The organism is Pseudomonas sp. R5-89-07 (genome assembly GCF_003851685.1).
Classification (GTDB): domain Bacteria; phylum Pseudomonadota; class Gammaproteobacteria; order Pseudomonadales; family Pseudomonadaceae; genus Aquipseudomonas.
In genome coordinates this window covers 861,158-918,307 of the sequence record NZ_CP027727.1, presented here as the reverse complement: position 1 = coordinate 918,307, position 57,150 = coordinate 861,158, and the positions used below count along the sequence as shown (strand labels likewise).

The 57,150-nt window shown below is 57.6% G+C and carries 49 protein-coding genes, 4 tRNA genes and 3 pseudogenes (1 of these 56 running past the window's edge); 25 read left to right on the top strand and 31 right to left on the bottom strand.

Annotated features, from left to right (window positions below; all coding sequences use genetic code 11):
- Positions 1 to 712: 712 nt before the first annotated feature.
- Positions 713 to 1,618, bottom strand: a complete 906-nt coding sequence (locus C4J94_RS04045; RefSeq protein ID WP_124369555.1) for a cation diffusion facilitator family transporter — start codon at positions 1,616 to 1,618, stop codon at positions 713 to 715.
- A gap of 883 nt (positions 1,619 to 2,501) precedes the next feature.
- Here C4J94_RS04045 and C4J94_RS04040 point away from each other — a divergent pair.
- On the top strand, positions 2,502 to 3,209 hold the full coding sequence (locus C4J94_RS04040) for a peptidoglycan DD-metalloendopeptidase family protein (protein WP_164485551.1): 708 nt from the start codon (positions 2,502 to 2,504) through the stop codon (positions 3,207 to 3,209).
- A 312-nt stretch (positions 3,210 to 3,521) separates the two neighbouring features.
- On the opposite strand, the pseudogene C4J94_RS04035 reads toward C4J94_RS04040, so the two are convergent.
- The 4 genes and pseudogenes from C4J94_RS04035 to C4J94_RS04020 form a co-directional block, all read right to left on the bottom strand.
- Positions 3,522 to 4,368: pseudogene (locus tag C4J94_RS04035) on the bottom strand (IS5 family transposase); the annotation flags it as partial.
- A 137-nt stretch (positions 4,369 to 4,505) separates the two neighbouring features.
- Complete coding sequence (locus tag C4J94_RS04030; protein ID WP_124369554.1) at positions 4,506 to 6,344, bottom strand: Gldg family protein; 1,839 nt, start codon at positions 6,342 to 6,344, stop codon at positions 4,506 to 4,508.
- A 9-nt stretch (positions 6,345 to 6,353) separates the two neighbouring features.
- Positions 6,354 to 7,087: pseudogene (locus tag C4J94_RS04025) on the bottom strand (ABC transporter permease subunit).
- The gene (locus C4J94_RS04020; RefSeq protein ID WP_124369552.1) at positions 7,084 to 8,007 is read right to left on the bottom strand and encodes an ABC transporter ATP-binding protein; all 924 of its coding nucleotides are present in this window, start codon (positions 8,005 to 8,007) and stop codon (positions 7,084 to 7,086) included. The pseudogene C4J94_RS04025 and the gene C4J94_RS04020 overlap by 4 nt, the downstream one beginning before the upstream one ends.
- 284 nt (positions 8,008 to 8,291) lie before the next feature.
- Between C4J94_RS04020 and C4J94_RS04015 the strand changes: the two genes are divergently transcribed.
- From C4J94_RS04015 to C4J94_RS03990, 6 genes are all read left to right on the top strand, one after another.
- Positions 8,292 to 9,404 (top strand): hypothetical protein, encoded by a 1,113-nt coding sequence (locus C4J94_RS04015; protein WP_124369551.1) that lies wholly within the window; start codon positions 8,292 to 8,294, stop codon positions 9,402 to 9,404.
- A gap of 772 nt (positions 9,405 to 10,176) precedes the next feature.
- A complete protein-coding gene (locus tag C4J94_RS04010) occupies positions 10,177 to 10,605 on the top strand; it encodes a TIGR03757 family integrating conjugative element protein (protein ID WP_124369550.1) in 429 nt (142 codons plus the stop codon).
- Complete coding sequence (locus tag C4J94_RS04005; RefSeq protein ID WP_124369549.1) at positions 10,602 to 11,543, top strand: TIGR03756 family integrating conjugative element protein; 942 nt, start codon at positions 10,602 to 10,604, stop codon at positions 11,541 to 11,543. Before C4J94_RS04010 ends, C4J94_RS04005 begins: the two co-directional genes overlap by 4 nt.
- On the top strand, positions 11,540 to 12,925 hold the full coding sequence (locus tag C4J94_RS04000; protein ID WP_372239254.1) for an integrating conjugative element protein: 1,386 nt from the start codon (positions 11,540 to 11,542) through the stop codon (positions 12,923 to 12,925). The genes C4J94_RS04005 and C4J94_RS04000 overlap by 4 nt, the downstream gene beginning before the upstream one ends.
- Before the next feature lie 8 nt (positions 12,926 to 12,933).
- Positions 12,934 to 13,314 carry a hypothetical protein gene (locus tag C4J94_RS03995; protein WP_124369547.1) on the top strand — a complete coding sequence of 127 codons (381 nt, stop codon included), beginning with the start codon at positions 12,934 to 12,936 and terminating at the stop codon, positions 13,312 to 13,314.
- Positions 13,311 to 14,825, top strand: coding sequence for a conjugal transfer protein TraG N-terminal domain-containing protein (locus tag C4J94_RS03990; RefSeq protein ID WP_124385072.1), 1,515 nt, complete (start codon positions 13,311 to 13,313; stop codon positions 14,823 to 14,825). The genes C4J94_RS03995 and C4J94_RS03990 overlap by 4 nt, the downstream gene beginning before the upstream one ends.
- 31 nt (positions 14,826 to 14,856) lie before the next feature.
- On the opposite strand, the gene C4J94_RS03985 is transcribed toward C4J94_RS03990, so the two are convergent.
- Both C4J94_RS03985 and C4J94_RS03980 read right to left on the bottom strand, forming a co-directional pair.
- Entirely contained in the window at positions 14,857 to 15,180 is a 324-nt protein-coding gene (locus C4J94_RS03985) for a hypothetical protein (protein ID WP_124369545.1), read from the bottom strand.
- 235 nt (positions 15,181 to 15,415) lie between these two features.
- A complete protein-coding gene (locus C4J94_RS03980; RefSeq protein WP_177413440.1) occupies positions 15,416 to 15,970 on the bottom strand; it encodes a hypothetical protein in 555 nt (184 codons plus the stop codon).
- Positions 15,971 to 16,108: 138 nt separating this feature from the next.
- Between C4J94_RS03980 and mobH the strand changes: the two genes are divergently transcribed.
- The gene (gene mobH / locus C4J94_RS03975) at positions 16,109 to 17,995 is read left to right on the top strand and encodes a MobH family relaxase (RefSeq protein WP_124372387.1); all 1,887 of its coding nucleotides are present in this window, start codon (positions 16,109 to 16,111) and stop codon (positions 17,993 to 17,995) included.
- Positions 17,992 to 19,311 carry a tyrosine recombinase XerC gene (gene xerC / locus C4J94_RS03970; protein WP_124369544.1) on the top strand — a complete coding sequence of 440 codons (1,320 nt, stop codon included), beginning with the start codon at positions 17,992 to 17,994 and terminating at the stop codon, positions 19,309 to 19,311. The genes mobH and xerC overlap by 4 nt, the downstream gene beginning before the upstream one ends.
- A 170-nt stretch (positions 19,312 to 19,481) precedes the next feature.
- Here the strand turns inward: xerC and C4J94_RS03965 are convergent.
- The 7 genes from C4J94_RS03965 to rluD all read right to left on the bottom strand — a co-directional run bounded on the left by C4J94_RS03965 (position 19,482) and on the right by rluD (position 24,674).
- A tRNA-Pro gene (locus tag C4J94_RS03965) sits at positions 19,482 to 19,558 on the bottom strand.
- A gap of 188 nt (positions 19,559 to 19,746) precedes the next feature.
- Positions 19,747 to 19,822 (bottom strand) — tRNA-Lys (locus tag C4J94_RS03960).
- Between the two features lie 5 nt (positions 19,823 to 19,827).
- A tRNA-Pro gene (locus C4J94_RS03955) sits at positions 19,828 to 19,904 on the bottom strand.
- 9 nt (positions 19,905 to 19,913) lie between these two features.
- Positions 19,914 to 19,989 (bottom strand) — tRNA-Asn (locus tag C4J94_RS03950).
- 304 nt (positions 19,990 to 20,293) lie between these two features.
- Positions 20,294 to 22,858, bottom strand: a complete 2,565-nt coding sequence (gene clpB, locus C4J94_RS03945) for an ATP-dependent chaperone ClpB (protein WP_124385071.1) — start codon at positions 22,856 to 22,858, stop codon at positions 20,294 to 20,296.
- A gap of 131 nt (positions 22,859 to 22,989) precedes the next feature.
- On the bottom strand, positions 22,990 to 23,715 hold the full coding sequence (gene pgeF / locus C4J94_RS03940) for a peptidoglycan editing factor PgeF (protein ID WP_124385070.1): 726 nt from the start codon (positions 23,713 to 23,715) through the stop codon (positions 22,990 to 22,992).
- Entirely contained in the window at positions 23,712 to 24,674 is a 963-nt protein-coding gene (gene rluD, locus C4J94_RS03935) for a 23S rRNA pseudouridine(1911/1915/1917) synthase RluD (protein WP_005784662.1), read from the bottom strand. Before rluD ends, pgeF begins: the two co-directional genes overlap by 4 nt.
- Positions 24,675 to 24,823: 149 nt before the next feature.
- On the opposite strand from rluD, the gene C4J94_RS03930 reads away from it, so the two are divergent.
- On the top strand, positions 24,824 to 25,849 hold the full coding sequence (locus C4J94_RS03930) for an outer membrane protein assembly factor BamD (protein ID WP_124356980.1): 1,026 nt from the start codon (positions 24,824 to 24,826) through the stop codon (positions 25,847 to 25,849).
- Between the two features lie 127 nt (positions 25,850 to 25,976).
- On the top strand, positions 25,977 to 26,210 hold the full coding sequence (locus C4J94_RS03925; protein WP_124385069.1) for a PP0621 family protein: 234 nt from the start codon (positions 25,977 to 25,979) through the stop codon (positions 26,208 to 26,210).
- On the opposite strand, the gene thiO is transcribed toward C4J94_RS03925, so the two are convergent.
- The 5 genes from thiO to pilV form a co-directional block, all read right to left on the bottom strand.
- Complete coding sequence (gene thiO / locus C4J94_RS03920) at positions 26,197 to 27,306, bottom strand: glycine oxidase ThiO (RefSeq protein WP_124385068.1); 1,110 nt, start codon at positions 27,304 to 27,306, stop codon at positions 26,197 to 26,199. The genes C4J94_RS03925 and thiO overlap by 14 nt on opposite strands.
- 62 nt (positions 27,307 to 27,368) lie before the next feature.
- On the bottom strand, positions 27,369 to 27,770 hold the full coding sequence (locus tag C4J94_RS03915) for a type IV pilin protein (RefSeq protein WP_124385067.1): 402 nt from the start codon (positions 27,768 to 27,770) through the stop codon (positions 27,369 to 27,371).
- Positions 27,771 to 27,781: 11 nt separating this feature from the next.
- On the bottom strand, positions 27,782 to 28,312 hold the full coding sequence (locus C4J94_RS03910) for a PilX N-terminal domain-containing pilus assembly protein (RefSeq protein WP_256657640.1): 531 nt from the start codon (positions 28,310 to 28,312) through the stop codon (positions 27,782 to 27,784).
- Between the two features lie 4 nt (positions 28,313 to 28,316).
- Positions 28,317 to 29,024: a prepilin-type N-terminal cleavage/methylation domain-containing protein gene (locus tag C4J94_RS03905; RefSeq protein WP_124385066.1), complete on the bottom strand. Its 708-nt coding sequence runs from the start codon at positions 29,022 to 29,024 to the stop codon at positions 28,317 to 28,319.
- Positions 29,021 to 29,506, bottom strand: coding sequence for a type IV pilus modification protein PilV (gene pilV, locus C4J94_RS03900; protein WP_124385065.1), 486 nt, complete (start codon positions 29,504 to 29,506; stop codon positions 29,021 to 29,023). The genes C4J94_RS03905 and pilV overlap by 4 nt, the downstream gene beginning before the upstream one ends.
- 204 nt (positions 29,507 to 29,710) lie before the next feature.
- Here pilV and C4J94_RS03895 point away from each other — a divergent pair.
- Positions 29,711 to 30,238 (top strand): annotated as a pseudogene (locus tag C4J94_RS03895) (GspH/FimT family pseudopilin).
- Between the two features lie 7 nt (positions 30,239 to 30,245).
- On the opposite strand, the gene ispH reads toward C4J94_RS03895, so the two are convergent.
- The 6 genes from ispH to murJ form a co-directional block, all read right to left on the bottom strand.
- A complete protein-coding gene (gene ispH / locus C4J94_RS03890) occupies positions 30,246 to 31,193 on the bottom strand; it encodes a 4-hydroxy-3-methylbut-2-enyl diphosphate reductase (protein WP_122539901.1) in 948 nt (315 codons plus the stop codon).
- 99 nt (positions 31,194 to 31,292) lie between these two features.
- A complete protein-coding gene (locus tag C4J94_RS03885) occupies positions 31,293 to 31,733 on the bottom strand; it encodes a peptidylprolyl isomerase (RefSeq protein ID WP_177413472.1) in 441 nt (146 codons plus the stop codon).
- A 7-nt stretch (positions 31,734 to 31,740) separates the two neighbouring features.
- Positions 31,741 to 32,250, bottom strand: a complete 510-nt coding sequence (gene lspA / locus C4J94_RS03880) for a signal peptidase II (protein WP_124385062.1) — start codon at positions 32,248 to 32,250, stop codon at positions 31,741 to 31,743.
- On the bottom strand, positions 32,243 to 35,074 hold the full coding sequence (ileS, locus tag C4J94_RS03875; RefSeq protein WP_124385061.1) for an isoleucine--tRNA ligase: 2,832 nt from the start codon (positions 35,072 to 35,074) through the stop codon (positions 32,243 to 32,245). The genes lspA and ileS overlap by 8 nt, the downstream gene beginning before the upstream one ends.
- Before the next feature lie 14 nt (positions 35,075 to 35,088).
- Positions 35,089 to 36,027, bottom strand: a complete 939-nt coding sequence (gene ribF, locus C4J94_RS03870; protein ID WP_164485550.1) for a bifunctional riboflavin kinase/FAD synthetase — start codon at positions 36,025 to 36,027, stop codon at positions 35,089 to 35,091.
- Between the two features lie 119 nt (positions 36,028 to 36,146).
- The gene (gene murJ, locus C4J94_RS03865; protein WP_124385059.1) at positions 36,147 to 37,685 is read right to left on the bottom strand and encodes a murein biosynthesis integral membrane protein MurJ; all 1,539 of its coding nucleotides are present in this window, start codon (positions 37,683 to 37,685) and stop codon (positions 36,147 to 36,149) included.
- 253 nt (positions 37,686 to 37,938) lie between these two features.
- On the opposite strand from murJ, the gene rpsT reads away from it, so the two are divergent.
- A complete protein-coding gene (gene rpsT / locus C4J94_RS03860; protein WP_016976313.1) occupies positions 37,939 to 38,217 on the top strand; it encodes a 30S ribosomal protein S20 in 279 nt (92 codons plus the stop codon).
- Between the two features lie 277 nt (positions 38,218 to 38,494).
- On the opposite strand, the gene C4J94_RS03855 is transcribed toward rpsT, so the two are convergent.
- A complete protein-coding gene (locus tag C4J94_RS03855) occupies positions 38,495 to 38,980 on the bottom strand; it encodes a peptidylprolyl isomerase (protein WP_003171645.1) in 486 nt (161 codons plus the stop codon).
- On the opposite strand from C4J94_RS03855, the gene C4J94_RS03850 reads away from it, so the two are divergent.
- From C4J94_RS03850 to C4J94_RS03840, 3 genes are all read left to right on the top strand, one after another.
- Positions 38,979 to 39,269, top strand: a complete 291-nt coding sequence (locus C4J94_RS03850; RefSeq protein ID WP_124385058.1) for a DUF3565 domain-containing protein — start codon at positions 38,979 to 38,981, stop codon at positions 39,267 to 39,269. The genes C4J94_RS03855 and C4J94_RS03850 overlap by 2 nt on opposite strands.
- A 79-nt stretch (positions 39,270 to 39,348) precedes the next feature.
- A complete protein-coding gene (gene pta, locus C4J94_RS03845; protein WP_124361222.1) occupies positions 39,349 to 41,448 on the top strand; it encodes a phosphate acetyltransferase in 2,100 nt (699 codons plus the stop codon).
- Positions 41,449 to 42,345 (top strand): acyltransferase, encoded by an 897-nt coding sequence (locus tag C4J94_RS03840; protein WP_124385057.1) that lies wholly within the window; start codon positions 41,449 to 41,451, stop codon positions 42,343 to 42,345.
- A gap of 115 nt (positions 42,346 to 42,460) precedes the next feature.
- Here C4J94_RS03840 and cysN read toward each other — a convergent pair whose 3' ends face one another.
- The 3 genes from cysN to C4J94_RS03820 form a co-directional block, all read right to left on the bottom strand.
- Positions 42,461 to 44,359 (bottom strand): sulfate adenylyltransferase subunit CysN, encoded by a 1,899-nt coding sequence (cysN, locus tag C4J94_RS03835; protein WP_124385056.1) that lies wholly within the window; start codon positions 44,357 to 44,359, stop codon positions 42,461 to 42,463.
- A gap of 9 nt (positions 44,360 to 44,368) precedes the next feature.
- Positions 44,369 to 45,286, bottom strand: coding sequence for a sulfate adenylyltransferase subunit CysD (cysD, locus tag C4J94_RS03830; RefSeq protein ID WP_124385055.1), 918 nt, complete (start codon positions 45,284 to 45,286; stop codon positions 44,369 to 44,371).
- A 258-nt stretch (positions 45,287 to 45,544) separates the two neighbouring features.
- The gene (locus C4J94_RS03820; RefSeq protein WP_124385053.1) at positions 45,545 to 46,303 is read right to left on the bottom strand and encodes a Nif3-like dinuclear metal center hexameric protein; all 759 of its coding nucleotides are present in this window, start codon (positions 46,301 to 46,303) and stop codon (positions 45,545 to 45,547) included.
- Positions 46,304 to 46,404: 101 nt separating this feature from the next.
- Between C4J94_RS03820 and algW the strand changes: the two genes are divergently transcribed.
- A complete protein-coding gene (gene algW, locus C4J94_RS03815) occupies positions 46,405 to 47,565 on the top strand; it encodes a Do family serine endopeptidase AlgW (RefSeq protein ID WP_124385052.1) in 1,161 nt (386 codons plus the stop codon).
- Between the two features lie 111 nt (positions 47,566 to 47,676).
- A complete protein-coding gene (locus C4J94_RS03810) occupies positions 47,677 to 49,773 on the top strand; it encodes a TonB-dependent siderophore receptor (protein WP_124385051.1) in 2,097 nt (698 codons plus the stop codon).
- A gap of 66 nt (positions 49,774 to 49,839) precedes the next feature.
- On the opposite strand, the gene hemH is transcribed toward C4J94_RS03810, so the two are convergent.
- Entirely contained in the window at positions 49,840 to 50,865 is a 1,026-nt protein-coding gene (hemH, locus tag C4J94_RS03805; protein ID WP_124385050.1) for a ferrochelatase, read from the bottom strand.
- A 14-nt stretch (positions 50,866 to 50,879) separates the two neighbouring features.
- Positions 50,880 to 51,779, bottom strand: coding sequence for a TIGR01777 family oxidoreductase (locus C4J94_RS03800; protein WP_124385049.1), 900 nt, complete (start codon positions 51,777 to 51,779; stop codon positions 50,880 to 50,882).
- A gap of 212 nt (positions 51,780 to 51,991) precedes the next feature.
- Here C4J94_RS03800 and C4J94_RS03795 point away from each other — a divergent pair, with 212 nt between their 5' ends.
- The 7 genes from C4J94_RS03795 to C4J94_RS03765 all read left to right on the top strand — a co-directional run.
- Positions 51,992 to 52,978 (top strand): NAD(P)/FAD-dependent oxidoreductase, encoded by a 987-nt coding sequence (locus C4J94_RS03795; protein ID WP_124385048.1) that lies wholly within the window; start codon positions 51,992 to 51,994, stop codon positions 52,976 to 52,978.
- Positions 52,975 to 53,190, top strand: a complete 216-nt coding sequence (locus C4J94_RS03790) for a TIGR02450 family Trp-rich protein (RefSeq protein WP_124385047.1) — start codon at positions 52,975 to 52,977, stop codon at positions 53,188 to 53,190. The genes C4J94_RS03795 and C4J94_RS03790 overlap by 4 nt, the downstream gene beginning before the upstream one ends.
- A gap of 113 nt (positions 53,191 to 53,303) precedes the next feature.
- Positions 53,304 to 54,263, top strand: coding sequence for a DUF523 and DUF1722 domain-containing protein (locus tag C4J94_RS03785; RefSeq protein WP_124385046.1), 960 nt, complete (start codon positions 53,304 to 53,306; stop codon positions 54,261 to 54,263).
- A gap of 3 nt (positions 54,264 to 54,266) precedes the next feature.
- Entirely contained in the window at positions 54,267 to 55,196 is a 930-nt protein-coding gene (locus C4J94_RS03780; RefSeq protein ID WP_124385045.1) for a MerR family transcriptional regulator, read from the top strand.
- Positions 55,197 to 56,639 carry a deoxyribodipyrimidine photo-lyase gene (gene phrB / locus C4J94_RS03775; RefSeq protein ID WP_124385044.1) on the top strand — a complete coding sequence of 481 codons (1,443 nt, stop codon included), beginning with the start codon at positions 55,197 to 55,199 and terminating at the stop codon, positions 56,637 to 56,639.
- Positions 56,632 to 57,054, top strand: coding sequence for a nuclear transport factor 2 family protein (locus C4J94_RS03770; protein ID WP_124385043.1), 423 nt, complete (start codon positions 56,632 to 56,634; stop codon positions 57,052 to 57,054). The genes phrB and C4J94_RS03770 overlap by 8 nt, the downstream gene beginning before the upstream one ends.
- Positions 57,051 to 57,150: the start of an SDR family oxidoreductase gene (locus tag C4J94_RS03765; protein WP_124385042.1), read on the top strand. 683 nt of this gene lie beyond the right edge of the window; 100 of the gene's 783 nt are visible here — the first part of the coding sequence; its start codon is at positions 57,051 to 57,053; the stop codon falls past the right edge of the window. The genes C4J94_RS03770 and C4J94_RS03765 overlap by 4 nt, the downstream gene beginning before the upstream one ends.

Below are 57,150 nucleotides of genomic sequence, written 5' to 3'. Positions count from 1 at the left end.
AGCACGAAAATATTATCGCCCTTTAGCCTTGGAAAATAGTGCCAAGTTCTTACCCAGCCGCGGACAATTCGCCCCCCCCTATCAGATAAGTCCTACGCAGGCCGAGCTACTGCTGTTGTTTTTTAATTACAACTATTTAGCCCCCGCGAGAAGAAACTCCTTCTCCAAAGATTGACACCTCAATCGCAATCAATGCATTCGCTTATTTTTTATATTTTTTAGCTCATTACGTCATTAATCTTACAAACTGCCAGACATTTGACTTAATCAGACCAATCAGGATTCAGTACGAGACAATACGCCTTCACTAGCGCTATCAAGCGTCGGCGAATATCAATAGTGAATGTGCGATTTAGTTTTTTTGGGGGAAGTTTAACTGTACGGCTGTTCAGGTGATGCAAGCGCGTGCCTGGACTGCTTAACCAAAGACTTCGGGAACGTCGCCTAGTACTTACTAGGGTTCAAGCCCTCAATGACTGACTACCGTGGATTGATCCTTCGAGGCATCCGGGAAGCTGCATCTGACCATACCACCTCCTAACAGAGACTCGACTCGGTGCCCGCTTTCCAAGACCTGCAACGGCGCCGCGGTGAAATGTGACGTAATGGCAACGATGAGTAGCGCCGAAGATGATTCACTAATCTTTTTGCTGCAGGGGCTGGAGTCGGCGAAGCGTATAAATCCCACCCCTTTTGGTACAGGCCAGTCGCCTCAGGCAATCCACTTGCGATCGCCCGTAAAGCTGATCGTTAACCAGCGTGCCGGATCAACCTTACCGAGCTTCGCCGATATTTCTTCGCGGATGCGATCAAGCTGCCCTACACCGCGCAATTGATGCTCAGTCGGCAGCACAATATGGATTTCGATAAACCGCGCCCGACCATGCTTTTGTACATACGACACATATTCAATGAATCCATGCTCTATTTGAGTCTCATCCATCACCTTACGGACCTTTTCATCCAATTGATCGGGAGCAACCCCAAGCACGTCTCGCAATGCTGGCTTAAGTATTTTAAATGCAGGCATAAGCATGCACAGAGCCAACAGAATCAGAATCATTGGGTCGACATAGACCGCCCACTCGGCGTAACCCTGTTGCTTCAACAGCAATGCGGCGAGAAAACTCACCAGCAAACCCACTGAAAGCATCGCGTCCACCAACCAACTGACATTATCGAACTGGATAAGCGAGGACTTCAACGTACGATTGCGATGACGGATGTATAAGAAATAGCTGATACTAACTACGCTAAGCACCGCAGCAAAAGGAATTACCAGGTTCAGTTCGATTACGCGGCCACCATTGATGATGCCAAATATACCGCTGAGAAAAGCGTAAACTGAAATCAACAAAAGAAAGCTGCCTTCGATTAAGAGCACCATCGGCTCAAGGTGCCAGAAGCCAAACTGAAAGCGCAGATTGCTTCCCCTGGCGATCAGTTTTGCGGTGATCAGCATCAGCACCTTGATAAGGGTCGCGATCAGCGAGAAAAATCCATCGAACAGAATTGATTGAGAACCAGAAGCAACACCCGTGGCGACCGCAACGATCGCGACAACAAACATCAAAATGGTCGATTGTTTGAGCAGAACCTGCTCACCCCAATTACTCATAGTACCTCCTATTGAACCGTAAAGTAGTCGCCTCTGCGAGGTATTCCTAGTGCCTTTTGAAAGCAACGCCGTCTCGACTTTGTGTTCTTGACCGCCCTACGTTTACGGCAAAGTTTCGCTCACTTGAAATTGCGGAAAACCAGTAGAATCTAGGCTAGATAAAACTGGTTGAACAGCGCCGTACGTGGGTCATCCCCATAGCTCGAAACAGATGGTCAATAAACATCCGTGAATGCAAGTGAATTCTTTGGATTAAGAAATTGCGCTGTGGGGGCTTACAAGAAACACCCTTTTTATCACCTTGCCGGCCCGCCATCATATGGGACTTATCTAATATTCATCGCGATTATTCTGACCCATCCAACAGCGCGACTATTACGGGTGGTACGCTCACAACGCGCTGCGTGTCTGCAGTCCACGTCTATAGACACGCAGCGGCTGCCGCGGCCATTTTTAACTTGGTCAGCTCGCGGCCGAAACATGCTGTGACATCCCTAATTTGGCAGGAGTTTCGTTTGTAGGTTCAATGAGCTTTTTTACGGAGAGTTAATCATGCCTTTCGGATATCAGATATTCTTCATGATCATCTTTGCTGTCATCGTCCTCGCTGTCGGCGCTAGACTTGATATAAAGAACCACAAAGAAGAAACTGCGGCTAGACAGACGCAAAAAAAATCTAAACAATGATCCTACGGTTTCATTCCCAGATGCAGATTTCACTCGCAGAGCTCTATAAGGTTTTAAGACTGCTTAACCGACAATTATCCCAGCACGGATAGCGAAAACAGTGCATCCAACGCATGGGAAAGGTGGCGTATAAAAATGCTGCTAACATTGCTGGCGTACAGAATGTATATACATATCAAGACATAGAGGGTGCTGCTTGTTTTTAAGACTTATACTCTTCGCATTGCTGCTGACGCTTTCATCCTGCAGTTCTCCCTTCCCGGTCTTTCACAGCACCTCGACAAACAGGGATGCGCTCGGAGAATATAAGGTCAAACGAGGCGATACTTTATGGTCGATCGCTGCACATAACGGTCTGAAATGGAAGAACTTGGCTCGAAGCAACCGGCTTGCCTCTCCCTATACGCTAAAAGTCGATCAACTCCTACGACTTGAGGGAGCTCGGACACAGCCCAGAGGCGCCAGAAAAAGAAAAGTGGCTTCAATTAGCAAGTTTGGAACAGTGTCACTTCAGCCCCCCCCCACGAAAGAAACTCTGCAGGGTTGGAGTTGGCCAATCCATGGCGTATTGATCGGGCGCTTCTCCCCCGGCAGCAAACTAACCCAGGGAATCCGCATTGCTGCCGTCCAAGGGCAACCAATCTATGCCTCGCTGGGGGGCAAAGTGATGTTCGCCGGTTACATGCGTGGCTACGGTAACGTGCTAATCCTTCAGCACAGCCCTTCTTACACCAGTACCTATACCTACAATAGTCGATTGGTTGTCAAGGAGGACCAGATGGTGATCAAAGGACAGAAGATCGCCGAAGCCGGTGCGCAGGACACCAACCGTGCTCAGCTGTATTTCGAAATCCGTGTCAACGGCGTTCCGGTCGACCCGCAGCAGCTGCTACCGCCGGTTTGACCCACACCAAGGTGGCACTCAAGCAACTTTGACATTCGTTGTGTGACTTGAGCAATTGAGGGGCGAAGCCCAGTGGCGACTCCGCGCCGGGGTCGCGTCCTGAATTGCCCTGACGCTTCTACTACAAATGGTGTTGGACTTTCGTAGCCGTGCGGCAACTCACCTTTCTGACCTCAACGCCAAAGGCGAGGGTGTCCACTTAATTTGAATCTACCTGGGTTTTCTAGAAAAATAGCCTTGGCACCTGCTCCCTCCAAAGCCATGCTGACCACCGCCATAGTGTTTGGTCGTTACTTTGCATAGATAGCTAGGTTTGTATGAAAAGCAGCGCCGCATACAATATAGGTAGCAGGCCAGCGATACCATGGCTGCAAAACTTTTCGCCAGCTTGTCGCAGCAAGTGCGACTCTGCGGTTCTTTTTTGGTCAGCAAAATTACCCGTTCAATGATATTCCGTTGCCGATATTTTGGACTATCAGATAATCGAGGCAGCCTGGTCTGATTTTGCGCGGCATGGCGCGCAAGTGGATCTGGTTGCATCCGGTAACGGTCGCTGTAGTAAGGTAGGTGTTCTGCGTCATGGCCTTTGTCAGCCAGTACCAGCAGCTCTGCTTGCGTAATCGCCCTAGCTTACCGGTAATTCCTACTTGCTCCAGTAGCGGCCGGACGTGAGCGATATCGCCGGCGCGCCCCCGGCGGGGCATGAAGCGTAATGTCACGCCATTGGCGTCGCAGGTCACGTGAAACTTGTCAGGCCGCTTCGACTGCGCCCCAAGGCAGGGTCTATTGGTTCTTCAGCCTTTCTTTCCGACACCTGAAGAGGATCGGGTTGCACGTTCCGCTATGAATCGATAATCCAGGTGCCCCAGATCGATCAGTCGTCCTGACTCCACTTGATATGCGAACGTTCCAGTATCTGGCCGGACGTACCGCCATCGCGCCAGCACAAAAATGCTGATACACCGTCTACCAAGGCCCAAATCGTTCAGGCAGGCCACGCCATGCAGCGCCCGAGCACAGGATCCAAAGGATCCATAAAGTTCTAGACGATCATCGCTGTGTGGTTGACCCATTTTCTACTCGGAAGAAACCAGATCCTTGATCGATTCTAGGATGCATCGGAAAGTTCGTAACGCACTGCATGCGGATCTCTAGCCAATCATGGCGGCAATTTTACCGTACCCACTTTTCATGCAAAACCTAGTCAAAAACGGGCGCAGAAAAAAAGAGTGCAACTATTGATATCGCCATAGGGCGGAGAAACATAGATATTATCTGAAGCACCAAAATCCGCGATTAAGACGGCCGCCTCCGCATCCGGATACGCCGTATCCCGCAAATCATTAACATGCAGAGCGTTAGCAAGAATGGAATAAAAGCAATATTGATCACTTTCAGTTGTCGTCCTAAAGCGCCAATATCGCTATTGAGCTCATATTGCAACTCGCGTAACTGTTTACGGATATGGATTTTATTCCTCATAAACTCTCGAATCATGGCCTGTTGCCGCGCCTCAGATTCATCCGAGCTTTCGGCCGCTGAGGTGTGTATATCCTGCATCTTGCGCTCGGTTTCATCAAGCTGCTGCTGAAGTGCAGACTGCTTATCCAAAACGCTCATTTGCGCCTTGCGCTGCATTTGCTCCACACGCACAAAGCTGCGGTCGTGCCGCCCGCGAGCACGTAAGCCATTGAGCGTGTCCGATCCGCTTAAACTATCCAGTGCCCCCATCACGAACGCAGCGTTGTCCGACCATGGTTTCAGCCCTACGCTGATGTCCGGCTGGTGCAGCCACATCGAGTCACTCAGTAGATCCGTATCGGCTACTACAATGACATTTATTTGCTTCGCCTGCTTAACCCCCCCCTCATGATCTTCAATACCATCAGCAAAAGCAGATGCCACCGGCCCTTGGATTCTGGCAGCCACGATATATCGTTGCGTAAAGAGCTTTAGCATCTTCATCAGCCGATCATGATCATCTGATTTATCGAAATAGCTCACCTCCATCGGTAACGCATAATCAGAGCTGTGTATGAGCGGAGTAAAGTGCGTCGAAGCACCTGGTATTGACTCTATTATGCCGGCGGTACTCATACTTATAACTTCCAGCCCGGCCGTACTCGGATCGTTCTGATTGAATGCATTCCTTGAAAACTTGAGTGTGAATGGGAGTGGCGTTGCTACTACTTCCTCTGCGGTGCCACCAAGCATGGTGTAGGCGCCGTCAGCCAATATCTTTCCGGTCTGCATCCGAACCCCCCATGCTTCAAGCAGTGGTGCCAGATCAGAAGATTTGTCTTTACTCAAAATACCAAAGTGTTCGGCTCCGGGATCCAGCTCGCTCAATGGGTCGATAAAAGCCAGCAACTTGCCCCCCCTCAGAACAAACTGATCAATGGCGTAGAGCGTTGCCTTTGACAATTGCTTTGGATGAACCAGCATCAAGACACTCACATCTTTGGGTATTTCCTTGACATCCGCCGCTACCTCTCGCAAATCGTATGCTTGACCTATTTCTTCGGCCAGCATCCAGCGTTCGGCCATGCGTTTCGTACGCACATCGTAAGCGCCATTTAACGGCAAACTTGTAACCAGCCCAACTACGGGACGCTTAGGCTGATTTAGAACCTGGACAAGGCGGCTGATTTCATATTCAAGTCTATTCTCTTGATCTGGAAAAAAAAACGGAATAACGTGGGTGGTATTCTGCGAGTCGATGCCGGCCAGCCCCAAATAGACGGGCGCAGCGCCCTCTCCCCACAGCATAGGCTCAAGACCTAAACCATTTGCGCGATCCTCGTCATCGGAATACGGTACAGGATCTATGACATGCAGACGAATTGATCCTTTAGCCTCTCGCTCGTACACTTTGAGCAGCTCTTCTACACGCAATGCATAACTTCGTATAGCGCTCAACTCCCTTGAGCTGGAATTGGAGTAAAAAAAGTATAACTCTATAGGCTTCTCTAAGCCCATAATTATTTTTTGGGTATCCGAACCGATGGAATAGAGTTTATCCTCCGTCAAGTCCAAGCGAATGTTAGTCAGCCACTGCCCACCCAGCATATTGAACGCCAAAAAAAACAGAGCTATCAATAGAAGCCCCGTGCCAGAATATATAATTCGCCTCATATCCTTCCTTTATTCCGCTTTCTTCAGATTGATGACCACGGTGGTAGCGGTCAACCAAGCCGCAATTGCACTGAAAAAATATAGCGCATCGCGCACATCAATTACCCCCCTGCTGATTGCCTCAAAACGAGCCAGAATGCTAATCGAAGCTAATAAATCAATAGTCCATTGCGGGGCCCATGGATTAAGTGCGTCCAGTACAAGGGGAAATCCACTGACGACAAATAAAAAACATACGACAAGTGTTAGAATCAACGCGATTACCTGACTCTTAGCAAGCGCAGACATACAAGAACCGATCGAAAGGTAAGCCCCCACGAGCAACCAACTACCTATGTACCCCGCAAAGATAATTCCATTATCGGGGTTACCTAAATAATTTACAGAAATCACTAACGGAAATGTTAAAAGCAAACTAACTCCCGCCACCACCCACGCGGCAAAAAACTTCCCCAACACCACATTTCGCGTTGCTACCGATAACGTGAGCAGTAATTCGATGTTTCCGGACTGTCGCTCTTCAGCCCAAAGGCGCATAGTGAGCGCAGGAGCCAGAAATAAATACAACCACGGATGGATACCAAAAAAGAGACCAAGTCAGCTTGATTGCGCTCAAAAAAACCTCCGACATAAAATGTAAGAACGCCGGACAGAACCAGAAACACCTCAATAAATATATAGGCCAAAGGAGAGACGAAATAGCCGCACAACTCGCGCTTAAAAATAACGAATATCGGCGTCATGGCTTACCTGCCTTGGTTATCTTCCTAAAAACTTCATCCAGACGCCCTCTCTCCAGCTCCAATGCTTTGACCTGCCAACCACGACTTGCTACCAACGCGCTTACCGCCGGAAAAATCACTGCACCTGGTCGGGCCAGTATTGTAAAACAATGCCCAGTCTTCCTTTCCTCCACTCCGGCAACTCCCGGCAGCATTGCTAGGGCCATCAGGTCTATAGGTCCATCAATCAATAGCGTGACGGCTTGGTAATAACGACAACGCCTTCGCAATTCTTCAGGCGAACTATCCGCCAAGACCTTACCTGCACCTAATATCACGGCACGACTGCAGATTGCCGAAACCTCTTCAAGCAAATGCGTAGAGATAACGACTGTTTTGTCCTGCCCATACCTCCGGATCAGCTCGCGCACCTTGTGTTTTTGATTCGGATCCAACCCATCTGTAGGCTCGTCCAAGATCAATATCTTTGGGTCGTGCAAGATCGCCTGCGCCAGCCCAACACGACGGACAAATCCTTTCGACAATTGCGTAATGGGCAATCCAACAACCCCCCCCAACTCCAGCATGTCTATCGCACGCTCCACTCGCTCACGCCTTTCGGCGCCACGGTATCCTCGGGCACCGGCAATAAACTCAAGAAATCCTCCTACTCGCATCTCCACGTAACAGGGCGCCCCTTCCGGCAGGTAGCCTATTTGCTGCTGCACTTGGAGAGTCTGCCTCCGAACATCGAGCCCCAAAATACGAATCGTACCTGAGGTGGGTGCCAGAAACCCTGTCAGCATTCTCATTGTCGTGGTCTTGCCTGCGCCATTGACTCCCAGAACGCCCAAAACCTCCCCGGATCCGACGTGAAGAGAGAGATTATCTACCGCAATATGCCGAGAGAAGCGCTTGGTAAGATTGAGTATTTCGATCATGGCTTCCCCTTTTCAAAAACTGTATTTGATAAGTCGTACGCCGCGCATAAAAAAGCGCACAGATGCATGCCGACCCACATGCGAGCGACGAAGGCCGCATAATTTATAAGTTAGGCCGACGATAAAGCTTGCGTCGTGCGGCTGCTGAGAAGAACAGACTCAATCAGATAAATCTGATTGATATTCAGATTTATCCCATCAGCAAATGCGCAACATCTTAGATCGCTGCGGGGTCCAGTCGTCATATCCTGTACCCTATGATTCCTCAACCCGATGGAGAGCACATGCTGGTATCAACTTTTTCAATCCAACACGACAACGAAAGCACGCTGACGGCTGTGCATTTATGTAGCTTCGCGGTCCACGACATCGAGCAAAACTTTCTCGTTTACAGTCTGAACGAAAAGATCGACGACAACTCTACCCGGGTCTATCTGACGTCACTGCATCCCGATGACGATGGCCACAGCTTACTCCGCCCTCTTACAACCAACGAACATTGGGAAAGAGCTTCGGAAGTGTTCGGCCTTATTCTGCAAGAGGCATTTACAGGCGAGACGAGTACCACTAATACCAGTTTTCACCTATTAGACTCAAGTGAATTGATTATTTCGCCGACCGTGTTGAATATGCACAATACTCTGGACATCACGGAAGCCCAAATTACTAAGCTATTTAGTTTTCAACCTTTAACCCCTTACGGGCCTGCATTTCAGACAGAAATCACACCTGTAAGTTATTCGAGTGTTGAACAATCGGAAGCGCCCACAGAACAGCCGGCTCGAGAGATTGAGGAGAAAACAGCTGTGCCCCTGTCAGAACCTGCCGAAACCGTCCCTGCCGCATCCACTTACACAGATATGGCTTCTTCTGCTGTAGCCTCCCCCCTTCAATCCACTACGGTTCAAGATGAGTTGATTCAGGAGCCCACTTATCAAGTGGCTGATGATCAACCAATGAATTTTTCAGCTGCGTCAACTCTCTCAAACGAGATATCCTGGCTTCCAGCAACAGACACTCTTGACAGCAAAGCTCCAGTGGACGACGGGGAAACCGTACTTCAGGAACTTGATAAACTGTCAGATTTGGCAGTAGAGATGACGACACAAAGAAAACAAAGCAAACTTCACCAAGAAACTTTGGAATCTAAAGAATTACAATTGCAAGAGCTAGAGCGCCTATATGAAAAGAAAAACGAGCTATTTCTGCAAAATGTTAAAAATTTAGCTCATCGACAAGCAGAGCAAAATAGAAAGCAGGCAGAACTAACCAACCGGGAGAAGGTCCTTCAACGTATGGCCGAGGTACTAACAGTAAAGCAGAAAAAATTGGAAGATGCAAAAAACAAGCTTAATAATATACTGAAAACACTACAACCAGGCGAACATGATGTTTAAGGCTCCCTTTTAGCATTACAGAAAATCGAACCTCCTTCGCTTCTTACAGCGTTAATTTTGTTATTCTCGATCAATGCGACATCGCTAGTACAGCCGCCCTTATTCCATAGTATAACTCGACTGTGGAGATTGTTATGCGCGACAGCATTAGCAACCCCGCCCACTCGAATATGTGAGAGTACAAATATTCACTCCACCTAGAAGCAGTACCAGCATGCTCGGAATTTTGAAGTTCAACTGATATTGCGATATGCAAATCCAAAACGGGACCCATTCAATGCTGGCGTTTCTATCGGTAGTTATTAGAAATATTCGGTGCAACGCCATCTGTTTGTCGCGGATATGCAGATGTTTGCAAACCTATTTGGCGTTGAGCGCAGCAACTTGCGTGCTGTCGCCCCATGATCTTGGCCAAATACATGTGCGACGGGCGAATAACTCATCTAGCGATATTAATCTCTCAAGGTAATCGGCCGCAGGAGAAGGTAAGCTAGCTGAGACCTGACACAAATAAGGTGTTTCGCACTACTATCGTTGATAACGGGACCGGGAAGGGTAACGCTCATAAAACCGGCCCGAAATTACTGTATTGATAGCCAGTTAACTGCGTACTCGCGGCGTCGTCAATTTGAGCCGACCAAGTGCCATCTCAAATCCAACCCACACGAATTCGTCGCTCTCAAATACCCGAAGGCTCCAAATTCCTATTTCTTACTGCGCTCAAGACAGCCATCCGGTTTTCTGTACCTGAATCCATATCAGGTACGGTGCCATGCTCCAGATCCTTACCCACCTTAGCGAAACGCGGCGCTGGCTGTTTTCACTGCTACTGTTCTTGTCCACTGCGTCCCACGCGGAGACGTGGGTCATTACAAACCGAGCACATCCAGTATCCGCACCTTCTGGCGCTCGCGTCATCTTCCTGGATGATCAGCAGCGCCTTGAAGAACTACTTTCTAGACAACTACCCGCCGATCCACGCCAGGCAGAAGCGGCCATTCAACGCTACCTGGTCAGCCCTGCAGGGAAGCATCTGCAAAACGAGCTGGCCCAGGCCCAGCAGGGCGTCACAGACGCCTGGAGCCTGCGAGTCGAAAAACTCCCAGCCGTGGTCGTAGATCGTCGCTACGTCGTGTACGGCGAGCCTGACGTAGCTAAAGCCGTCGCGTTGATCGAACGAGCACGGAGCCTGTCACGATGAGACGCTCACGTTTTGCGATCCGGCCTTTGTCGCTGGCTATCACTTTCAGCCTGTCATTCAGTGCATCGGCTGCGATCAACTCGGCAGCGATTATTGCCTCGACCCTGTCACCAACCTGCCTGGAGTACAAAGTAGTCGGCATCTGCTATTGGCTGCTCTGCACACCATTCGGATGCAAAGTCAAAACCTCGACCAAGGTTCGTCACTACGTACCGGACGCTGTGGTGTCTGCATATGCGAATACCGGGATGAACCCTTGGATCGAGATGTCACCTCTTGGCACCCCGAATCCGATCGCCCAAGCGGGTAACGACGGCACTACCAATCACGTTGCCGAGAACAACATCATCAAATTTAAGGAAGCCGATGTCATCGGCCATCCAGGTGGTGCGACGTTGAGTCAGTTTGCCAGAGCCTCGGGCTATGTATGCAAAGGCGCAACCTTACCGCTTGTGCCTTACTTTCTCAGCACCCTTGACCCCATTGCTTGGAGATACGGCGTCCCAGAATCCGTATACCCCGAAGCGCTCATTCCGGGTATGCGTGAAGTCGGTAGCCTGCTCTCAGCAAGCAGTTGGGGGAACGTCTACCCACGTAGCGGCTTCCTTAACCAGACTGACGACTACAAAACGGGCGCAGTTATTGCGCAGCGTGCCGGCGACGTGGTTACCCGTCCAGGCCAGGTACATGTCTACTTGCCGATGCTCGCCCTTCCATACCCCGGCTACTGGCCTGCGGGGCCGTTACGCGAAGGTGACGCGTCCACTGGCAAGTGGCAAGAGCTCACCCCAGTCCTCAACCCGACTTGCGCAACCTTTCCCACCATCGGTCCGAACATCGATGCGCAGGATGGCGGCTACGCCTGGGCACTCTGGCGCCCTTATTCGTGCTGCCAGCGTCGTGGCCAGACCTTCCTCGGCAGTACGGACTTCCAATGAAACAGCGATCGGAGCAAAGCATGAAACTCACTACCTTGGCGATAGGGCTCGCCTGCAGCCTCAGCAGTGCAATAGCGCTCTCTGCTGATCCAATCAACGTCTCATCCTCCGGAAGCGTTATTGGGGACAACGTGCTGTATAGCATTGGCGGCGGCAACGCAGTAACCATGGGGAGCGCAGGCAACATGGATAGTATTTCTGTGGGAGGCGGTTGGAATACCAACCTGATCTGCGGAAACATGAGCCTGAGCACAACCCTAGAAAACCAATTGAATGGTGCCACTTCCGGCTTCAAAAACATCATGAGCTCGGTGGTACAGAGCGCCACCAGCGCCGTGGCTTCGCTGCCGGCACTGATTCTTCAACGTGCGAACCCGGCGCTATACAACCTCATAACCAACGGCATTTTGCAGGCCCGCTTGGACTTCGACCGCTCCAAAGGCACCTGCCGCGCCATTGGCGAAAAAATGGCGGATATCGCCGGTAACCAAATGGGCTGGGGCAAGCTTGCTGAAGGTCAGGCTATGAGTCAGGCGCTAACATCCAACACGGACGCAGTATCGGCGGTGGAACAAGTCGAAAAGAAAGGTGGCAACGATGGCGTCACTTGGGTTGGTGGTGATAGAGCAGGTGGTTCCGGTCAAAAGCCAATTCGTATCGTAGGCGACGTCACCAAGGCGGGCTACAACCTTCTGAACAAGCGCGCGGCCGGCGACACCGCATCCATCAGCAAAGCGAACTGCAACAACGGCATGGTGTGCAATGTCTGGTCATCGCCCCAAGAAGCCACCACCTTTGCCACTCGTGTCCTGGGTGAACAACAACAGCAGACCTGTGACAGCTGCCCTAAAACGGTGACAGCCGCAGGCGTCGGCCTCACGCCGCTGATCCAGGAAACGTACGAAACCAAGCTGAAGGCCCTGCAGGAACTGCTGAGCGGAAGCAAAACGCTGTCGCTAGAAAACCTGGAAGCAGCGAGCAGCAACTCGTTACCCATCACACGAGGCGTTGTAGCAGCACTCAAGGATGAGCGCGACCAGGACGTACTCGCTCGCCGGCTTGCTTCCGAAGTCGCGTTGTCCGATGTGCTGGAGAAAGCCCTGACCCTGCAGCGCACGTTGATGGCAGGCAGTCGGGAACCGAACGTCGCGGCAAATGACCTCGCCGTGCAGGCAGTCGGCCAGCAGAGCTCATCCCTACAACAGGAGATCGGCAACCTCAAAATGGAACTGGACATGCGTCAGCAACTCGCCAAGAACTCGCCTCTGACCATCATTGAACGCAGCAAAGCACGGGCCGAAAACTCTCGTGGTGTGTCCCAGGGAGCCCCAGAAACAGATCGATTGGACCAGTTGCAGTCACCCGCCCAGAACAAACAGTGAGAAAGGCCATGACCGATATGCCGGAGCCTGTCACCGCCTCCAATCGCTCGCTGGTTCGACGAACCGGGAGGAGCATTCTGCTTGTTCTGGGTGTTTTGCTCGCGACTACCGCCCTCGTAGTACTACTCAGCGCTGTCTTGATGAACATGTTCGACAGCGCTGAGCAATGGCAAGCCTGGCGTACCGACCACTACTGGCCGCTCTTCACCTGGCGCCTGGTGCTTTATATCGCGCTGTCCGTTGCCTGGTTCAAATTCAAGGCAGGGTTATCGAACTCAGAACGCTCGAAACGGCGCAAAGGTCTGTTGAAGATCGAGGCAATGGTGTTCCTATTATTTCTGATGGTTGAGCTGAGCAAGGTGCTGTATGAGGCAGGGGGTGACTTGTGACGCTCTACACCAATGATTATTTGGAGTACTACCTGACGTTGGTCGGTTGGATCATCAACAATGGTATCTGGGCGATGATTTCAGATACGGGCCTATTCGCCCTGCCCTTCTGCATCATCGTTATTCGAGAGTGGCTGAAAGTCCGTGGTGAGGGGGCTGATGAGGGCAACAAAGGCGTTCTCTCACTGGCACGTATCGAGACCAATATCTATGTTGGCTACATCGTCGTCGCATTCTTCGCTGTACCAGCCGTCAATGTGAGTTTTGATACCTTGGCATTCGACCAGAGTAGAGCTCAGCAATGTCAATACAACTTACCTAAACCCACAGACACAGGCTGGAACACAACATTCAGCTCACTGGCAGGAAAGAGCGCCCAGATGCCCATGTGGTGGGCGTTAATGCATGCATTATCAAAGGGGTTAACCAGTGGCGCGGTCGCAGCAATTCCTTGCGGAACTGATTTGCGACAAGTACGCATGGAAGTTAGCAACACCAAGATCAACAACCCACTATTGGCTCAAGAAATTGGGGACTTCACGCACGATTGCTACGGCCCCTCCCGTGCTAGACTATTCATGCGTCAACCTGAACTGGGCGCGCAAGGGAATGACCCTCGTTTTGCGCAAGAACTCAGCTGGATTGGTTCTCACTTCTTATTGAACACCTCGGGGTATTACGACACGGACTACTCCAAAACTCCAAGGACTTCTTGGCCTTATAACGCATCTCGCGATGTGGGTTTACCAGAAGTGAGTGGAGGTGGCGGCTATCCAACATGCAAACAATGGTGGTCGGATAGCGGAGTGGGGCTGCAGGATCGTATCAAGGCTCAAGTGTCGCCGGACCTCCTGACCAAAATGCTCGGCTGGGCAAAGTGGCTATCCCCGGAAGAAGTGACTGACTCGCTTGTCCGGCAACTGGTCTCGCCGTCGAACCAGGTGAAAGGGGATGTTTATACGGATTACGGGGGGCAAATCAACGGAACCGTGTGGAATGGAGCAGCCCGGGCAGCGGGGACTCTCGGAGTTGCATTAGGATCTATGGCCTATTTCCCAGCGATGGACATGGTTCGCCAAGCGCTACCGATGGTCATGGCGTTCTTGAAAATGGCGATGGTGATTTGCATTCCATTGGTGCTAATTGTCGGGGCTTACCAACTAAAAGTGGCCATGACTATGTCCGTTGTTTTTTTCGCTCTGATATTCGTGGACTTCTGGTTTCAACTGGCTAGATGGGTCGATACCACGATACTGGACGCTTTATATGGAGCCGGCTCTCCGCATTTATCATTTGATCCTGTGATGGGTTTGAACACTGCCACCCAGGACGCAATTTTAAACTTCGTGATGGGCTCGATGTTCATCATCCTGCCAGTGTTTTGGATAGGCGCGCTGGGATGGGCAGGGGTGAGCGCAGGAAAAGCGTTGGAAGGCCTTACCAGCGGAACAAAAGATGTTCAAAAGGCAGGTCAGGAAGGGGTGAATACTGTCAAACATAGCGTTATGTAACGTAAGGGTCTCATATCATTATATGAGTCCCTTAATCATCGTCGTCTACACGTTGACCAGCAACATAGTACCCATAGCCATCGGGGCCATAACATTGACCGTACTCTATTTGGTTTCTGCGAGGCGTAGGTTTGTGATTCAACGCCCAGAGCCCTCCACCCAAAACCAAGGTAAATACTGCAACGCTGATAATTCCGCTGAAAATGTCTGCAGAAAAATATAGGAGCACGGCAGCTACAACCAGACGCTTGACCCAACGCAGGGTACGGTTCTGACTGCACCAAACGAGGCGCGCAACCTGACCCAGGCCATAGCCTAAGCGACTTGCTACTCCCTGAGAGGTCTGTGCGGTCATGGTGCGTCTCCTTCTTACCCGATCTAGGGGCGATTTGACATTACTTATAATACCGATTTTTCTCTGCTGCAAGATCATGAGACAAACGGCCCTTGCCTTGCACCAGAAGCCCGCCCTTTTTCACAGCAAAATGGCCCAAAGGGTAAAAGGTTTTGTAGAAGCGAATGGAATGGTTAACAAGGGTAAAAGCCTTACCCGAAAGGGCCGCTTTCAGCGGAAAAAAGGACTAATCCCATCAACGCATCTCCCGAGTCGAATAAATTTCAACTAACTCGTCTTCTGTAAAATTACTAAGCAATGAAAAGTATTCAGCTCTGGACTCAACCGTCAACGGCTGGATAGAACCTAAATCAATAAGAGTTGAAACTGCCTCGTCAGGAGTCATTTCGCTAGTGAGTGGAGCTCTCTGCTCAGAGTAATAAACCTTGTCTGACGCAATAGCTACATCCAGCAAGTCTCGTACTTCACCATAACGAGCGGGACGCGCAGCGGTTAAAAACACCCCATCAAAAACGACCAAGACGCTGTCAACGTGAGGAATAATATATTTAGCTAAGGCGACAACCAAAGGAAGGTTGTTGTCCCACCTTGCTTCTTCATCGTCAAGATCATTCCCTACGCTAGCAAAAAGAATGATCTCATCACACTTATTGTCACGTATCAAATCACAAAGTGCCCAAACATTATCTGAGGTTGATTTCGTAGCGTAGCGAAGTGAAACCATCATTTTTTCCTGACATGGTCGATCTGCGGCACCGTACCTTAGGCCGAAATGACGATAATTCTGCATTCCTTTCTCCGTCACCACCATAGAAAGATGGCTTTTCGCCAAAAGAAATACCCGAGACCACCAGTGATCCTTTCCCCTTGCTCGCCCCCCTTTGGATAGGAGAAAAGCATGGCCCATGAATCATTTATGGAGCAGGCGATGTTCTCTATTTTCCGCCGCAATAAAGCGCTACCCGCCCAAAGCCCCTCCCCTAACGGTTTTATACAGCCGGCCTCTAGCCAAGCACTACTGGCATCGCCACGCCGTCAGAAACTACTGGAGAACATTTGGCAGCGCGCATCGTTATCTCGCTCACAGTTTGTCGAGCTCTATCGGCGTCCACTTGAGCGCTACGCGGAGTTGGTCCAGCAGCTCCCTGCTTCGCAAAACCACCATCATGCACACCCTGGCGGCATGCTGGATCACGGACTTGAAATCGTCGCCTATGCCTTGAAGATTCGACAGAGCTACCTGCTGCCTATAGGCGCACCGCCGGAATCCCAATCAGCACAGGCTGAGGCCTGGACTGCCGCCGCGGCTTATGGCGCTTTGATACACGACCTGGGCAAGATCGCTGTCGACGTGCACGTCGAGTTGATAGGAGGGAAAACCTGGCACCCCTGGCACGGTCCAATCGATCGTCCCTATCGATTCCGCTACGTGAAAGGACGCAATTACCAACTTCACGGAGCCGCTGCCGCACTGATCTACGCGCAGATCCTCTCCTCAGAAATCTTAGATTGGCTCAGTAATTTCCCCGAAGTGTGGTCGCAGTTAATCTTCATTTTGGTTGGTCAGTACGAACATGCCGGCATTTTGGGCGAGATCGTGGTCAAGGCCGATCAGGCGTCCGTCGCACAGGAACTCGGAGGAAATCCAGCCCGCGCGCTGTCCGCGCCCAAACAGTCTTTGCAGCGTCAATTGGCAGATGGGTTGCGTCACTTGGTCCGAGATACATTCAAACTGAATCAACCCGATGGACCGTCAGATGGATGGCTGACACAGGATGCTCTTTGGCTGGTTAGCAAGCCTATTGCTGATCAATTGCGAGCCTATTTGCTGACCCAAGGCGTTGAGGGTGTACCCAGTTCGAATGCACCTTTCTTCAACATGCTGCAAGATCAGGGGGTGATCCAGACCAATGCCCAAGACAAGGCGGTCTGGAAAGCCACGATAGACAATGGTCGTGGCTGGCGAAACACCTTCACCCTGCTGAAGCTCTCACCGGCGCTGATCTGGAATGATCCAAATGATCGGCCCACAGCTTACCTGGGGACGCTTGAAGTAGAAGCTGGCAATCCGGCAGAAGACTCTGCAGCTGAAAATAACGTCACCTCACCGGCAAAAAATTTGCCTTCGGACATTCAATCCAGCTCTAAGTCGGCGCCTTTAGCACCGGCACAGCCATCGCCGTTCGAACTCCCGCAGCATTTCTCGAGCAGTAACGAGGAATTTGACGAGCTACTGGCGCTCCTTGGTAACATCAATGAGCCATCAGAAGACACCAAGAACAAAGAGGTCTCAGCGGCACATACCGCGCCTCCGAAACTGGATGACATCCAGCCTTCCCAAACCTCCAATCAAGGAGGTGCGCCTCTAGCAATAATCGAAGAAGTCACCCCGATGCCTAGCAATAACACCGAGATCGGTCAGGGATTTGTTGAATGGCTTAAGAAAGGCATCGCATCCCGGACCATCATTATCAACGATACCAAAGCGTTGGTTCATACCGTAGCAGGGACCGCTATGCTGGTAACGCCTGGAATTTTCAAACGCTACGTCCTTGAATTCCCCCATATCGAACAGCAAGCCAAAGTACAGCAAGTCAGCGCCTGGCAGCTGGTTCAACGTAGTTTCGAGAAACAGAAACTTCATCGAAAAACGCATAAGAGTCTGAATATTTGGACCTGTGACGTTGTTGGACCTCGAAAATCCAAGCAGCTCAAGGGGTACTTACTACTAGACCCGCGAACAATCTTCTCTGAGGTCCCCTTCGACAATATCAGCCTGTCCTTGAAGTCAGAAGCAACGGAGCCGCCACAATGACGACGCCCTCGAATCTGACGGAGGAATACATCTTTGCCCATGATCTGCGGCCTGCCAGTGCAAAGATCTATCGTGCCTCGACCAAAGCACTACTTAAGCATTTCCGAACGGCCTCAGTTGAGGAGATCGATCATCGTGCGATTCTGACATGGCGAAAAAAAGTATTTGAGAACGGATTATCCAAACGCAGCTGGAACACCTATTCAAATCACCTTCGAACTGTTTGGGGCTACGCCATAGAACACGGCCTGATGACCCATACCACGATCAACCCATTCAAGAAAACCAGCGTTATCCCACCAAAGCGAGCCAGCAAGACAATCAATGGAGACGCCATCCAACGAGCACGCAACTGGCTCATATCCCTTGTAGGCCAAGAACGTTGTACGCATGAACGTAGCCAGATCACACCAGCCTGGTTCTGGCTCAGCGTCTTCGAGATGTTTTATTACACAGGCATACGTCTGAACGCCCTGCTGTGCCTTCGCTACAGAGATATCGACTGGGGCAACCAGATGATCTTGGTCCGCGCTGAAACAGAGAAGACCCATCGGGAGTTTTTCCTACCCATTATGGAAGGACTAGCTCCGCACCTATCCAGGATCCTGGGGGAGGCCGAGAAAATCGGATTTTCACCAGACGATCAGCTGTTCAACGTCAACAGGTTCTCCCGTCACTACCATGGCAAGGAAATGAACATCGACCAGGTAGAGTCAATGTACGGCAAACTCACCGATAAGATCGGCGTGCGCATGACCCCTCACCGTTTCAGGCACACATTAGCAACAGACTTGATGAAGCAGCCTGAGCGAAACATCCATCTCACGAAAAGCTTGCTGAATCACTCGAATCTCGCGACAACGATGAATTACATTGAGGCAGACTACGACCATATGCGTGCTGTTCTGCATGAGCGAAGCCTGGCTCAGGGCGCTCTAAGCCGAGTGAGACGGGTTGATCCAAGTGGCACACCCTCTGCCCCCTTACCCGCCAACATAGGTGTGCATTCACAGGACACCGCTCAACCAGAGCCCAAGAAGCTGCCAGCTCCACAACAATCTAGCAGCACAGAGATCAGTATTGATCGGCCGACCAAGTCGACTGGCCGAAGCGCGCTACAGAGGGCTCTCGAGCTCGCATCTGCGCAACTGCATCGCGAGTCAATGACATGCTCTATGGACCCACCAGTAGATCAAGTAGAGCAGAGTCTACTATTGACGCTAATGGCGAGCGGGCTTGGTGTCGGCACATTCAGGAAACGCACCTCGACTGAGCATTCAATGCGAAGCTCATCCTTTTCTCGAGCATCGCCCTAGTACGCTTATAATCAAAGCGCACTGGCTATAGGGGATTCTGGTTGGCCAGAGGCTTTCGCTTGCCCGGAATAAAGCACTAGGTCGAGATCCGTATTTTTTTCAGACGAACGGTACGACTTTGCTCAAGGCACAAAAAAAGGCGCCATAAAGACGCCTTTTTTCATTAAATATGGTCGGGGTAGGGGGATTCGAACTCCCGACATCCTGCTCCCAAAGCAGGCGCGCTACCGGACTGCGCTATACCCCGGAATGCGCATCGCAAAACCGACGCACATTGACATCATGACGAACCGAAACTACTGTTCGCCTCAGACGGCTGCATGTCTACGGCGATATCTAAGTGCTGTAACACTTTCCAAAACCGTAAAACCGCCTCTATCAGAGCTTCAACCTCTGATTCTAAGATTTGATTCCAGCGTTAACTGGTCTCAAAAATGGTGGGTCGTGTGGGATTCGAACCTACGACCAATTGGTTAAAAGCCAACTGCTCTACCAACTGAGCTAACGACCCAAATATGGTCGGGGTAGGGGGATTCGAACTCCCGACATCCTGCTCCCAAAGCAGGCGCGCTACCGGACTGCGCTATACCCCGGTTTGAAATTGGCTCCGTGACCAGGACTCGAACCTGGGACCCAATGATTAACAGTCATTTGCTCTACCGACTGAGCTATCACGGAACTACATATTTCAAATGTACAACTTCTACTGCGTTACAACCTTCTCTTCGACCCTGTCCGTATCGCTACGTTAGCGTCTCTGAGGCGCGCTATTCTACAATCTTAAAAACCCCTGTCAACCCTTTAAATTGCTTTTAAGACAATGATTTGCGCTTCTTTCTGATTTCTTCTTGGGGAGAAGAAACCCGTGGGCTGACGTTGCTGCGGGGCGCACTTTACAAGCCTTTGCCTTACAGTTCAACGCCCTATCGAAAAAAAAGGCCCCGCAATGCGGGGCCTCTTCTTATAGCAGTGCTTGCCAGGCTTAGTGGAAGACGATTTCGTCGTTCTCCACGGTTGCCTCGACGCTGGTACCCGGCATGAAGCTGCCCGACAGGATCAGCTGCGCCAGCGGGTTTTCGATCCAGCGCTGGATCGCACGCTTCAATGGCCGCGCGCCATACACCGGGTCGTAACCCACCGCGATCAGCTTGTCCAACGCCTCGCTGCTCAGCTCCAGCGCCAGTTCGCGCTCGGCCAGGCGTGCACGCAGGCGTCCCAGCTGGATCTCGGTGATACCGGCGATCTGATCCCGCGCCAGAGGCTCGAAGATCACCACTTCATCCACCCGGTTGATAAATTCCGGCCGGAAGTGCGTGGTCAGCGCATCCATTACCGCTGCGCGCTGGGCCTCGCGGTCGCCCACCAGTTCCTGGATCTGCGCCGAGCCCAGGTTGGAGGTCATCACGATTACCGTGTTACGGAAGTCCACCGTGCGTCCGTGGCTATCGGTAAGGCGGCCATCCTCCAGCACTTGCAGCAGGATGTTGAACACATCCGGGTGCGCCTTCTCGACCTCATCGAGCAAGATCACCGAGTAAGGCTTGCGCCGCACGGCTTCGGTCAGGTAACCACCTTCCTCGTAGCCCACATAGCCTGGTGGTGCGCCGATCAGACGGGCCACCGAGTGTTTCTCCATGAACTCGGACATGTCGATGCGCACCATCGCCTCTTCGGTATCGAAGAGGAATTCAGCCAAGGCCTTGCACAGCTCGGTCTTACCCACGCCGGTCGGGCCGAGGAACATGAACGAACCACTCGGGCGATTCGGGTCGGACAGCCCGGCGCGCGAACGCCGCACTGCGTTGGACACCGCCACCACAGCCTCTTCCTGGCCAATAACGCGCTGGTGCAACAGGCTTTCCATCTTCAACAGCTTGTCGCGTTCGCCTTCCAGCATTTTCGACACAGGAATACCGGTCCATTTGGAGACCACCTCGGCAATTTCTTCCTCGGTCACCTTGCTGCGCAGCAACTGGTTCTCACTGTGACCATGCTGGTCGACCATCTGCAGGCTACGCTCCAGGTCCGGGATGACCCCGTACTGCAACTCGGCCATGCGGTTCAGGTCGCCTTTACGGCGCGCAGCTTCCAGTTCCTGACGGGACTGCTCGATCTTCTGCTGGATCTGCGCCGATCCCTGCACTTCGGCTTTCTCCGAAGTCCAGATTTCTTCGAGGTCCGAATATTCACGTTCCAGGCGCACGATTTCTTCCTGGAGTTTCTCCAGGCGTTTCTTCGCCGCTTCGTCCTCTTCTTTTTTCAGCGCCTGGGATTCGACCTTCAGTTGAATCAGGCGGCGATCCAGGCGATCGAGCACTTCCGGCTTGGAGTCGATCTCCATGCGAATGCGGCTGGCCGCTTCGTCGATCAGGTCGATGGCCTTGTCGGGCAACTGCCGATCAGTGATGTAGCGATGGCTCAACTTGGCCGCCGCAATGATCGCACCGTCGGTGATCGCGACTTTATGGTGAACCTCATAGCGTTCTTTCAGGCCACGCAGAATGGCGATGGTGTCCTCTTCGCTCGGTTCTTCCACCAGCACTTTCTGGAAACGCCGCTCAAGCGCCGCATCCTTTTCGATGTACTGGCGGTATTCGTTGAGCGTGGTGGCACCGACGCAATGCAACTCGCCTCGCGCCAGGGCAGGTTTGAGCATGTTGCCCGCATCCATGGAGCCCTCGCCTTTACCCGCGCCGACCATGGTGTGCAGTTCGTCGATAAACAGAATGATCTGCCCTTCCTGCTTGGACAATTCGTTAAGCAGGGATTTGAGGCGTTCTTCGAACTCGCCACGGAACTTGGCGCCGGCAATCAACGACCCCATGTCCAGGGACAGCAGGCGCTTGCCTTTCAGGCCGTCCGGCACTTCACCATTGATGATGCGCTGGGCCAAGCCTTCGGCGATTGCGGTTTTACCCACGCCAGGCTCACCGATCAGTACCGGGTTGTTCTTGGTGCGACGCTGCAGCACCTGGATGGTGCGGCGAATTTCATCGTCACGACCGATCACCGGATCGAGCTTGCCCTCTTCGGCGCGCTTGGTCAGGTCGACGGTGTACTTATCCAGGGCTTGGCGCGACTCCTCGTGATTGGGGTCATTCACCGCCTCGCCACCGCGCAGGTTGTTGATGGCGTTTTCCAGGGCTTTCTTGCTCACGCCCTGGCCAAGCAACAATTTGCCGAGCTTGCTGTTGTCGTCCATGGCGGCGAGCAGTACCAGCTCGCTGGAGATGAACTGGTCACCTTTCTGCTGGGCCAGGCGGTCTGCCTGGTTCAGCAGGCGTGCCAGGTCCTGCGACATATTTACGTCGCCGGTAGGGTTCTGGATTTTCGGCAGTTGGTCGAGCTCTTTGCTCAATTCCTTGCGCAGGCTGTTGACGTCAAAGCCTACCTGCATCAACAAGGGCTTGATAGAACCACCTTGTTGCTCCAGGAGCGCTTGCATCAAGTGCGCCGGCTCAATCGCCGGGTGGTCGAGGCCGACCGCCAGGGACTGGGAATCCGATAAGGCCAACTGCAATTTGCTGGTTAAACGATCAATACGCATTAGTCACCTTCCTTTTGAGCAGGCCGGAGCTGTAAACACATCCTGAATGAAGAAACCTGCTAGATACCCTTATAGATGGGGTGGATTTTGCGGGATTCAAGCAGCTGTGGGTTGATACAGGTCAGGACAGTCTAGCGTTCAAGCCAGATAAGGGAGGCGAATCGGCCCGTACGCGGGCTGCGGCGATAGGAAAAGAAACGCGGGTCGGTCACGGTGCAAAAACCGCCACCATAGACAGCGGTAATGCCCCGCGCGGCAAGGCGCAGGCGGGCGAGCTGATAGATGTCGGCCATGAACTTGCCGGGATTGCGGCCGGGAACGAAGGCTTGGGCAGTCGCCGGCAGTTGCTGCATGAAGGCTTCACGCACCTCGGGGCCGACTTCAAAGGCCTGCGGGCCAATGGCGGGGCCGAGCCAGACCAGAACGTCGGCGGGGTCGCACTCAAGGCTGTCAACAGCAGCCTCCAGCACGCCGGCCGCCAGCCCACGCCAACCGGCATGGGCCGCAGCAACACGAGTGCCCGCCCGATTGCAGAACAACGCAGGCAGGCAATCCGCCGTCATCGATGTGCAGGCGATACCGGGTGTGCTTGTCCAACTGCCATCGGCTTCGGCGATACGGCCAGGATCGGCCTCGACCACGCTGGTCCCATGGACCTGGCGCAACCAGGCCGGCTGAATATCGAAGGCATCGGTAAAGCGACAACGGTTTTCCAGGACGGCCTCAAGGCTGTCCTCGACATGATCGCCCAGGTTGAGGCTGTCGAACGGCGCCACACTGACGCCGCCCGCACGGGTAGTGACGCAGGCTTTGACCTGAGACGGCGCGGGCCAGTCAGGAATCAGCCAGTCACTCATCCGATAAACGCCTCGCGATCCTGCTTGAGCAGCGACAGCAACCAGACCAGATCGTCTGGAAGCGGCGATTCCCAGCTCATGCGCTTACCGCTCGTCGGATGATCCAGTTCCAGGAAGCGTGCATGCAGCGCCTGGCGCGGGAACGACTTGAGCGATTCAACCATGGTCTGGCTGGCCGCGGGCGGAATGCGGAAGCGACCACCGTAGGCCGGATCGCCGACCAACGGGAAGTTGATGTGGGCCATGTGCACGCGGATCTGGTGGGTACGACCGGTTTCCAGCTTGACCCGCACGTGAGTGTGGGAACGGAAACGTTCCAGCACGCGATAGTGGCTGACGGCCTGCTTGCCGCCCTCCATCACCGCCATGCGCTGGCGCTGCTGGCCGTGGCGACCGATAGGTGCGTTGATCTTGCCCCCCGCCACCACCACACCGATCACGATGCACTCGTAGATCCGGCTGACGCTGCGACTCTGCAATTGAGTAACAAGCTGCGTCTGCGCCTGAATGGTCTTGGCCACCACCATCAAGCCGGTGGTGTCCTTGTCCAGACGGTGCACGATGCCGCAACGCGGCACATTGATGATGTCTGGCACGTGGTGCAACAGGGCATTGAGCAAGGTGCCATCAGCGTGCCCGGCAGCCGGGTGAACCACCAGGCCTGCGGGTTTATTGATGACCAGGATGTCATCGTCTTCATAGACGATATCCAGCTCGATGTCCTGGGCGACCCATTCTCCCTGGGCTTCCTGCTCGGCAGTCAGCTCAAGAATCGCACCGCCATGCACTATGTCTCGCGGGCGGATAACCGCTCCATCCACAGTCAGGCGGCCGTCTTTGATCCAGGCGGAAAGGCGCGAGCGCGAGTGCTCAGCGAATAATTGTGCGGCGACTTGATCGAGGCGTTGGCCGCCCAATTCGGACGGCACCTCTGCGCGAAGTTCAATTTTATCGGACATGCTCAGACTAGGCGTGGCACAGCCTTTGGTTTCGGCTGCGCGCTTGTGGTTAAATACGGCGTCTTTTGCCCCGAGGCTTTCAACGGGGCGCTCATCATAACAGGACGGCCCCGCCCAAGACAGCGGCCGTCATAGGGACGCAAGCCGCCATGCAAGTGAAACACCTGCTGCTGATCGCCATCCTCGCCATGACTGCTGCTTGCTCGTCAACAAAGGACGTCGTCGACGAAAACCTGAGCGAAGTCGAGCTGTACCAGCAAGCTCAGACAGACCTGGACAATAATAGCTACACCAGCGCCACAGCGAAGCTGAAGGCACTGGAGTCGCGCTATCCGTTCGGGCGCTATGCCGACCAGGCCCAGCTCGAGCTGATCTACGCCAACTACAAGAACGCCGAGCCGGAAGCTGCCAAGTCCGCCGCCGAGCGTTTTATCCGACTGCACCCGCAGCACCCGAACGTGGACTACGCCTACTACATGAAGGGCCTGACCTCGTTCGACCAGGACGTTGGCCTGCTGGCGCGCTTCCTGCCGCTGGACATGACCAAGCGTGACCCGGGTGCCGCTCGCGACTCCTACAACGAGTTCGCCCAGCTGACCAGCCGCTACCCGAACAGCCGCTACGCGCCGGATGCCAAGCAGCGCATGATCTACCTGCGCAACCTGCTGGCCTCCTACGAGATCCACGTGGCCCACTACTACCTGACCCGTCAGGCATACGTGGCCGCCGCCAACCGTGGCCGCTACGTGGTGGAGAACTTCCAGGAAACCCCTTCGGTGGGTGACGGCCTGGCCGTGATGACCGAGGCTTACCAGCGCTTGCACCTGGACGAACTGGCGAGCACCAGCCTGGAAACCCTGAAGCTCAACTACCCGGACCACCCAAGCCTGAAAGACGGCCAGTTCGTGCCTCAGGTCGACGAAGCGGACAACCGTTCGTGGTTGAGCAAGTACACCCTGGGCCTGATCGAGTCCCGTCCACCGCTGCCGCCAGGTGAAACACGTGCCAACCAGGACGTGATCAAGCAATACCAGGACGCCAAGGACGCGATTCCTTCGGACCTCAAGCCGCACGACGAAAACGGCGACGTGATCGAAGAAGAAGAGCCGCAAGCCCTGGGCAACAACCAGGACCGCTCGTGGTTCAGCTACATGACCTTCGGTGTGTTCGACTGATCGTTCGACGCAACGCAAAAAGGGAGCTCTCAGGAGCTCCCTTTTTCATGGGCGGGTATTTATTGCGCTGTGCGCCCATGGCGACCTTGGCTAAACTGGCGCATTCCTTATCGAGAAACTACCCATCATGCTTCGTCTATTGTTCTGGATCGCCGTCATTGCCGCCGCGGTATGGCTCTGGCGCAAATTTAAAAGCCCTGCTGCCAGCCAACGCCGCACCGGCGAGCCAGATGCCGCGTTGATGGTGCGTTGCGCCCACTGCGGCGTGCACGTGCCGCAGGATCGTGCGCTGAGCTCAGGCCAGGCCTGGTATTGCACCCAGGCGCACCTGCAGCAAGGGCCGAAGTCTATCCAGCGTTGAGTCGGCCGGCGGGTGCGTAAGGTGTCGGATCGATGATCGGTGCCTGCCCCAGCAGCAAGTCGGCAAACAACTGGCAGGACGCCGGAGCAAGCACCAGGCCATTGCGGTAATGCCCGCAATTGAGCCGCAAGCCCTTGAAGCCCGGCACCTCGCCGATATAAGGGATGCCTTCCGGCGAGCCGGGCCGCAACCCCGCCCAATGCCCCACCACCTCGGCGTCCGCCAGCGCGGGCAGCAGCTCCACGGCAGAGGCCTTGAGACTTTCCAGCGCGGTGTCGGTCGGGGTCTTATCGAAGCCCTCATGTTCCAGGGTGCTGCCAATCAGGATATGACCATCACGTCGCGGAATCGCATAGCGCCCTTTCGCCAGGACCATGCTCGACAGGAAGTCAGACGCGCATTTGTAGAGAATCATCTGGCCCTTGACCGGCTCCACGGGCAGCGCCAAGCCCAGTTTTCCCAGCAACTCGCCGCTCCAGGCACCGGCTGCGAGCACGACCTGATCGCCCAGCATGGCGCCAGCAGCCGTATTCACGCCAACCACGCTGTCGCCTTGCAAAATAAAGCCATCGACTTCGCACTGCTCGTGAATCGTCACAGCGGGCAGCGCCAACAACGCCGCCTTGAGTGATTTGACCAAGCGCGGATTGCGTACATTGGCCACGTTGGCCATGTAGATCGCCTGGGAATAACCGCTCCCCAGCACCGGAACCGCGTCATGGGCAGCCGACACATCCACTTTACTCAAGGGCCGCCCCTCCCGCGCAGCCCAGGCCAGTGCATCGGCTTCGTCGTCCAGATCAAGCCAATACAGGCCCGTGGTATGAACTTCGGGATCAACACCGGTGGCGGCGAACAGCCGTTGCGCCAGTTGCGGGTAGAAATCCTGGGACCAGTGGGCCAAGGCCGTCACCGCCGGGCTGTAGCGCCACGGATACAGCGGCGAAACAATACCGCCGCCAGCCCAGGACGATTCCTGGCCAAGCCCGGCGCGCTCCAGCAAGGTGACCGCCCGCCCTTGGTTTGCCAGGTTGTACGCCGTCAACAAGCCAATTACGCCGCCGCCGACAATCACTACTCGCTGTTGCTTTGCCATCATTTGATCCAGCCGATAAAAAGGGAGAAGCGCACCCGGCGCCCATTCATCCAGCACTCTCATCACTGCCCCCAGCATGCGTTGAGCGGCATCTGCGGCGCAGCATCCGGATTGCTTCGCATGCCGGTGCTGGTCAAGCGGAATCGGCCGCAAGCGTCGTCCGCCATGACTGAATCGGTGGCAGGCGTGGCGAGCAGGGCAAAATCCTGGGGGTTCAATACTGCGCTGATTCTATAGTGATCATTGCCTGTACTGACGCCGCCTGCATCAATAAAAGTGCCGTTGCGCGTGTAAAAGCGCTCCAGATGCTGAGCCTGCTCGGTCAGCAGCGCGACGATCTGCACCCGATACACCTTTTTTACCTGGCCGGTGTACGCCGGGTAAGCGATGCCGCCCAGCAGCGCAACGATCGCCACCGTGATCAATAATTCGATCAGGGTAAAGCCCTGGCTATCCATGCCCATTCGATTGCTCCTTATTGAAGTTGCCGCCATAAGACGCGCCGAAACCTTTCGCCGCCGCCCTCCTCCACCCGCGCATACACAGTCTCCAGCACCGTGCGCGAATGCCCACCAAGCCCAACGGCCGTCACCCGGAACAGCGCGGCGGGGGCGTACGCCGGCAAATGCGCCTGGCCCGTACCCTCTCCCAGGGATTGAACGCCATACACCCCACCCTTGAACGCCACCCAAGTCACCCCCGAGACCGGATGGGGTCCGGCGCCAACCAACGAAAACGCCTCGTCAGGCGGCGCGCAACGGTTGACCGAGTGGCAAACCGGCAGCGTATGTCCGCCCCTGCGCACCGCAGCCTCCCCCAGCCGCAGGCCACTTTCGGCTGTTTGGAACGATTGAATACGCTGCCACAGGCTGCTTGCGGCCTTCTGTTGAGAAATTGCGCCTTGCATCGACGACAACCCCAGCAACGACAACATCAGCAGAAATACCAAGCTGATCAGCAGCACCATTCCCGCCTGCCGCATCGGATTACCCATTACCAACGTCATCGCCCTACTCCAGCCGGTTGCGCAAAGCCGCCACGACGCTGTAGGCCTGATCCTTCACGCGACCGGTCGGGTCTTGCAGGGTCATGAGGAGGCGCACGCTGCGTATCAACGATGGGTCGGCGGGGTGGTTGTCATAACGCACCACGTCCGTCGATCCAGGCCTGGCCGCTACGCCAAAACTGAGCTCGAATGCCCCAACGTTATCCATCAGTACAGCCTTGGCCGGTGCCGAAGGGGTACTGATCTTTAGCTGGCCCGTCTCATAGGTGTAAGTGACCTCGCGTATCGCAAAACGAATCTGGCCGGGCGCGACTGCAGGCGCTGCCCCGGCATAAGCCTGGGCAGCCTCCTTGCAGTCGGATACCACCGTCCAGTCAGGCTTGCCAGCACCATCGCCGGCATGGGCGGTCAGCAGTGTCAGTGACTTTGCACCTGCCGATACCTCCCAACTGATCGGCCGATCAAAGGCGGCCGGGGCGTTGTGGATATAGGCCGTAGCCAAACACCCCAGCATGCCGGCCTGGCGAATATCCTGGGTCATCTTGCTCAGGACGAACCGCGCATCGTCCTGCAAAGCCATGGCGGCCTGCTGGCTGGCCTGGGTCAACCGCGAACTGATCAGCACATGGCTCGCGCCCAGCACCAGCAACAGTCCGAGCGCCAGCGCCAGCAGCAACTCCACCAGTCCAAAACCCCGTATAGGACGATTCATTGCAACCGCCCCTGCCCATTGGCGATTCGACTGGTCAGGGTGAAGGTTTCCAGAGCACCGAGGCTACCCGCGCCCCTGGCATCCTCCCAACTGATGCTGATAGTGACCTCGTCACCGCTGATCGCTACGGCACCTCTAGCGTCCTTGCCGGCAAAACCGATGATATTGGCCTCGAAGTCATGCAGGTCCAGGTCACGCACGCTGGCGGTCGAGGTACTGGGCGGCGCGCGCTCGCTTCGAGCCCAGGCGTAATCGACGCCGGCGTTGGCGCGAATACGGTCAAGCATGTCGTAAGCAATAAAACTGGCTTGGCTGGTCATCCGCGCGCTGTCGGTGTACTTGAGGGCGCTGAGTTGGATGGCTGCGGCGCCCAGCAGTCCGATTGCCAGGACGAGCGCCGCTACCAGCACCTCGATCAGCGTCATGCCGGATTGGTGCCGATGAAAAACGCGTCGAGAAAATCTATTCCGGCAGAAGGGCATTACCGTCGTCATCCCTGTCGAAGGTCATAGAGAAACAGGAAAACCTGTTGTACGCCCCAAGACTAGCGTCGGTTTTTGGTCGGTGTGGCTGCGGGAACAAAGGGAAATACATTGGGCACAAAGGCCATCATTCAGCCCCAAGGACCAAGCGCTATACCTATGCCTGCCAATTACAGATCACTCGCATCCAAGGAGGGGGCGCACATGACACAACGAGGATTCACCCTGATCGAACTACTGTTGGGGCTGATCGTGACGGGTTTACTGGCACAGCTGGCCATACCCAACTTCAAGGGTTTGCTGCAGTCGCAGCAGCGACAAAGCGTGGCCCAGTCACTCGCCGAAGGGCTGCGTTACGCGCGTACCGAGGCGATCGCACGCAATCGTGCGGTGGTTATCCACGCACGGGATGAGGACTGGAGCCAAGGTTGGCGGGTGATACTGGACCTTAGCGGGCGCGGCCATCTGGATGAGGACAATCCGGTGCTGTTGGAGCGACAGGACAGCGGGCGCGTTCCGGTGGCCGGTAATGGCCCGGTCAGCAGCCAGGTTAGATTCAGCGGTTTGGGGGAACCGGTGTTTGCGGGCGGGGGATTTCGTGCCGGCACCGTGCACGTGTGCGACACGACGCAGGCACAGAGCCTGTATCAGGTGGTGCTGGCTCCCAGCGGGCGCATCAGCCTGCGCAGCGAGAAAGCTGAGCAGGCGTTATGCCGAGGCTGATCCAGTTAGCAGGGCTTCAGAGCAGCGAGCGAACCCGCAACTCCTTGGGCATGGAAAAGGTAATGTTTTCTTCCCGGCCCGCCAATTCATCGGCGCCAGTGGCACCCCAGGCGTGTAATTGCTGGATTACACCACGCACCAGGACTTCCGGGGCCGAGGCACCAGCGGTGATGCCGATGCGCTCGACACCGTCGAACCAGCTGCGCTGCATGTCCTCGGCGCCGTCGATCAGGTACGCCGGCGTCGCCATGCGCTCAGCCAGCTCACGCAAACGGTTGGAGTTGGAGCTGTTGGGGCTGCCGACCACCAGCACTACATCACACTCGTCAGCCAGTTGCTTGACGGCATCCTGGCGGTTTTGCGTGGCGTAGCAGATGTCGTCCTTACGTGGGCCGCCAATGGCCGGGAACCGCGTGCGCAGGGCATCGATAACGCGACTGGTGTCGTCCATGGACAAGGTGGTCTGGGTCACGAAGGCCAAGCGTTCCGGGTTTTGCACCTGCAAGTTGGCGACGTCTTTTTCGTCTTCCACCAAGTAGATGGCGCCGCCATTGCTGGCGTCGTACTGGCCCATGGTGCCTTCGACTTCCGGATGGCCGGCGTGGCCGATCAGGATGCATTCACGGCCATCGCGGCTGTAGCGCGCCACTTCGATATGCACCTTGGTCACCAGCGGGCAGGTGGCGTCGAATACTTTCAGGCCACGGCCGGCCGCTTCGGTGCGTACGGCCTGGGAAACGCCGTGGGCGCTGAAGATGACGATGACATCATCGGGCACCTGGTCGAGTTCCTCGACGAAGATGGCACCGCGCGCGCGCAGGTCTTCGACCACGAACTTGTTGTGGACCACTTCATGCCGCACGTAAATCGGCGGCCCGAAAACTTCCAGGGCGCGGTTGACGATTTCGATCGCCCGGTCCACGCCGGCACAGAAGCCACGGGGGTTGGCGAGTTTGATTTGCATGCTGTGCCTCGTGTCTTGCAGCCACTCAGGGTCAGGTTTGTTGCTGACCCAAGGGACAATGGGGATCAAAGGTGGGAGGGGTTTGCCCCCTCCCACATTTTAGACCAGTGCCTTGACGTTGATGATCTCGACGTCAAAGGTCAGTGTCTTGCCGGCCAGCGGGTGGTTGAAGTCGATGGTCACTTGCGTGTCATCGAAGGCTTTGACCACGCCGGGCAATTCGGTATTCGCCGCATCATTGAAAATCACCAGCAAGCCTTCCGACAGATCCATGCCTTCGAACTGCGAGCGCGCAATGATCTGCACGTTCTGCGGGTTGGGCTGGCCAAAGGCATTTTCCGGCAGGATCTGCAGGTTGCGCTTATCCCCCGCCTTGAACCCGAACAGAGCCGCTTCAAAACCCGGCAGCAGGTTGCCATCGCCGACCTTGAAGGTCGCCGGGGTCTTGTCGAAGGTGCTGTCGACCGTATCGCCATTCTCCAGGCGCAATGCGAAATGCAACGTGACTTCCGTGTTCTGGCCGATGCGTTGCTCAGCCAATACCTGATCAGTCATTGACGGTCTCTCCGGTTTTCTTGCTCTTGAACATATCCAGCGCCAGCATGATTGCACCGACGGTGATGGCACTGTCGGCGAAATTGAACGCCGGGAAGTAATGACGGTTCTGCCAGTGCACCAGGATGAAGTCGATCACATGGCCCAGGGCAATGCGGTCGTACAGGTTGCCCAATGCGCCGCCCAGCACCAGGGCGAGCGCAATGGCCAGCCAGGTGTCATCACGGCCCAGGCGCTTGAGCCAGACCACCAGCACCGCACTGACCACCACGGCGATCAGCGCGAACAGCCAACGCTGCCAGCCGCCGCCATCGGCGAGGAAGCTGAAGGCCGCGCCGGTGTTGTAGGCCAAGGTCCAGCTGAAGTAATCCGGGATCACCACGATTTGCTGAAACATTTCCAGGGTGCCTTCGAAATGAGCCTTGCTGACCTGGTCGATGACCAGGACCAGCACGCTCAGTACGAGCCAGCCAAGACGTCCGAAACGGCCGGCGTTAGGCATAGTGGCGAACCTCGCCTTCACCGCTGATGTTATCCACGCAACGACCGCAGATTTCCGGGTGCTCAGGGTTCACGCCGACATCTTCACGGCAGTGCCAGCAACGGGCGCACTTGGGGAAGGCCGACTTGACCACTTTGAGTTTCAGGCCCGGCACCTCGGTTGCCACGGCGTCTGCCGGCGCCTGGGCGAATGGCGCCAGGCTTGCGGTAGAGGTGATCAACACAAAGCGCAGCTCGTTGCTTAGCTTGGCCAGGTCGGCGGTCAGGCCGTCCTCGGCAAACAGGGTGACTTCGGCTTGCAGGTTGCCACCCACGGCCTTGGCCGCGCGCTGCACTTCCAGTTCCTTGTTCACCGCAACCTTCACGGCCATCACGCCTTCCCAGTACTCGCGGCCCAGTTCGAAGTCGGCCGGCAGTTCGGTCAGGCCTTCGTACCAAGTATTGAGCATGACGGACTCGTTACGCTCGCCCGGCAGGTACTCCCACAGTTCGTCGGCGGTGAACGCCAGGATCGGTGCGATCCAGCGCACCAGCGCTTCGCTGATGTGGTACAGCGCGGTCTGCGCCGAACGGCGCGCCTTGCTGTTGGCGGCGGTGGTGTACTGGCGGTCCTTGATGATGTCGAGGTAGAAGCCGCCCAGCTCCTGCACGCAGAAGTTATGGATCTTCGAATACACGTTCCAGAAGCGGTACTCGCCGTAGTGTTCCTGCAACTCGCGTTGCAGCAACAGGGTGCGGTCCACGGCCCAACGGTCGAGGGCGAGCATGTCCTCGGCCGGCAGCAGGTCGGTGGCCGGGTTGAAACCGGTCAGGTTCGACAGCAGGAAGCGTGCGGTATTACGGATGCGACGGTAGGCATCGGCGCTGCGGGCCAGGATCTGGTCCGACACGGCAATCTCGCCCGAATAATCAGTCGAGGCGACCCACAGACGCATGATGTCGGCGCCCAGGGTGTCGTTGATCTTTTTCGGTTCGATCACGTTTTTCAGCGACTTGGACATCTTGCGACCGTTTTCGTCGACGGTGAAACCGTGGGTCAGCAGTTCACGGTAAGGCGCATGGCCGTCGATGGCACAACCGGTCAGCAGCGAGGAGTGGAACCAGCCACGGTGCTGGTCGGAACCTTCCAGGTACAGGTCGGCACGCGGGCCAGTTTCGTGGCCCATCGGGTGCGAACCGCGCAGTACGTGCCAGTGGGTGGTGCCCGAATCGAACCATACGTCGAGGGTGTCGCTGATCTTGTCGTACTGCGGCGCTTCGTCGCCCAGCAGCTCGGCGGCGTCCAGTTTGAACCAGGCTTCGATGCCTTCCCGTTCAACGCGCTGGGCCACTTCTTCCATCAGTTCGACGGTGCGTGGGTGCAGCTCACCGCTTTCCTTGTTCAGGAAGAACGGAATCGGCACGCCCCAGTTGCGCTGGCGGGAGATGCACCAGTCCGGACGGTTGGCGATCATCGAGTGCAGGCGCGCCTGGCCCCAGGCCGGGACGAACTGGGTGTCTTCGATGGCTTTGAGCGAGCGTACGCGCAGGGTCTCGCCGCTGGTCGGCGCTTTGTCCATGCCGATAAACCACTGCGCGGTGGCGCGGTAGATCAACGGGGTCTTGTGGCGCCAGCAGTGCATGTAGCTGTGCTTGATGGTGTCGGCCTGCATCAGCGCGCCGACTTCACGCAGCTTGTCGATGATCGGCTGGTCGGCCTTGAAGATGAACTGCCCGCCGAAGAACTCCAGCGATGGCACATACACGCCGTTGCTTTGTACCGGGTTGATGATGTCGTCGTTGACCATGCCGTACTTCTTGCAGGTCACGAAGTCGTCCACACCATAGGCAGGCGAGCAGTGAACGATCCCGGTGCCCGAACCCAGCTCGACATACTCGGCCATATAGATGGGCGACAGACGGTCATAGAACGGATGACGGAAGTTGATCAGTTCCAGCGCGGAGCCGGTAGTGGTGGCGATCACCGAACCTTGCAGCTCGTAACGTGCCAGGCACGACTCGACCATTTCTTCGGCGAGCACCAGCAGGCGGTCACCCACGTCAACCAGCGCGTAGGTGAACTCGGGGTGCACGTTCAGCGCCTGGTTGGCCGGGATGGTCCATGGCGTGGTGGTCCAGATCACGATGGCTGCGGGCTTGGCCAGCGATGCCAGGCCGAAGGCCTCGGCCAGCTTGGCGTCGTCGGCGATCGGGAAGGCCACGTCGATGGTCGAGGATTTCTTTTCTTCGTACTCGACTTCCGCCTCGGCCAGGGCCGAGCCGCAGTCGAAGCACCAGTTCACGGGCTTGAGGCCCTTGAACACGAAGCCACCCTTGACGATTTCGGCCAAGGCACGGATTTCACCGGCCTCGTTCTTGAAATTCATGGTTTTGTACGGGTTGTCCCACTCGGCCAACACCCCCAGGCGGATGAATTCGGACTTCTGCCCTTCGATCTGCTCGGTGGCGTAGGCGCGGCACAGTTCGCGGGTTTTATCCGCGCCCAGGTTCTTGCCGTAGGTCACTTCGACTTTGTGTTCGATCGGCAGGCCGTGGCAGTCCCAACCCGGAACATACGGTGCGTCGAAGCCCGACAGGGTTTTCGAACGAAGGATCATGTCCTTGAGAATCTTGTTCAGCGCATGACCGATGTGAATCGTGCCGTTGGCATAAGGAGGGCCGTCGTGCAGGACGAATTTCGGACGATCCTTGCCAATTTCGCGCAACTTTCCGTACAGGCCAATACTGTCCCAGCGCTGCAGGATCTGCGGTTCGCGCTGTGGCAGGCCGGCCTTCATTGGGAAGGCGGTGTCCGGAAGGTTTAGCGTGGCTTTATAGTCGGTCATTTAAGGCTCTTCGGTTAGCGATGGGCGCTAGGTGCGGCTAGTGCACGGGCGGCGGCGACATCCGCATTGATCGCCGTTTTCAACGCCTCAAGGGAGGCGAAACGCTGCTCTTCACGCAGCTTCTGGTGGAAAACCACCGTTAAACGCCGGTCGTATAAATCACCGGCAAAATCCAGAAGGTGAACTTCCAGGTGGGCCTTGCCATCACCTGCAACCGTGGGCCTGACGCCTATGTTGGCGACTCCCGGCCACGATTGGCCGTCGATGTCGACACTCACCAGGTAAACCCCGGTCAGCGGCACACGACGGCGCTTGAGTTGCACGTTGGCGGTTGGCGTGCCCAGTTGGCGCGCCAGCTTCTGGCCGTGCAGTACCCGCCCGGCGATGCGGAACGGGCGACCGAGCAAGCGCTCGGCCAAGGCGAAGTCGGCAGCGGCCAGGGCGTTACGCACCTGGGTGCTGCTCACGCGCAGGCCGTCCAGTTCGACGGTTTGCGCGGCTTCGACGGTAAAACCCTGGTTGACGCCAGCGTGCTGCAGGAAATCGAAATCGCCGACGCGGTCGCAACCAAAACGGAAGTCGTCGCCGACCTCCAGATGCTGCACGCCCAGGCCATCGACAAGGATGCGGTCGACGAACTCGGCGGCGCTCAGGCTTTGCAGACGCTGGTTGAAAGCCAGGCAGAGAACGCGGTCCACACCTTCTTCAGCCAGCAGCTGCAACTTGTCCCGCAGGCGGGCCAGACGGGCCGGCGCCGTGTGCGGGGTAAAGAATTCCCGCGGCTGTGGCTCGAAAATCACCACGCAGCTGGGCACGCCCAACTCGACCGCACGCTCGCGCAGCCTGGCCAGGATAGCCTGGTGGCCACGGTGAACACCGTCAAAGTTGCCAATAGTGGCGACGCAGCCCCGGTGCTCGGGGCGCAGGTTGTGGAGACCTCGAACCAGCTGCATAACGCGCTTCTTGCTCATAAAGTGGTCGATTATAACCACACCCGGCCCCGGACGACAGGCAACAGCGCAGGCCAAATGGATCGATTCGATAAAACAGCCGTTTTATCGCGGCAAACTGTCTATCCCAGCGACTTGCGATTGAAATCGCGCAGGCGGAAACCCTGCAGCAGCAACATCCCGAAGTACACCACCACGCCAGCCACCACCAGCACGCCAAGGCGCAGGAAGCGTTCCAGCATATGGCCTTGGTCCCAGGCCGGCATCACATGCATCAGGCCCAGCAACACGGCGGACATCGCGGCGACCGCCACCAGCAACTTGAGGGTGAACGCCCCCCAGCCTGGCTGCGGCTGGTACATCTGCTGTTTGCGCAGTTGGTAGAACAACAGGCCAGCATTGATGCAGGCACCGGCACTGATCGCCAACGCCAGGCCGGCATGGGCCAGCGGGCCGATAAAAATCAGGTTGAGCAGCTGTGTGACGATCAGCGTGAAAATCGCGATCTTCACCGGCGTGCGGATGTTCTGCTGGGCATAGAAGCCCGGCGCCAGCACCTTGATCACGATAATGCCGAGCAGGCCCACCGAATAGGCCACCAACGCATGCTGGGTCATCAAGGCGTCATGGGCGTCGAATTGTCCGTATTGAAACAGCGAGACCGTCAGCGGTCCAGCCAGGATTCCCAGGGCCAGTGCGCATGGCAGCACCAGCAGGAAGCACAGGCGCAGGCCCCAGTCGAGAATGCGCGAATATTCCTGGCGGTCCTTGCTTGCATAGGTGCGCGCCAGGGTCGGCAGCAGGATCGTACCCAAGGCCACACCGAGCACGCCGGACGGCAATTCCATCAGACGGTCGGCGTAGTACATCCACGACACCGAGCCGGACACCAGCAGCGAAGCGAAGGCGGTGTTGATGATCAGGGAAATCTGACTGACCGACACACCGAGGATCGCTGGCAACATATTGCGCATCACGCGCCAGACGCCGGTGTCCTTGAGGTTCAGGCGCGGCAGCACGAGCATGCCGATCTTTTTCAGATGCGGCAGTTGGTAGAGCAACTGCGCCAGGCCGCCGGCCAGGACGGCCCAGCCAAGGGCCATGACCGGCGGATCGAAGTAGGGCGTGAGGAACAGCGCGAAGATAATCATGCTGACGTTAAGCAGCGTCGGCACGAAGGCCGGCACCGAGAAACGGTTCCAGGTATTGAGAATCGCCCCGGCGAGCGATGACAGCGAGATCAGCAATATATAAGGAAAGGTCACGCGCAGCAGATCAGTGGTCAGCGCGAACTTCTCCGGGGTATTGGCAAAACCGGGGGCTGTCGCCCAGATCACCCAGGGCGCGGCGAGTATGCCGACGAAGGTCACCAGCATCAGCACCAGGGTCAACAGGCCAGAGACGTAGGCAATGAAGGTGCGGGTTGCCTCCTCGCCGTGCTGCGTCTTGTATTCGGCCAGGATCGGCACGAATGCCTGGGAAAACGCGCCTTCGGCGAAGATCCTGCGCAGCAGGTTGGGCAGTTTAAAGGCAATGAAGAAGGCGTCCGTGGCCATGCTGGCGCCAAAAATGCGCGCCAGCAGGGTGTCACGCACAAACCCCAAAACCCGGGAGATCATCGTGATAGAGCTGACGGCAGCCAACGATTTGAGCAGATTCATTGAAAGAGTTTGCGCCTATAGATAAAGAGCAGGCGAACAAAGCGCCTACTTATGCGATACTGCGCGCCTGCAACAGCACAGAGCCAAAGCTCGCGAGTTTACAGGTCAAGCGCCGGAAATAAATCACCCGCCTCTTCAGATCGACCACTCAGCAGTTCGCATCAGCCGCCCTTGACAACCCATCAAGTCATCGGCATGATTCGCGGCCTATTTTGTTTGCTATTTCCTAAAAAGTCTTTCGAGGAGCTCGACGGTGGCCAACACACCTTCCGCCAAAAAACGTGCAAAACAGGCTGAGAAGCGTCGCAGCCACAACGCCAGCCTGCGTTCCATGGTTCGTACCTACATCAAGAATGTAGTTAAAGCCATCGACACCAAAGACGCTGAAAAAGCTCAAGCAGCTTACGTTCTGGCCGTGCCAGTTATCGACCGTATGGCCGATAAAGGCATCATCCACAAGAACAAGGCCGCTCGTCATAAGAGCCGCCTGAACGGCCACATCAAGGCTCTGAGCGTTGCTGCTGCAGCCTAAGTGGTAACAACTGCCACGCGACCTGAGGTTGCGTAACAGTTAAGAAATGCCCCGTACCGAAAGGTCCGGGGCATTTTTGTTTTCTGGAATCTACATATCCAAATGTGGGAGGGGGCTTGCCCCCGATAGCGGTGTATCAGTACCAGATATTCTGACTGACACACTGTCATCGGGGGCAAGCCCCCTCCCACATTTGAATAGGTGGCGCATTATCAAGCGCAAAAAAAACGCCCCGAACCAGTCGGGGCGTTTTTGCTACCTATTGATCAAACCACAATCAATGGTGATGACCGCCTTCACCGTGAACGTGGCCGTGAGCCACTTCTTCCTGGGAAGCGTCGCGGATCGCAACGATCTTCACTTGGAAGTTCAGACGCTGGCCAGCCAGAGGGTGGTTGCCGTCTACGGTCACGTCGTCGCCGTCCAGGTCGCGGATGGTCACGATCTGCATCTGGCCGTCCGGCGCGGAAGCGTGGAACTGCATGCCCACTTCCAGCTCATCGACGCCTTCGAACATGCTGCGGCTCAGGGTGCTGACCAGTTCGGCGGAGTATTCGCCGTAGGCATCTTCAGGTTCTACGGCCACGGTCAGTTCATCACCAACCGCCTTGCCTTCCAGAGCCTTTTCCAGGCCTGGGATGATGTTACCCGCGCCTTGCAGGTAGACCAGCGGCGCGCCGCCGGCGGAGCTGTCGATGACCTCACCAGCGTCGTTGGTCAGGGTATAGTCGATGGAGACAGCCTTGTTAGCGGCGATCGTCATGGGGCGAGACCTTTTGCATAAGAATGAAGAACGGACAAGTCTAAACAAGGATTTGCCCGAAAGCGAACAGAACCCGGACAGACGGGGCCGACCAACGGTCTCGACGATCTGTGGTTTCCACCAGGACGACGACCTGCACTGGGTCGCCGAGCTGTCCTGCGGCCACACCCAGCATCTGCGCCACCAGCCGCCATGGCAGTCCCGCGCCTGGGTACTGGACCCTGCGCAACGCCTTGAAAAAATAGGCCAACCCTTTGCGTGCGGCTGGTGTGCGCAACAGCCCGAATAACGATAACCTTGGCGCCTGATTCGCGGTAGGCACTCATGCATAGAGCGCCACCCAAGCCATGCACCTCCAGAGAATTCGCATGCAGACTTTTTTTATTGCGCCCACCGATTTTGGTGTGGGTCTGACCTCCATCAGCCTTGGGCTGGTGCGCACCCTGGAACGCGCCGGGCTTAAAGTCGGGTTCTTCAAGCCGATTGCCCAGCCTCATCCTGGCGACACCGGCCCCGAGCGCTCTACCGAACTGGTGGCGCGCACCCACGGCCTGAAACCGCCACAACCCCTGGGCCTGGCCCATGTGGAGCGCATGCTCGGCGACGGCCAGCTCGATGAGTTGCTCGAAGAGATCATCACGCTGTACCAGCAAGCCGCCGTGGGCAAGGACGTACTGATCGTCGAGGGCATGGTGCCGACCCGCAGCGCCAGCTATGCGGCACGGGTCAACCTGCACTTGGCCAAGAGCCTGGATGCGGAAGTGATCCTGGTCTCGGCCCCGGAAAATGAAGTGCTCACCGAGCTGTCCGGCCGCGTGGAACTGCAGGCCCAACTGTTCGGCGGCCCGAAAGACCCGAAAGTACTGGGCGTGATCCTCAACAAGGTGCGCACCGACGAAAGCATGGAGGCGTTCTCGGCGCGCCTCAAGGAGCATTCGCCGTTGTTGCGCAGCGGTGATTTCCGCCTGCTCGGCTGCATCCCTTACCAGCCCGAACTCAACGCGCCGCGCACCCGCGACGTGGCCGACCTGATGGGCGCGCAGATCCTCAACGCCGGCGACTACGAAACCCGGCGCATGACCAAGATCATTATCTGCGCCCGCACCATGCGCAACACCGTGGAACTGCTCAAGCCCGGCGTGCTGGTGGTGACGCCGGGTGATCGCGACGACATCATCCTTGCCGTCAGCCTGGCCGCCATCAACGGCGTGCCGCTGGCCGGCCTGTTGCTGACCAGCGACACCCTGCCCGACCCACGCATCATGGATTTGTGCCGTGGCGCGTTCCAGGCCGGGTTGCCGGTGCTCTCGGTGAGCACTGGCTCCTATGACACCGCCAACCAGCTCAATAGCCTCAACAAGGAAATCCCCATCGATGACCGCGAGCGCGCGGAGATCATCACCGACTTCGTCGCCAGCCACCTCGATGCGCGCTGGCTGCACCAACGCTGCGGCACCCCACGGGAAATGCGCCTGTCACCGGCGGTATTCCGCTATCAGTTGATCCAGCGCGCCCAGGCCGCCAACAAGCGCATCGTGCTGCCCGAAGGCAGCGAGCCGCTGACCGTGCAGGCCGCCGCGATCTGCCAGGCACGCGGCATCGCCCGTTGTGTACTGCTGGCCAAGCCGGCGGACGTGGAAGCGGTGGCCCGCGCCCAGGGTATCGAACTGCCGGAAGGCCTGGAGATACTCGACCCGGACCTGATCCGCCAGCGCTACGTCGAGCCCATGGTCGCACTGCGCAAGAGCAAGAGCCTGAATGCGCCCATGGCCGAGCAGCAACTGGAGGACACCGTGGTGATCGCCACCATGATGCTCGCCCTGGACGAAGTCGACGGCCTGGTGTCCGGGGTGATTCACTCCACCGCCAACACCATCCGCCCAGCCTTGCAGCTGATCAAGACGGCGCCGGGCTGCACACTGGTGTCGTCGGTGTTCTTCATGCTGTTCCCCGAGCAGGTGCTGGTGTATGGCGACTGCGTGATGAACCCGCACCCAAGCGCCGCCGAGCTGGCGGAAATCGCCCTGCAAAGCGCCGATTCGGCGGCCGCGTTCGGCATCGTCCCGCGCGTGGCAATGATCAGTTATTCCAGCGGCGACTCCGCCAGCGGCGAAGAAGTGGAAAAGGTCCGCGAAGCCACCCTGCTGGCCCACGAACAACAGAGTTCGCTGCTGATCGACGGCCCGCTGCAATACGACGCCGCCGCCAACGAAAGCGTCGCCCGGCAACTGGCCCCCAACAGCCAGGTCGCCGGCAAGGCCACGGTCTTCGTGTTCCCCGACCTGAATACCGGCAACACCACCTACAAAGCCGTGCAGCGCAGCGCCGATTGCGTGAGCCTGGGGCCGATGCTCCAGGGCCTGCGCAAACCGGTCAACGACCTGCCGCGCGGCGCCCAGGTGGACGACATCGTGTACACCATCGCGCTGACTGCGATCCAAGCCGCCAACCGACCTATGGATATCTAAATGCTGGATTTTCTACCTGCCGCCGTGCGCGGGGTGATCGCTTCCCTGCTGCTGGCGCTGAACACGATCCTGCTGTGCTCGTTCCTGTTTATCGTGGCGCTGTTCAAGGCCCTGCCCTTCGCCAAGCGCTTCAGCGAATGGTTGATGAACCACACGCACGAAGCCTGGGTCACCAACAACAAGGGCTGGATGAACCTGGTACGGCGCACCCGCTGGCACCTGAGCGGCCTTGAAGGCCTCGATTATCAGCATTCCTACCTGGTAACCAGCAACCACCAGAGCTGGGTCGACATCATGGTGCTGCAATACGTGCTCAATCGCCGCATTCGCCCGCTGAAGTTCTTCCTCAAGCAGGAGCTGATCTGGGTGCCGGTGATTGGCCTGGCGTGGTGGGCGCTGGGTTTCCCGTTCATGAAGCGCTACACCAAGGCCTACCTGGAAAAACACCCGGAGAAGAAAGGTAAAGACTTGGAAACTACCCGCAAGACCTGTGCGAAATTTCGCGACAACCCGGTGGGCATCTTCAACTTTGCCGAAGGCACACGGTTTACGCCGGGCAAGCACGCGCAGCAGCAGTCGCCCTTTCGCTATCTGCTCAAGCCCAAGGCCGGTGGCATCGCGTTTGTGCTGGATGCGATGGGCGAGCAGTTGAAGTCACTGGTGAACGTGACCATCCACTACCCAGCCGGGCGCCCGGGGTATTGGGATTTGTTGTGCGGGAATGTGGAGGATGTTGTGGTGCGGTTTGAAGAGGTTCGGATTCCGCCCGAGTTTATCGGCAAGAATTATGAGCAGGATGGGGAATACCGGTTGGCGTTCCAGGGGTGGATCAACCGGTTGTGGGAAGACAAGGATGCACTGCTTCAGCAGTTGCACAAAGATTTCCCAGACAAGTGATGCTCAAAATGTGGGAGGGGGCTTGCCCCCGATAGCTGTGTGTCAGTCAGTACATCTGCCACTGATCCACCGCTATCGGGGGCAAGCCCCCTCCCACATTTGACGACTGCAACCCTTAGATCGCGCCGCGCTGGCGCAGCAACTCGAGCACCTGCTTGACGCTGTCTTCCAGCGACAAAGACTGGGTGTCGATCACCAAGTCGGCATTCAACGGCACATCATACGGGAATGACTCACCCGGGATGTTATCCCCACCGGCGGCATACAGCCCTTGCGGATCACGTTCGGCGCACACCTGCGGCGAGGCCTGCACGTACACCGTCAGCAGGCGATCACTGCCGATCAGCGCCTTGGCCTGTTCGCGGCCTTCGGCATCCGGGGCGACGAACGCGGCCAGGGTCAGCAGGCCGGCTTCGTTGAACTGGCGCGCCACGTGAGCGGCACGACGCCAGTTCTCGGTACGCCCGGCACGGTCCTGCGGCAGCCCCTTGTTCAGGTCGTGACGCAAGTTCTGACCGTCCAGCACAAACACCGCACGGCCCATGTCGAACAGCCGGCGCTCGACCGCATAAGCCAACGTGCTCTTGCCGGCGCCAGACAGGCCGCTGAACAACACGGTGGCCGGTTGCTGGCCGAAACGCAGGGCACGCTCTTCGGTGGCCACATGGACCAGCTTGCCGTGCTGCGCCGCGCTGCCGTGGCTGACTGGCGGGGCGATGATCATGCCCGCCGCGACGGTGCCATTGGTCAGGCGGTCGATGACGATAAACGCACCGGTGGTGCGGTTGCTGTCGTAGCCGTCCAGCGCGATAGCCGCGTCAAGGCTGACCTTGACCCGGCCAATCTCGTTCAACTGCAGCGAACTTGCCGGGCCTTCGGCCAGGGTGTTCACGTCCACGCGGTGCACGATGCTGGTGATGGAACCCGGCACATAGCTGGTGGCGCGCTTGATGTCGTATTTCTTGCCCGGCAGCATCGGCTCTTCGGCCATCCACACCAGCATGGCGTCGAAGGCGTCGGTCACTTGCGGCACGTTGTCGGCATGCACCAGCAGGTCGCCACGGGAGATGTCGATCTCGTCTTCCATGGTCAGGGTCACGGCCTGGCCTGGGCCCGCGTGTTCCAGCTCGCCCTCGAAGGTGACGATGGATTTGACGCGGCTGCTCTTGCCCGACGGCAACACCACGACCTCGTCGCCCTTGTGCACGATGCCGCTGGCCAGGGTGCCGGCAAAACCACGGAAATTCAGGTTCGGACGGTTGACGTACTGCACCGGGAAACGCAGGTCGGTGTAGTTGCGGTCGTTGGCGATCTCGACAGTTTCCAGGATCTCCATCAGCGACTGCCCGGTGTACCACGGCGAACGCTCGCTCTTGTTCACCACGTTGTCGCCCTTGAGCGCCGACATCGGCACGAAGGCCAGGGTGCTCGGCTTGAAGGCAATACCGTCGGCGAACTTCAGGTAATCGGCCTTGATCGACTCGAATACGCTCTGGTCAAAGCCATTGATGTCCATCTTGTTGACGGCCACCACGATGTGCTTGATGCCCAGCAACGAGGCGATAAAGCTGTGGCGACGGGTCTGGGTCTGCACGCCGTAGCGGGCGTCGATCAGGATAATCGCCAGGTCACAGGTGGACGCACCGGTGGCCATGTTGCGGGTGTACTGCTCATGGCCTGGGGTATCGGCAATGATGAATTTGCGCTTGGCGGTGGAGAAGTAGCGGTAGGCAACATCGATGGTGATGCCCTGCTCGCGCTCGGCCTGCAGGCCATCAACGAGCAGCGCCAGGTCGATGTCATCGCCGGTGGTGCCGGACTTCTTCGAATCGCGGGTGATGGCTTCCAGGTGATCTTCGTAGATCATCTTGGAGTCGTGCAGCAGGCGCCCGATCAGGGTGCTCTTGCCGTCGTCGACGTTGCCGCAGGTCAGGAAGCGCAACATTTCCTTGCGCTCGTGCTGGGCCAGGTAGGCGAGGATGTCCTCGCTGATCAAATCAGATACGTGCGACATGACAACCCCTTAGAAATAACCCTGACGTTTTTTATCTTCCATGGAGCCGGCGCCATCGTGGTCGATGACCCGGCCCTGGCGCTCGGAAGTTCGCGTCAGGAGCATTTCCTGAATGATGTCCGTCAGCGTTTCGGCTTCGGACTCCACCGCGCCCGTCAACGGGTAGCAGCCTAGGGTGCGGAAACGGACTTTCTTTTTGACGATGCGGGCTTTGTCTTCGTCGGACAGGTGCTCAAGGATGCGGTCGTCGTCGATCATGATCAACGTGCCGTTCTTCTCGATCACGTCGCGTTCGGCGGCAAAATACAGCGGCACGATGGGGATGCCTTCCAGGTAGATGTACTGCCAGATGTCCAGCTCGGTCCAGTTGGACAGCGGGAACACGCGGATGGATTCGCCCTTGTTGACGTTGCCGTTGTAGACGTTCCACAACTCCGGGCGCTGGTTCTTCGGGTCCCAGCGGTGCTTGCTGTCGCGGAACGAGTACACGCGCTCTTTGGCGCGGGATTTCTCTTCATCGCGACGGGCACCGCCGAACGCGGCGTCGAAACCATGCTTGTCCAACGCCTGCTTGAGGCCCTCGGTCTTCATGATGTCGGTGTGCTTGGCGCTGCCGTGGGTGAACGGGTTGATGTTCTGCGCCACGCCATCGGGGTTGATATGGGTGATCAGGTCCAGGCCCAGCTCCTCGACCATCTTGTCGCGGAACGTGTACATCTCCTGGAATTTCCAGCGGGTGTCGACGTGCATCACCGGAAACGGCAACTTGCCCGGGAAGAAGGCCTTGCGCGCCAGATGCAGCATCACGGCGGAGTCTTTACCGATCGAGTAGAGCATCACCGGGTTGTCGAACTCGGCGGCGACCTCGCGGATGATGTGGATGCTTTCCGCCTCCAGCTGTTTCAGATGCGTCAGTTTGTCGACCATGGCTACTCACGGAAAAACGATCGTGTGGACGGCCAGCGGGCCGTGTTCGAGCGGGGCATGCTAGCACAGCACCTGCTTCTATTCAGGGCGCCGGCTAGATCGAAACGGTATATGAATATGCCCCCAAGTTTGGCCCCAAACGCGATCAAGTGTGGGAGGGGGCTTGCTCGCGATAGCGGTGGGCCAATAGCAGATGGACTGACTGACACACTGCCATCGGGGGCAAGCCCCCTCCCACATTTGGCTGCGTTGTAGGGCTCAAATCGGGTTCGGGCAATCGATGAAAATATGCTCCAGGGCGAAGCGCCGGGCCAGGTAATCCCCCAGCGCCTGCACGCCGTAGCGCTCGGTGGCGTGATGGCCGGCGGCGATGAAGCTGATGTCGTTTTCTCGTGCGCTGTGGAAGGTCTGCTCGGACGCTTCGCCGCTCAGGTACAGGTCGACACCGGCAGCCACCGCCTGGTCGATATAGCCCTGTCCACCGCCGGTGCACCAGCCCACGCGGCGGATCATTTCACTGCCTTCGATCAACAGCGGCTCGCGGCCCATCACTTCCTGTACGCGACGGGCAAAGTCACGCGGTGACAGCGGCTCGGCAAGGGAGCCGACCAGGCCCACGACTTTGGAATCGCTGGGGTCCAGCGGGCCTTCGACGGTGATGTCCAGTTGCCTGGCAAGCTGCACGTTGTTGCCCACATCCGGATGCAGATCCAGGGGCAGGTGGTAGGCCAGCAGACTGATGTCATGCTTGAGCAAGGTTTTCAGGCGACGCTGCTTCATGCCGGTGACGCAAGGGTTCTCGCCCTTCCAGAAATACCCATGGTGCACCAGGATCAGGTCGGCCTGGGCTTCGACGGCGGCGTCCAGCAGGGCCTGGCTGGCGGTGACGCCGCTGACGATGCGCATCACCTGAGGCCGGCCCTCGACCTGCAGGCCGTTGGGGCAATAATCGGCGATTTTCGAGCTGCCAAGGTAGCGGTCCGCTTCCTCGACGAGGGTGGTAAGGGGGACGGCCATAAAAGACTCCTAAATATCCCGTTCGCAGGCGTCACAGCCTCGTATAATGCGCGACATTATGGTCGCTCCCGCGCCCCCTGCAACCTGTCAGGACTTACTTGATGCTCAAGGCACTGCGTTTTTTTGGATGGCCATTGTTGGCTGGCGTGCTGATTGCGATGCTGATCATTCAGCGTTATCCACAGTGGGTTGGCCTGCCCAGCCTCGACGTGAACCTGCAACAGGCCCCGCAAACCAGCACCGTGGTGCAGGGCCCGGTGACCTACGCGGACGCCGTGACCATTGCCGCCCCCGCCGTGGTCAACCTCTATACCACCAAGGTCATCAACAAGCCGGCGCATCCCTTGTTCGAAGACCCGCAGTTTCGCCGCTATTTCGGTGACAACGGGCCCAAGCAACGGCGTATGGAGTCCAGCCTCGGTTCCGGGGTGATCATGAGCCCCGAAGGCTACATCCTCACCAACAATCACGTGACCACCGGCGCCGACCAGATCGTAGTGGCCCTGCGTGATGGCCGCGAGACCCTGGCCCGCGTGGTGGGCAGCGATCCGGAAACCGATCTTGCGGTACTGAAAATCGACTTGAAGAACCTGCCCTCGATCACCCTGGGCCGCTCCGATGGACTGCGCGTAGGCGACGTGGCGTTGGCCATCGGCAACCCGTTCGGCGTGGGCCAGACGGTGACCATGGGCATCATCAGCGCCACCGGGCGTAACCAGTTGGGCCTTAACAGCTACGAAGACTTCATCCAGACCGACGCCGCGATCAACCCCGGCAACTCCGGCGGCGCGCTGGTGGATGCCAATGGCAACCTGACGGGTATTAACACGGCGATTTTCTCCAAGTCCGGCGGCTCCCAGGGCATCGGTTTTGCGATCCCGGTGAAGCTGGCGATGGAAGTGATGAAGTCGATCATCGAACACGGCCAGGTGATTCGCGGCTGGCTGGGCATCGAAGTACAGCCCTTGACCAAGGAACTGGCCGAATCGTTCGGCCTGACCGGGCGCCCCGGCATCGTGGTCGCGGGGATCTTCCGCGACGGTCCGGCGCAGAAAGCCGGCCTGCAGTTGGGCGACGTGATCCTCAGCATCGACGGCGCACCGGCGGGTGATGGCCGCAAGTCGATGAACCAGGTGGCGCGGATCAAGCCGACCGACAAGGTGGCGATCCAGGTGATGCGCAACGGCAAGGAACTCAAGCTGTCGGCGGAAATCGGCCTGCGCCCGCCGCCGGCCACGGCGCCCGTAAAAGAAGAGGAATAAGCGGCATCGCCCAGGTGCCCGTTCGCGGGCACTTAGAGGAAGACATTACATAGCAATATTTCTCATTAGTCATGTTATATTGTTTCAATATCGACATTGGAACGCTCTATCATGCCGTCTCGAAAATTCGTGCCCCTGGCCGGCCTGGCCTTGGGCTTGCTGTTCGACCCCGCCTACGCCGAAGAAAACACCCTGGAGCTGGACACCATCAGCGTCACCACCGACGCCTATGAATCGGCCACCGGCCCGGTGCAGGGCTACCGCGCTACCCGCTCCGCCAGTGCCACCAAGACCGACACCGCACTGCGCGATATCCCGCAGTCGATCAGCGTGATTCCCGCCACGGTACTCAAAGACCTGGGCAGCACCAGCGTGGAGCGCGCCCTGGAGTTTGCTGGCGGCGTCTCCAAACAGAACAACTTCGGCGGCCTGACCCTTTACGAATACAGCGTGCGCGGCTTCACCACCTCTGAGTTCTATCAGGATGGCTTCAGTGCCAACCGCGGCTACCCGAGCACGCCGGACGCCGCGAATATCGAACGCATCGAAGTGCTCAAGGGCCCTGCCGCGAGCCTGTATGGGCGCGGCGACCCTGGCGGCACGGTGAATATCGTCAGCAAGAAGCCCCAACCGGATGCCTTCACCACCTTGCAGACCAGCGCCGGCAGTTGGGACCGCTACCGCACCGCGCTGGATGTGAATACCCCGCTGGACAGCGAGGGGCGCGTTTTAACCCGCGTCAACCTGGCGGTTGAAGACAACCACAGCTTTCGTGATCACGTGGACGCCAAGCGAGTCTTCGTCGCGCCGTCCTTCAGTTGGCAACTGGACCCGGACACCCGCCTGCTGGTGGAAAGCGAATTCGTGCGCCACAGCTCCACCTTCGACCGAGGTGTTGTCGCCAACACCGGCATGTCCCGGTCGACCTTCCTCGGCGAGCCCAACGACGGCAATATCCGCAACCACAACAACCGCCTCCAGGTCGCATTGGAGCATCACCTCAACGACGCATGGAAACTGCGCCTGGCCAGTCATTACAAACAAGGCAGCCTATGGGGCGACGCGTCGGAAAGTCGCGCGCTGAACCCTGATGGCCACACCGTCAACCGCCGCTACCGCGAGCGCTCTTTCGGGTGGCACGACAGCATCACCCAACTGGAACTGCGCGGCCTGTTCGATGTGGGCAGCTGGCAGCATGAACTGCTGATCGGCACCGAGTACGAGGACTACCGCAAGAAGGAGCGCGTGACGGCCATTGGCGGCAGCACCTACCCCATCGACCTCTACAACCCGGTCTACGGCCAGCCAAAACCCAATGGCACGCGCTCCGGTCCCAACTTCTTCGAACACACCAAAAGCCAGGCGCTGAACCTGCAAGACCAGATCGTCTTCACCGACCGCCTGCGCGGCATGGTGGGCGCGCGCCTGGAGCATTTCGAACAGAGCACGGACGATTTTGCCCGTAACCATGCCAAAAGCCGGCAAACCCACGACGCCCTGACCCAGCGGGCCGGCCTGCTCTATCAACTGACGCCGCAGGTGGGCGTATTCGCTAACGCCTCCACCTCGTTCAAGCCCAATAGCGGGTTGGATGCCGGCGGCAAGACCTTCAAGCCCGAAGAGGGCGTGGGTTATGAAGTGGGGATCAAGAGCGAGCTGTTTGATGACCGCCTCAGCGCCACCCTCGCCGCCTTCCATATCGACAAGGAAAACGTGCTGACCCTGGACCCGGCGACCAATACCAACCGCGCCATGGGCAAGGCGTGCAGCCAGGGGTTCGATCTGCAGCTGACCGGGCAAGTGAGCGACGCCATCCGCGTAATCGGCGCGTTCGCCTACATCGACGCCGAAGTGACCAAGGGCGACAAAACCATTCCAGCAGGCAGCCGCATCCTCGGCGTGGCCAAGCGCAGCGGCAGTCTATTGGGGGTGTACGAATTCCAGGACGGCGCGTTGCGCGGTTCGGACCTGGGGGCAGCGTTTACCTATGTCGGTGATCGCTCCGGTGAAGCGGGAACAGGCTTCGAACTGCCCGCCTACCACACCGTCGATCTGCTGGCGCATTACAAGGCGACGCAGAACGTTACCGTGGGCCTGAACCTCAATAATCTGTTTGATGAAAAGTATTACGAGCGGTCCTACAGCAGCTACTGGGTCAGCCCCGGCGAGCCGCGCAACTTGACGCTCAGCCTGACCCTCAACCTCTAAGCGGGCACAGTACTAATGTGGGAGGGGGCTGGCCCCCTCCCACATTTGGATAACCACCAGGCGCGATTACAGCGAAACAGGCGCCCTTTCACACAAGGTATTGAGCGCTGCCGCCCACTGCGGGTCATCATTCAAGCAGGGCACCAGCACCAATTTCTCACCCCCTGCCTCACGGAACTGTTCCAGCCCGCGATCACCGATTTCCTCCAGGGTCTCGATGCAATCGGCGACAAACGCCGGGCACATCACCAGCAATTTCTTCACGCCTTGTTGCGCCAACGCCTCAAGGCGCGCCTCGGTGTAGGGTTCGATCCACTTGGCGCGGCCCAGGCGGGACTGGAACGCCACCGACCACTTGCCGTCGGGCAGCCCCAGCCGCGCGGCCACATCCCGGGCGACGCTGAAACACTGCGCGCGATAACAGGTGGCAAGCACTTCAGGCGAGGCGTTCCTGCAGCAATCCGCGTCTTTGAAACAATGCTGGCCGGTCGGGTCGAGCTTTGTCAGGTGGCGCTCCGGCAAACCGTGGAAACTCAACAGCAGATGATCGTAATCCTGCTCCACATGCGGCCGCACACTGGCTGCCAGGGCATCGAGGTACTCAGGCTGATCGTAGAACGGCTGCAGGATCGAGAATTGCACCTTCAGTTTTTTGTCGCGCACCACACGCCGGGCTTCTTCTATCACCGTGGTCACGGTGCTGTCGGCAAACTGCGGGTACAGCGGCGCCAGGGTGACTTTCTCAATGCCCTGGGCGGCCAGGCGCGTCAGCACGCTTTCCAGCGAAGGCTCGCCATAACGCATCGCCAGCTCCACCGGGCCCTGGGTCCACTGCGCGGTCATCTGCTGCTGCAGGCGACGGCTGAGGACCACCAGCGGCGAGCCCTCCTCCCACCAGATGGAGGCATAGGCATGGGCCGACTGCTCGGGGCGCTTGATCAGGATCAGCGACACCAGCAAGCGACGCACTGGCCACGGCAGATCGATCACATAAGGGTCCATCAAAAACTGATTGAGGTAGCTGCGCACATCGGCCACCGAAGTGGACTTTGGCGAGCCCAGGTTAACCAGCAACAACGCGTGATCGGTCATGCAACATCCTATCTCTAGAGGCGGCTGGACAAGTCGTCCAGGGCCGCGCGCAACTCAGTGAACTGGAAAGTGAAACCGGCCGCCAGCAGCCGCTCGGGCAGTGCCTTTTGCCCGCCCAGCAACAACCCCGACAACTCGCCCAAGCCAACCTTCAACGCAAAGGCCGGCATCGGCATGAACGCGGGGCGGTGCAGCACCTGGCCCAACGTCTTGGCAAATTCGCGGTTGCGCACCGGGTGTGGCGCGCACGCATTATAAGGACCGCTGGCGTCAGCCTTGTGCAGAAGAAAATCAATCAGGGCGATTTGATCCTGAATATGCACCCACGGCATCCATTGCCGACCATTACCGATCGGCCCGCCCAGCGCCAGTTTGAACGGCAGCAGCAGGCGCGACAAAAAGCCGCCCTCGGCCGCCAGCACCAGGCCGGTACGCACCAGCACCACGCGAATGCCCAGGGCCTCGGCACGTGTTGCGGTTTCTTCCCAGGCGATACACAGCTGGCTGGGGAAATCGTCCAGCACCGGGCCGCTGGCCTCCGTCAGTTCACGCTCGCCGCCGTCGCCGTACCAACCCACCGCAGACCCGGAGATCAGCACCGCAGGTTTTTGCTCCAGGCTTTCCAGCCAGGCGAGCAGGGTTTCGGTCAGGCTGATGCGGCTGCTCCACAACAACGCCTTGCGCTTGTGGGTCCAGGGGCGGTCGGCGATGGGCGCGCCGGCGAGGTTGACCACCGCATCCACCACCCCGCTCACGTCCTGCAGGCGCCCGACACCCGCCACTTGCGCGCCGCACACCCGCGCAACGGACTCTGGTTTGCGGCTCAATACGGTCAGGCGATGGCCCTGGGCAAGCCAGTGCCGGCACAGTTGACGGCCGATCAAGCCGGTACCGCCGGTCAGCAAAATATGCATGGGACTCTCCTCATGTAACGTTCGCCGCCGCTCACTGGTCTATTTTATAAGCAGGGATCAATTTGATACTCGAGCGTGACGGGCGTTTAAGCCATAGCTTAACCATAGGTCACGCCACACAATCAGGCACGCCAAAACTTATACCAAAAAACAATATTGTACAGCTATTGGTGTCGGCGTAGTCTGTACCCAACGGTAAAACGAGGCCTACCATGACTGTTCCGATTGCGATCATAGGTACCGGCATTGCCGGTCTCTCCGCCGCCCGAGCGTTACAAGACGCGGGGCACGTTGTACAACTCTTCGATAAAAGCCGCGGCAGCGGCGGCCGTATGTCCAGCAAGCGCAGCGATGCAGGCGCGCTGGACATGGGCGCACAGTATTTCACCGCCCGCGATCGGCGCTTCGTCAACGAAGTGCAACGCTGGCAAAGCCATGGCTGGGCGCAACAGTGGAAACCCCAGCTGTACAACTTCAAGTCCGGCCAACTGACGCCCTCCCCCGACGAACAGATCCGCTGGGTCGGTACACCGCGCATGAGCGCCATTACGCGCGCCCTGCTCGACGACCTGCCGGTGGAATTCGGTTGCCGCATTACCGAAGTATTCCAGGGCACCCAGCACTGGAACCTGCTCGACGCCGATGGCGGCAATCACGGCCCGTTCAGCCATGTGATCATCGCCACGCCGGCGCCCCAGGCCACCACCCTGCTGGCGGCCGCACCGAAGCTGGCGAGCGCGGTGGCCGGGGTGAAAATGGACCCCACCTGGGCCATCGCCCTGGCCTTCGACACGCCTCTGGATACACCGATGGAAGGCTGCTTCGTCCAGGACAGCGCCCTCGACTGGTTGGCACGCAATCGCAGCAAACCAGGGCGTGACGTCAGCGTCGACACCTGGGTGCTGCATGCCACCAGCGCCTGGAGCAAGGCGCACCTGGACCTGCCCAAAGAAGCGGTGATCGAACACCTGCACGGCGCTTTCGCCGAATTGCTGCATTGCGCCATGCCCGCGCCGTCGTTCAGCCTGGCACACCGATGGCTCTACGCTCGACCGTCAAGCAGTCATGAGTTCGGCGTGCTGGCCGATGCCGACCTGGGCTTGTTCGTGTGCGGCGACTGGTGCTTGTCAGGTCGCGTCGAAGGCGCCTGGCTCAGCGGCCAGGAGGCGGCGCGACGGTTGATCGAGCATCTGCAATGAACCGCATCAATCCTGCAAAATTGCTGCTATCGAAGTGGACGGCTACAGCCCCGAAAAACAAGGAAAAACACTTTCTCGTCACGGAACTGTTCCGTGACGAAGAAGGCACCGTACTGGAGATTGAACTGCAAGCGGTGATGACCCACAGGACCGAACGCCTAGGCTGGCAAACGTTGCGCAACGCCGATAGCTGGAAAATGGGCTGGCAGTAAACCTACCTGCAAATACCTATACAAAATAATTGACTTGTACAAGATCAAATCTATGATGAAATTTAGTTGTACAGCAATTCAAAGCTGTACAGGAATTTCGCAGAGGTTTGCCCATGTCCTATTCCGTGAAACCCAAGATCGGCATCAGCGCCTGCTTGCTGGGCGAGAACGTGCGTTTCAACGGCGGACATAAACAATCGCTGTTGTGCAGCCAGACCCTGGCCGAATATTTCGACTACGTGCCGCTGTGCCCTGAAGTCGCGATCGGCCTGGGCATCCCTCGCGAAACCATTCGCCTGGTTGGCGACGCCACCAACCCACGGGCAGTGGGTACCGTACACCGCGAACTTGATGTAACCCAGCCACTGGATGAATACGGGCAAGCGATGGCGCGTGAACACACCGACCTGTGCGGCTACATCTTTATGCAGAAGTCACCGTCCTGTGGCCTGGAGCGGGTCAAGGTCTACCGTGAAAACGGCGCACCGGTGGATGGCGGCGGGCGCGGTATCTACGCGCAAGCGTTCTGCGCGCGCCATCCCGACTTGCCGGTGGAAGAGGACGGCCGCCTGAATGACCCGGTACTGCGCGAAAATTTCCTCACCCGCGTGTTCGTCTATGCCAGTTGGCAGCAACTGCTCGCCGAAGGCCTGTCCCGGCACCGGCTGCTGGCGTTTCACTCGCGCTATAAATACCTGCTGATGGCCCACAGCCCGGCGCACTATAAAAGCCTTGGCCAGTTGCTCGGCACCATGGGCAAGGGTGACAACCTCGACGAACTGGCCAGCGGCTACTTCAGCCAACTGATGACGGGCTTGAAGAAGTGCGCCACCCGCGGCACCCATTCCAACGTGCTGCAACACATCAGCGGCTACCTGAAAGAGGCGATCAGCGCCGACGACAAGCAGGAAATGCAAACCGTCATCGGTCAATACCGCCACGGCATCGTGCCATTGGTGGTGCCCCTCACGCTGCTCAAGCATCACTTTCGTCAGCACCCGGACCGCTACATTGCGCAGCAGGCCTACCTGCAACCGCACCCGGAAAATCTCAGCCTGCGTAATGCGATCTAAACCATGAAAGCTGCTCTGCAAGACGAACCCGGCGAAGACATCGCCCTGGCCCTGAAAAATGGCTGGCTGCCGATCCGCGAGGTGGCGCGCCAGACCGGCGTCAACGCCGTGACCCTGCGCGCGTGGGAGCGCCGTTACGGCTTGATCGTGCCCCAGCGCACGCCCAAGGGGCATCGGTTGTTCAGCGCCGAACATGTGCAACGCATTCACGCCATTCTCACCTGGCTCAATCGAGGCGTGCCGGTCAGCCAGGTCAAAGGCTTGATCGACTCCGCCCAGGCCAACCCCGAATCGATGGAAAGCGAATGGCACGCCCTGCGCCAGGCCCTGGTGAATGCCATCGGCGAACTGGCTGAACGCCGGGTCGACGATGCCTTCAACCAGGCCATGGCGCTCTACCCGCCACGCACCCTGTGCGAGCAGTTGCTGCTGCCGCTGCTGAGCGAGCTTGAACAGAAGTGGCAGGGTCAATTCGGCGCGCAGATGGAGCGGGTGTTTTTCCTGTCATGGCTGCGCAGCAAATTTGGCGCGCGGATCTATCACAACAATCGCCAACTCCAGGGTGCACCGCTGCTCTTGGTCAACCACTCCGATTTACCGCTGGAGCCGCACTTGTGGCTCAGTGCCTGGTTGGCCAGCAGCGCCGACTGCCCGGTGGAGGTGTTCGACTGGCCGCTGCCGGCCGGCGAGCTGGCCCTGGCGGTAGAGCATCTGCAACCGCGTGCCGTGCTGCTGTATTCAAGCAAGGCGCTGCAGGTACCGGCCCTCAAAAAACTGCTGGCCGGCGTGGGCTGCCCACTGCTGATTGCCGGACCAACGGTATGCATCCACCAAGCCGAGTTAGCCGTATTAACCACTGACTTCCCCGAGTTGTCCGTCGCCGAAGACCCGTTGTCGGCCCACCAGATATTGATCCAGCGTGGAATTGTCTAAATGCACTTGATCTGGCTGCGCACCGACCTGCGCCTTCACGACAACACCGCCCTGACTGCCGCCAGCCAGCGAGGCCCGGTCGCGGCCGTTTACCTGATCACGCCGCAACAATGGCTGGCCCACGATGACGCGCCGTGCAAGGTCGATTTCTGGCTGCGCAACCTGCGAGCGCTGAGCCAAGCGCTCGGAGAACTGAACATCCCGCTGCTGATCCGCCAAGCCGCCACCTGGGACCAGGTACCGGACGTACTGAGCCAGCTGAGTCGGGAGCTCAAGGTGGAATCGGTGCACGTCAACGACGAATACGGTATCCACGAGAGCCGGCGCGACAGCGCGGTGGCCCAGGCGCTGGAAGCCCAAGGCGTGACCTTCCACCGTTACCTGGACCAGCTGTTCTTCCAGCCGGGCAGCGTGCTGACCAAGTCCGGCACTTACTTCCAGGTGTTCAGCCAGTTCCGCAAGGTCTGCTACACCCGCTTGCACAGCGCCTTGCCGCGCCTGGTGGCAAGCCCCAAGGCCCAGGCCCGCCTTGAACTGAAAAGCGATGCCATCCCCACCAACGTTGAAGGTTTCGCGCCGCCCAGCGAAACCTTGCGAGCACTGTGGCCCGCCGGTGAAGACGAAGCGCGCCGCCGCCTTGACGCCTTCGCGGATGAGCAGATCAGCTACTACAAAGACGAACGCGACTTTCCCGCCAAGCCCGGTACCAGCCAGCTGTCGGCCTACCTTGCCGCCGGAGTGGTGTCGCCACGCCAGTGCCTGCACGCTGCGTTGCAGTCCAACCAGGGCGAGTTCGAAAGCGGCGACGTCGGCACGATCACCTGGATCAACGAACTGCTGTGGCGCGAGTTCTACAAGCACATCCTGGTGGGCTACCCGCGGGTTTCGCGCCACCGTGCATTCCGCCCCGAAACCGAGGCCGTGGCCTGGCGTGATGCGCCCAAGGACCTCGCCGCCTGGCAGCAAGCGCGTACCGGCTTGCCGATCATCGATGCGGCGATGCGCCAACTGCTCGAAACCGGCTGGATGCACAACCGCCTGCGCATGGTGGTGGCAATGTTCCTGACCAAGAATCTGCTGATCGACTGGCGCGAGGGCGAGCGCTTCTTCATGCGCCACCTGATCGACGGCGACCTGGCGGCCAATAACGGCGGCTGGCAGTGGAGTTCGTCGACGGGTACCGATTCGGCGCCGTACTTCCGGATTTTCAGCCCGCTGAGCCAGTCGGAAAAATTCGACAGCGAAGGCCTGTTCATCAAGCACTGGCTGCCGGAGTTGGCCGCATTGAATAAAAAGGACGTGCACAACCCGCATGCAGCCGGTGGCCTGTTCGGCGTGGCCGATTACCCGAGCGCCATCGTCGACTTGAAAAAGTCCCGCGAGCGCGCCCTTGCTGCCTTTCGCAGCCTGCCCGCGCGTCAGGAGATGGCCGAACATGAGTGACTTCCTGCGCCGCTTCGGCCACACCTTCGCTACGCTGGACAAGCACAACCTGCACCTGCTCGACAGCCTGTACAGCGAGGACATCGTATTTGCCGACCCGCTGCATGAAGTCCACGGTTTGCCGCAACTGCATCGCTACTTTGCCCAGCTGTACAGCAACGTCAGCCAGCTTGGCTTTGATTTTCACGGCTTCGACCAAACGGCCGAAGGCGAAGGCTACCTGCGCTGGACCATGAGTTTTCGTCACCCGCGCCTGGCGGGTGGCAAGCTGATCCAGGTGCCCGGTTGTTCCCACTTGATGTGGCGCGACAAGGTGTATCGACATCGCGATTATTTCGATGTCGGCGCGCTGCTTTATGAACATGTGCCGGTCCTCGGTGGCGTCATCAGTTGGCTGAAAAGGAGAATGGGATGAGCCCGATACCGCCCCGTCGTTATTGGTTGACCGGCGCCAGCAGTGGCATCGGTGCCGCGCTGGCCGTGGAATTGCTCAACAGCGGCGCCCACGTGG

What these genes read in the sequence shown, in the direction of transcription:
- C4J94_RS04045 (WP_124369555.1), bottom strand. Translation starts at nt 1,618, where the DNA reads ATGAGTAATTGGGGTGAGCAGGTTCTGCTCAAACAATCGACCATTTTG.
- C4J94_RS04030 (WP_124369554.1), bottom strand. Translation starts at nt 6,344, where the DNA reads ATGAGGCGAATTATATATTCTGGCACGGGGCTTCTATTGATAGCTCTG.
- C4J94_RS04020 (WP_124369552.1), bottom strand. Translation starts at nt 8,007, where the DNA reads ATGATCGAAATACTCAATCTTACCAAGCGCTTCTCTCGGCATATTGCG.
- C4J94_RS04015 (WP_124369551.1), top strand. Translation starts at nt 8,292, where the DNA reads ATGCTGGTATCAACTTTTTCAATCCAACACGACAACGAAAGCACGCTG.
- C4J94_RS04010 (WP_124369550.1), top strand. Translation starts at nt 10,177, where the DNA reads ATGCTCCAGATCCTTACCCACCTTAGCGAAACGCGGCGCTGGCTGTTT.
- C4J94_RS04005 (WP_124369549.1), top strand. Translation starts at nt 10,602, where the DNA reads ATGAGACGCTCACGTTTTGCGATCCGGCCTTTGTCGCTGGCTATCACT.
- C4J94_RS04000 (WP_372239254.1), top strand. Translation starts at nt 11,540, where the DNA reads ATGAAACAGCGATCGGAGCAAAGCATGAAACTCACTACCTTGGCGATA.
- C4J94_RS03995 (WP_124369547.1), top strand. Translation starts at nt 12,934, where the DNA reads ATGACCGATATGCCGGAGCCTGTCACCGCCTCCAATCGCTCGCTGGTT.
- C4J94_RS03985 (WP_124369545.1), bottom strand. Translation starts at nt 15,180, where the DNA reads ATGACCGCACAGACCTCTCAGGGAGTAGCAAGTCGCTTAGGCTATGGC.
- C4J94_RS03980 (WP_177413440.1), bottom strand. Translation starts at nt 15,970, where the DNA reads ATGCAGAATTATCGTCATTTCGGCCTAAGGTACGGTGCCGCAGATCGA.
- mobH (WP_124372387.1), top strand. Translation starts at nt 16,109, where the DNA reads ATGTTCTCTATTTTCCGCCGCAATAAAGCGCTACCCGCCCAAAGCCCC.
- xerC (WP_124369544.1), top strand. Translation starts at nt 17,992, where the DNA reads ATGACGACGCCCTCGAATCTGACGGAGGAATACATCTTTGCCCATGAT.
- clpB (WP_124385071.1), bottom strand. Translation starts at nt 22,858, where the DNA reads ATGCGTATTGATCGTTTAACCAGCAAATTGCAGTTGGCCTTATCGGAT.
- pgeF (WP_124385070.1), bottom strand. Translation starts at nt 23,715, where the DNA reads ATGAGTGACTGGCTGATTCCTGACTGGCCCGCGCCGTCTCAGGTCAAA.
- rluD (WP_005784662.1), bottom strand. Translation starts at nt 24,674, where the DNA reads ATGTCCGATAAAATTGAACTTCGCGCAGAGGTGCCGTCCGAATTGGGC.
- C4J94_RS03930 (WP_124356980.1), top strand. Translation starts at nt 24,824, where the DNA reads ATGCAAGTGAAACACCTGCTGCTGATCGCCATCCTCGCCATGACTGCT.
- C4J94_RS03925 (WP_124385069.1), top strand. Translation starts at nt 25,977, where the DNA reads ATGCTTCGTCTATTGTTCTGGATCGCCGTCATTGCCGCCGCGGTATGG.
- thiO (WP_124385068.1), bottom strand. Translation starts at nt 27,306, where the DNA reads ATGGCAAAGCAACAGCGAGTAGTGATTGTCGGCGGCGGCGTAATTGGC.
- C4J94_RS03915 (WP_124385067.1), bottom strand. Translation starts at nt 27,770, where the DNA reads ATGGGCATGGATAGCCAGGGCTTTACCCTGATCGAATTATTGATCACG.
- C4J94_RS03910 (WP_256657640.1), bottom strand. Translation starts at nt 28,312, where the DNA reads ATGACGTTGGTAATGGGTAATCCGATGCGGCAGGCGGGAATGGTGCTG.
- C4J94_RS03905 (WP_124385066.1), bottom strand. Translation starts at nt 29,024, where the DNA reads ATGAATCGTCCTATACGGGGTTTTGGACTGGTGGAGTTGCTGCTGGCG.
- pilV (WP_124385065.1), bottom strand. Translation starts at nt 29,506, where the DNA reads ATGCCCTTCTGCCGGAATAGATTTTCTCGACGCGTTTTTCATCGGCAC.
- ispH (WP_122539901.1), bottom strand. Translation starts at nt 31,193, where the DNA reads ATGCAAATCAAACTCGCCAACCCCCGTGGCTTCTGTGCCGGCGTGGAC.
- lspA (WP_124385062.1), bottom strand. Translation starts at nt 32,250, where the DNA reads ATGCCTAACGCCGGCCGTTTCGGACGTCTTGGCTGGCTCGTACTGAGC.
- ileS (WP_124385061.1), bottom strand. Translation starts at nt 35,074, where the DNA reads ATGACCGACTATAAAGCCACGCTAAACCTTCCGGACACCGCCTTCCCA.
- ribF (WP_164485550.1), bottom strand. Translation starts at nt 36,027, where the DNA reads ATGCAGCTGGTTCGAGGTCTCCACAACCTGCGCCCCGAGCACCGGGGC.
- murJ (WP_124385059.1), bottom strand. Translation starts at nt 37,685, where the DNA reads ATGAATCTGCTCAAATCGTTGGCTGCCGTCAGCTCTATCACGATGATC.
- C4J94_RS03850 (WP_124385058.1), top strand. Translation starts at nt 38,979, where the DNA reads ATGGGGCGAGACCTTTTGCATAAGAATGAAGAACGGACAAGTCTAAAC.
- C4J94_RS03855 (WP_003171645.1), bottom strand. Translation starts at nt 38,980, where the DNA reads ATGACGATCGCCGCTAACAAGGCTGTCTCCATCGACTATACCCTGACC.
- pta (WP_124361222.1), top strand. Translation starts at nt 39,349, where the DNA reads ATGCAGACTTTTTTTATTGCGCCCACCGATTTTGGTGTGGGTCTGACC.
- C4J94_RS03840 (WP_124385057.1), top strand. Translation starts at nt 41,449, where the DNA reads ATGCTGGATTTTCTACCTGCCGCCGTGCGCGGGGTGATCGCTTCCCTG.
- cysN (WP_124385056.1), bottom strand. Translation starts at nt 44,359, where the DNA reads ATGTCGCACGTATCTGATTTGATCAGCGAGGACATCCTCGCCTACCTG.
- cysD (WP_124385055.1), bottom strand. Translation starts at nt 45,286, where the DNA reads ATGGTCGACAAACTGACGCATCTGAAACAGCTGGAGGCGGAAAGCATC.
- C4J94_RS03820 (WP_124385053.1), bottom strand. Translation starts at nt 46,303, where the DNA reads ATGGCCGTCCCCCTTACCACCCTCGTCGAGGAAGCGGACCGCTACCTT.
- algW (WP_124385052.1), top strand. Translation starts at nt 46,405, where the DNA reads ATGCTCAAGGCACTGCGTTTTTTTGGATGGCCATTGTTGGCTGGCGTG.
- C4J94_RS03810 (WP_124385051.1), top strand. Translation starts at nt 47,677, where the DNA reads ATGCCGTCTCGAAAATTCGTGCCCCTGGCCGGCCTGGCCTTGGGCTTG.
- hemH (WP_124385050.1), bottom strand. Translation starts at nt 50,865, where the DNA reads ATGACCGATCACGCGTTGTTGCTGGTTAACCTGGGCTCGCCAAAGTCC.
- C4J94_RS03800 (WP_124385049.1), bottom strand. Translation starts at nt 51,779, where the DNA reads ATGCATATTTTGCTGACCGGCGGTACCGGCTTGATCGGCCGTCAACTG.
- C4J94_RS03795 (WP_124385048.1), top strand. Translation starts at nt 51,992, where the DNA reads ATGACTGTTCCGATTGCGATCATAGGTACCGGCATTGCCGGTCTCTCC.
- C4J94_RS03790 (WP_124385047.1), top strand. Translation starts at nt 52,975, where the DNA reads ATGAACCGCATCAATCCTGCAAAATTGCTGCTATCGAAGTGGACGGCT.
- C4J94_RS03785 (WP_124385046.1), top strand. Translation starts at nt 53,304, where the DNA reads ATGTCCTATTCCGTGAAACCCAAGATCGGCATCAGCGCCTGCTTGCTG.
- C4J94_RS03780 (WP_124385045.1), top strand. Translation starts at nt 54,267, where the DNA reads ATGAAAGCTGCTCTGCAAGACGAACCCGGCGAAGACATCGCCCTGGCC.
- phrB (WP_124385044.1), top strand. Translation starts at nt 55,197, where the DNA reads ATGCACTTGATCTGGCTGCGCACCGACCTGCGCCTTCACGACAACACC.
- C4J94_RS03770 (WP_124385043.1), top strand. Translation starts at nt 56,632, where the DNA reads ATGAGTGACTTCCTGCGCCGCTTCGGCCACACCTTCGCTACGCTGGAC.